We start from the raw sequence: 57671 nt of genomic DNA, 5'->3' as shown, positions 1-57671 counted from the left end.
GTCGTGACCGCCGTGTCCGATCACGAGGGTGGCGGTCGGCAGGATCTGTTCGTGTGGAACGTAGCCGTGCACTTCGGTGTTCGGGCCCGCCGTGAAGGTTGCCGGGTCGACGGACGGTCCGGTCGTGACGACCGCGCGGGCGGGCAGTCCGGCGACAGCCTCCAGGATGTTCCGCAGGGCCCGCTGTTGTCCGTCGAAGTTGAGGCTGCTGAGACTGACCAGGATCAGCGGATCGCGTTCGGACACCGGTGTCAACGTGGACGGCATCGGATGTCGCACCACCCCGGTGTAGTGGACACAGGCGGGCAAGGATCGGCGGGAGGCCGGATCGAGTTCCTTCTCGGTGGTGACCAGGGCCAGGTCCGATGACGCCCACAGCTGCAGAGGCCGCTGACCTTTCAGACGGGCCATCACCGGCGTCGGACCCCGTGTCACGCCCCGATACATGAACTCGTAGTAAGTGTGCACCAGCGTCACACGCGTCAGCTGCGCATCGTCGGCGGCTTGCAGGGCCCCGTACAGAAAGCAATCGACCACCACCACGTCGGTCTGCTCCCGCGCGACGGTGTCGAGTAGATCGATTCCGGGCCCGTTATCGGTGAAGACCGCGAGCGATTGGTACACGCCCGCGATACCGGGATGCCTGGTCGTCGACTGCCAGGGTCGTGCGTGGGTGTACGGCGTGAACCGGAAACCGTGTCCTTCGATCCGCCCGCGCTGCTGGGCGTGCCCGAGGAATCGGACCTGATGACCGCGGTTGCGCGCCTCCGCCGCGATGCCGAGTGCGGGCGGCACGTTGCCGCCGCCGTCCCACGTGACGAACAGGATGCGTGCCATCGATCAGCGCGGCGCGTTCCTGCGCGCTGCCCGCTTGGCCCAGGCGTTGCGTACCAGCGACAGCGGGGTAGGCGGCACCCAGCCCAGCTGGACTGCCTGACCGAGGTCGTCCCGGGTCGCCCAGTGCTCGACGACGCGGCCGTCTTCGACGCGCAGCCAGTGCGACTGCTTGACCGCGAGCACCCGCCCGGTGGGCGCGAAGACCTGGTCGATGGATCCGCGCTCGTCGTAGACGACGAAGGGCCCGACGTGCCTGCCCTTCATGATCGTGTAGACGACGGCCAGATCGCCCTCGACGACGACGTCCTCGATGTCGAACCGCAACTCCGAGAAGGCGGTGCGCAGCCATACGGCGGTGGCGTAGAACGCGTCGGGTCCGCGTCCGCGCGTCCGCGGGGGTTCGGTCGCACTCTCCCGGTTGAATGCGCCCGGGTGGACGACGGCATCGAAATCGGCGCGGCTTCCGTTCGCCATGATCTCGATCGACCGAACAGCGAGGGATCTCACGTGGTCCGACGGGACCGGTTCCTCCACGTTCACGGTGCACTCCGCAACAGTCGGTTGGAACTCTCAGTATTCGGCCGTTGCCGACTCGAAGTCAACGACCTCGTGCCGGTCGATCGGGTGCAGGATTTGCGCGCGCCTCAGCACAACGGCGGTCGACGGCGGTACCGTCGGGAAGGTGATGGGACTGCCTGATGCGATCTCGGCCTGCTTGTTCGATCTCGACGGTGTACTCACGGCAACGGCGGTACTGCACCGGAAGGCGTGGAAACGCACATTCGACGAGTTCCTGAAGCATCGGGAGGGCGCGAATTTCCACCCGTTCACCGACCAGGACTACTACGACTACGTCGACGGACGCCCCCGCGCCGACGGGGTCCGGACCTTCCTCACCTCCCGCAGCATCACGTTGCCGGAGGGGTCGCCGGACGATCCGCCCGGCGCCGAGACCGTGAACGGCGTCGGGAACAGCAAGAACCGGCTGCTGCTGAAGGTCATCGACGAGGAGGGCCCCAGCCCCTACCCCGGCTCGGTTCGCTACATCAGCGCGGCCTACGACGCAGGCCTGAAGATCGCCGTGGTCACCTCGTCCGCGAACGGGAAGGCCGTACTCGACTCCGCCGACCTCAGCCGCTACGTCCACGTCCGCATCGACGGACTGGTGATCCGGGAGCAGGGTCTCCGCGGTAAACCGGCACCGGATTCGTATCTCGCGGCCGCCCGCGCACTCAACGTGCACCCCGACCAGGCCGCCGTGTTCGAGGACGCCCTGTCCGGTGTGGAATCGGGGCGGGCAGGGGAATTCGGTTACGTCGTCGGGGTGAACCGGGGCGATCAGGCCGACGCGCTTCGTGAGCACGGCGCCGACGTGGTGGTGAACGACCTGGCCGAACTCCTGGAGAGGTGAGCATGGACGACAAGGGCTACGAGATCTCGCCGTGGCAGCTCAAATGGCGCGGTCTGGATCTGGAGGCACTGCACGCCACCGAATCCACGTTCGCACTGTCCAACGGGCACATCGGGATTCGTGGCACGTTCGAGGAGGGTGAACCACGCGGTCTTCCCGGCACCTATCTCAACGGGTTCTACGAGCAACGCCCGCTACCGTATGCGGAGGCGGGCTACGGCTACCCCGAGGACGGACAGACGGTCGTCAACGTGACCGACGGCAGCATCATCCGCCTGCTCGTGGAAGACGAGCCCATGGACATGCGGTACGGCAGCGCGCCCGCGCACGAGCGGGTACTGGACTTCCGCTCGGGCACTCTGCGCCGCACCACCGAATGGACGTCACCGACCGGACGCCGGGTCCGCATCCATTCGGAACGGCTCGTGTCCTTCACCTCCCGCGCGGTCGCCGCCATCCACTACGAGGTCGAGCCGCTCGACGGCGACATCGAACTCGTCCTGCAATCGGATCTGCTCGCCAACGAACACATTCCGACCCGCACCGACGATCCGAGAGTGGCGGCCGCCCTGGACCGTCCGCTGGTACCTGATTTCGCGGCCGCCCACGACTATCGTGCGGTGCTCGCCCACCACACGAGAGCCTCGGGACTGCGGATGGCCGCGGGTATGGACCACGAGGTCGAGTACCCCGCCAACGGGCGGTGCAGCATCGAGACCGAAGAGGATCTGGCCCGGCTCACCGTGGCCGTGGACATCCCGCAGGGTGAGCGCCTGAAAGTGACGAAGTACCTGGCGTACGGGTGGTCGGCGAGGCGGTCGACGCCGGCCTTGCGCGGCCAGGTCGAGGGAGCGCTCGCCGGAGCACTCGAAACCGGCTGGGAGACCCTGCTGAAACGGCAGCGGGAGTACCTCGACGTGTTCTGGGAGACGGCGGACGTCGAGATCGACGGAGACGCGGAACTTCAGCAGGCGGTGCGGTTCGCACTGTTCCACGTGCTGCAGGCGGGTGCCCGCGGTGAGTCGCGCGCGATCCCCGCGAAGGGCCTGACCGGCCCCGGGTACGACGGGCACGCGTTCTGGGACACCGAGACGTTCGTGCTCCCCCTGCTCACGTACACGGTGCCGGATTCGGCGCGCGACGCCCTGCGCTGGCGGCATTCCACGCTGGACAAGGCGAAGAACCGCGCGGTGCAACTGGGCCAGGCCGGCGCCGTGTTCCCGTGGCGCTCGATCAACGGCGAAGAGTGCTCCGGCTATTGGCCCGCGGGAACGGCGGCGTTCCACGTGGGAGCCGACGTCGCCGTTGCGACCTCCCGGTATCTGGCCGCGACCGGGGACGAGGAGTTCGAAGCCGAATGCGGCGTCGAACTGCTCGTGGAGACGGCCCGTTTGTGGACGTCGCTCGGTCACCACAACGCGCAGGGCGAGTTCCGGATCGACGGCGTCACCGGACCGGACGAGTACACCGCCGTCGCCGACAACAACGTGTTCACCAACCTCATGGCGCAGAAGAATCTGCGTGATGCCGCCATCGCGTGCGAGAAGAACCCCGGACTGGCGCGCGAACTCGGGGTCGACGACGAGGAAGCGGCGCTGTGGCGAGATGCCGCCGAGCACATGCGCATACCGTTCGACCACGCTCTCGGCGTGCACCAGCAGTCCGACGCCTTCACCCACCACGACGAATGGGACTTCGAAGGCACCCCACCGGAGCACTATCCGCTGCTGCTCAACTACCCGTACTTCGACCTGTACCGCAAGCAGGTGGTGAAGCAGGCAGACCTGGTGCTGGCGATGTATCTTCGCGGCGACGCCTTCACCGACGAACAGAAGATCGCCAACTTCGCCTACTACGAGGCTCTGACGGTTCGGGACTCGTCGCTGTCCGCGTGTGTGCAATCCGTGATGGCAGCCGAGGTCGGTCAACTCCAACTCGCCTACGACTATCTCGCCGAGGCCGCTCTGACCGATCTCCACGACCTCCACTCGAACGTGGAGAACGGTTTGCACATCGCATCACTCGCCGGGACGTGGATGGCGTGCGTGGCAGGATTCGGCGGGATGCGCGACCACGACGGTGACATCTCCTTCGCACCCCGGATACCACCCCAGCTGGTCAATCTCTCGTTCCGGATGACGGTGCGGGGCAGCCAGATCCACGTGGACATCCGCGCCAAGACCGCGACCTACCGCCTGCTGTCGGGCGAACCGGTGCAGCTCGCCCATCACGGCAGCAGGTTCACACTCGACACCTTCCCGGTGACACGGCCGATCCCGGATCCGCCGAACACCACGGCCGTACGTCAACCGTACGGCCGGGCGCCCGTACGTCGCGGCTGACGTCGGAGAATTCGCGGTACCCAACTTTCCCTGCACGCAAACACAATTGCGCCGCCCTGCGACGGACCGCGTTTCGCCAGACGAAACCGACTGGTTCGCTGTAGCGTCATGCACGACCGTCCCATTTGTGCCTTTCGAAATACTTCGACGACACGCCGCACCGAAAGATTCGCCGATGCCCGTTGCCGTACCTGTCCGCTCACACACTGCCCGACTGCTCGCGGTGCTGGCCGCGTGTGGGCTGACGTTGTTGTCGCTTCCGGTGGCGCATGCGCAGGATCCGGAGTCCACGGAGATCGAACCGCAGCCGAGTGGCACGGTTTCGCTGGATTCGCGGACTCTCGGGTTCGGTGAGGCGGTGCCGTTCCGCGGCAATTCCGACGAGGTGACGGTCACGGTGCCGGTTCCGCAGGGCCTCACGCCGACGTCGCTCGACGGGGTGGTCGACCTTCCCGGCAATGTCGGGCGGGCGTGGATCGATGTCGAGTCCGCGGGTCGTTCGCTCGGCCGGGTGGATCTGCCGGGGGCGCCTGCCCGGAGTGCGCCGGTGTCCATTCCCCTCGCGGGCGCCGAACTGACCGAGCAGGCGGTCGCGGTGACCCTCCGCACGACGCTGGTGCCGCTGGACGCGATCTGCCCGCAGGACTGGACGGCACGCAGCCTGACCTTCCGCGACGTCCGCGCCGCGTACAGCGGGACTCCCGCGAACCCGACGGTCGTCGCGGATTTCCTGCCGCCGGTCCTGCAGCAGTTGAACCTCTACCTTCCCGGCGATCCCAGTTCGGCGGAGAGCGCGGCGGCGGTCGACCTCGGCGCGGCCGTCGTCGCCTATTACGGCGCGCAACCGGTGCGGGTCGACGTGCGGCGCCTTCCCGACGGGCAGTTGACGCCGACGTCCGCCGACAGCCCGTTCGAGCGTTCCGTGGTGATCCGCGAGAGCGGCACCGCCGCCACCGAGTTGGTCCCGGCCCCCACGGGTCCGCCGGCTCTGCGGCTGACGGGTGACGACCGCACGTTGCAGAACCAGAGCCGGCTGATCACGAGCCAGGTGGCGAGCATCGCGGTGGAGGCCCGCGCGACGGCCGGTTCGATGGACAACCCGCCGATCCTCGCCCCCACGTCCACCACGCTGCGCGGGCTCGGCCAGACCAACCTCGGCTCCACCTCGCACGGCCGCGCCGAGGTCGCCCTGGGACTGGACCAGACCCGGCTCGGCCGGGCCTCGGACACGGTGCGAATCAACCTGCAGGGCACGTACACGCCGCTGCCGAGCAGTCAGAGCGGTCTGATCACCGTCTCCGCGGGCGACCGGCAGGTGGCCAGCTGGGCCGCCGAACCCAGTGGTGCGATCGACCGTTGGATCGACGTGCCGAACGACGCGCTGCGCCGAGTCACCACGCTCACCGTCGCGCTGCAGACCACGGGCGCCACCAACCAGTGCGGTCTCGAACAACCGGTCACCCTGTCGATCGATCCCGACAGCGAGGTCACCAGCGAACCGTCGGGCACTCCGCATCCGGGTGGGTTCGAGTCGCTGCCGCAGTCGTTGCTGCCGAGCGTCGACGTCGCGGGCACCGTCGGCGGATTCGACGACACGGCACGCGCCGTGGCCGTGGTGACGGGACTGCAGTCGCTGACCACCGTCGAACTCGACCCCCACTGGGTGTCGATCGACGAGGCCGTGGGTTCGGAGGCGCCCGCCATCCTCATCGCGGCCGACGGGAATCTGCCGGACGGCGTACCCCTGCCCCTGTCGAGCACCGAGGACTCCACGTTCGAACTGACCGATCCGGCGACCGACGGCTCCACGACCGTCACGTTCGGCGCACCGATCGACTTCGCGTCGCTGCAGACCGCGTTCGACGGCACCCGGCAGGTGGTCGTCGCCGGATCCACCGGTGTGCCCGGCGAACTCGATCGCACACTCGAATGGCTGCGCGCCACGCCGGATCGCTGGGCGAGCCTGAACGGTGACATCCTCTTCACCGCCGCGAACCGCGACCCCGTCGAACTGTCGATACCGGACACCGCCGGCGGCGCGGTCTCGTCCGGCGTCTCCACGACGGTCGCGTGGGTGCTCGGCGTCGCCGGCATCCTGCTGCTGGTGGGCATCGTGATCGCGGCCGCCGTCGTGATGCGTCATCGCCGGACCCGTCCGCTGCCACGCTGAGCGGCTCACATGATCATCGGCAACGTCGCCCTCGACGCCGCGATCCGGCTCACCGTCCGGTGGATTCTCATCGCCGCCGCCACGGTCTTCGCGTTCTGGAAGACGTGGCAGGACGTGTGGCGCAGCACCACCGAGGGCACCGCCATCGGCTACGTCTTCGTCGTCCCGGCGCTGTGCATCTGCGCCGCGATCGGCATCTCGTTGCGGCGCGACGGCGAACTCCCCATCCACGACCGCCAGACCGACAAGATCGTGGGCGGCATCGGGCTGCTCGTCACCCTGGCGATGCAGGGGCTGCTCCTCCCCCGGTTCGCCGAGGACTACCAGTTGATGCACATCGACGTGGTCGCGGCGTGGTTCTTCGTCATCAGTTCCGCGGTCCTCGTGTTCGGTCTTCGCCCGGTCTCCCGGTTCTGGCCGGTGTGGGTGCTCGCGCTGGGGCTCGGTCCCCTGACCTACCGATCGCTGGCAATCCTCCTCGGTGGCCAGCGTTTCCACTACGGCCTCATCATGGTGGTCCTCGCGTCGGGCGCCACCGCGATCGCGGTGAGCCGCAGCAACCGTCGCGCCGCCGTCGGTTTCGCCTGCTCGGTGGCGCTGGGCAGCATCGCGCTGTGGGCCACCATCAAGCTGTTCCCGACGGCGCCGTCGTTCGCCACCCAACTGGGTCCGGCGCTCACCACGTCGATCGTCGTCGGAGCCTGCTTCTACGTCCACAAACGTCGGGGCGGAAGTATGGCACCGTTCGACCGGCCCGTTCGGCGCCCCACCACCGTCAACAGCGGCTTCACGTTCGTCGCGGTGTTCGCGGCCGCCGCGGTGCTGTTCGCGACGCCTCTGCCCGACGAGAACCTGACCCCGGTCTCCCCCGGACCGGCCCCCGCCGCGCACGCGGGGATCGTCGTCCCGGGCGGCTGGCAGGAACTCGACTTCACCGAGTACGGCTGGCCGCGCAGGTACTACGGTTCCACGTCGCGCATCACGCGGCAGACCATCCGCACCACCGAACCCAACCCCGCGTGGGACGTTCAGAACCGCCCCCGCACCGTGCAGGTGGACACGCTGTCGGTGCGCAGGCCCTCCACGCTCGAGGTCTACCCCAGCCACACGCAATACCAACTGCAGAACGCCCGCGTCAGTTCGAAGGTCTTCATCGACATCGGCCGCGGGGTCACCGCCGAGATGTACACCGTGGTCGACGACGATCTCCTCCTCACCTGGAGCAATCTCAACTTCGTGTGGGTGCGGAGTCCGGGTCTGACGCAGCGGGTCAGCCTCATCACCGTCGACAATCACGAACCCGACGCGCTGTTCCCCGAACCGGCGCCGTCGATGGCGTCCAACGGCGCCAACTCGCTGGCCGTCCTGCTGCGGGGCAAGACCGCGGTCTCCGACACGGAACCGGAGTACAAGGACCGGGAGATGCTCGAAACCCTGGCACGCGAGATCGTGGAGGCGCAGCAGTGGTGACCCGCGAAGACGACACCTACGACACCGAGTTCAAGGCCGCCGCACTCCACGACGCCGTCAACGGCCTGCGCGAGAAGCATCCGATGTCGTCCGCCTCGGTCGCGTTCTACCCGTGGCAGCGCAACCTGCTGCTCACCCTTCTGGCCGTGGGGATCGCGTCCGGGTACTTCTTCCCGATCCCGACGCTGGTGGCGGTCACCCTCTTCTGCACGATCGCGTACGTCTGGACGCTGGCCGACCGGCTGATCCTGTTCTTCCGCGGCCTGGACGGCAGCACCATCGTCAGCATCTCGGACGAGGACGCCCTCGCGCTGACCGACGACCGGTTGCCGCCGTACACGATTCTGGTGCCGGCCTACAACGAACCGGAAGTGGTGGCCGATCTCATCGCGGCCATGCGGGCGCTGAGCTATCCCGAGGAGAAACTGCAGGTGCTGCTGCTCCTCGAGGAGGACGACGACGTCACCATCGACGCCGCGAACGCCGCCGGAGTGGGCGACGTGGTCACCATCCTCCTCGTGCCGCCCGCCGATCCGCGGACCAAGCCGAAGGCCTGCAACTACGGGCTGCACTTCTCGACGGGCGAGATCGTCACCATCTACGACGCCGAGGATCACCCGGACCCGCTGCAACTGCGAAGGGTCGTCGCGGCGTTCGACCGGCTCCCCGACAACACCGCGTGCGTGCAGGCGAAGTTGGCGTTCCACAACGGGACCCAGAATCTGCTCACCGCATGGTTCACCGCCGACTACGCGTTGTGGTTCGGCTTCATCCTGCCCGGACTGATGCGCAGCGATTCGCCGATCCCGCTCGGGGGCACGTCGAATCATCTGCGGCGCAGCGTGCTCGACGAGATCGGATCCTGGGATCCGTTCAACGTCACCGAGGACGCCGACCTGGGTGTGCGCATCGCCGAATCGGGATACCGCACAGCGGTCCTCGATTCCACGACGCTGGAGGAGGCGAACAGCGACGCCATCAACTGGATCCGGCAGCGGTCCCGCTGGTACAAGGGCTATCTGCAGACGTGGCTGGTGCACATGCGCCGACCGGTCGGCCTGTGGCGGGGACTCGGCGCCGTCGGGTTCTTCCGGTTCACGGCCCTCATGGCGGGGACGCCGCTGATCGCGTGCCTGAACATGGTGTTCTGGCTGATCAGCCTGGCCTGGATCCTGGGGCAGCCGCACGTCATCCAGCAGGAGTTCCCCGCGTACGTGTACTTCCCGGCGCTCATCTCGCTGCTGTTCGGCAACGTCGCGGTGCTCTACATGAATCTGATCGCGTGCCGGGAGACCCGGAACTCGGCGCTGCTGATCGCGGGACTGACGACACCGCTGTACTGGGTGATGATGAGCATCGCGGCGATCAAGGGCACCTACCAGTTGATCCGGAACCCGTCGTACTGGGAGAAGACGTTCCACGGACTGTCCGCACCCAACGGATCGAAGCCGGCCGAGGCGGTTGCGGCAGACGCGACGGGGACCACACCGTGAGGCCGACGCGGTGGCTGTTCTGGGGCTGCACCGCACTGTATGTGGTGGTCGGGCTGTATCTGGCTGTCGGGCACGGATTTCTGATGGGCGATGCGCTCAGTCGCATCTCCGCCGCACGCAGCGTCCTGTTCAGCCGGGACCCCCACCTCGCCGCGATCGGTTTCGTGTTCACACCGCTGACGGCGGTGGTCCAGTTGCCGACGGTGCTGCTCAGCCACTGGTGGCCCGGGCTCACCGCCTGGGGTGTGACGGGGGTGGTGATGTCCGCGCCGTTCATGGCAGGCGCGGTGGTGCAGATCTTCAAGATCGGCACCGACCGCGGCTGCCCGGCGTGGCTGATCTGGGCGGTCACCGCACTGTTCGCGCTCAACCCGATGATCGTGTTCTACGGCGGCAACGGCATGAGCGAGGCGCCGTTCCTGCTGATGATGTGCTGGGCCACCCGCCGGCTGATCCGCTGGTGCACCACCGACGACATCCACGACCTCGTCGCCGTCGCGGTCGCCCTCGGACTCGCGTATCTGGCCCGGTACGACGCGCTGGCCGCCGGACTGGCCGTGACGGTGTTCGTCTCCGCCACGACCCTGCTGCGGCAGGGGTGGAAGAACAAGCGGGAGCTGCTGTTTCCCGCCGCACTCGACGCCGTGCTGGTGGCGCTGCCCACCGGGGTGGCATTCCTGGCGTGGGCGGCCACCAGCTGGCTCATCACGGGCGAGGCCCTGCAGCAGTTCTCGTCCACGTACGGCAACTCCAGCATTCTCGCGCAGAGCGGTGGCGGGTCCACCGACACGTCCTACGCACTGGTGTTCTCGATCGCCGAGACCGTCGTCCTCGGGCCCGTCCTCCCGCTGCTGGCCCCGATCGTCGCCGTGCTGGCCTGGCGCCGCCGGGACCTCGAGGTGGTGGCGGCCGTGGTGGTGCTGGCCTCGGTGATCGTGTTCGCCACCCTCAGTTACATGCGCGGACTGACGTTCCCGTTCCTGCGGTTCTACATCTGCGCCCTGCCGTTGATGGCGGTGCTGGCATTCCAGCTGGTGCCGGCCGGTGGTGCGCTGGTGGAGCGGCGCCACGGCCCGCACGGGTTCCCGCGGCGCGTCGCCGTCGGATCCCGGTCCGTTCCGGCGGCCCTCGCTGTCGCGCTCGTCATCCTCACCCCCGTCGCAACCGGTGCGCTGATGGTGTCGCCGGCGCTGTCCAGTCAGCAGTACGCACTGGAATCGGTCGTGGTCCCCGCGCCGGACGACACCTCCGACAAGCGGCGCGCCGAGCGCCGGATCATCGCCTCGTTCAGCACCGAACGGGAACTGGCCCACCACATCGACGAGATGAAACTGCCCGAGGGTTCGGTGCTCATGGACACCGTCTACGGGTTCGCCGTGTACACCGCGACCGACAACCCGCGCACGTTCGTCATCCCCTCCGACCAGGACTTCACGTCGATCGTCAATCGGCCCGCCGATCACGGCATCCAGTACGTCCTCGCGGTCCCCAACACCGGTCGCGGCGAGTCGGATGCCGTCAACCGGCGGTACCCGACTCTCTACGAGACCGGGGCGGACATCGCCACGCTGGAACTCGAGATCCCGAACGACGGCCAGGACCAACCCACCTGGCGGCTGTACCGGGTGCTGTGACCGTCAGCGGGTGCCGTTGCGTTCGCGGAGCACACCCCGCACGGGATCGTCGGGACCGATGTCGTACGTGCACTGGCCGGGCCGGGGGTCGGGCACGAACGCCCACAGCAGCGCGCCCGCGGTCCCGGCCGCACGCTGGCCGTCGATCTTCACGGCCACTTCCCGGGCCCGCTCCACGACGGAGACACAGCCCGCCCCCGCGTACTGTCCGATCTCCGCGACGAGGAGCGGCTTGCGGAGGTGTTCGGCCTGCTCGATGTGCACGGCGAGGCCGTTGTAGCGGTCGCCCGGCAGGGGAACGCCGTCGGCGCCGTAGTCGTGATACTGCAGGACGTCGAGAGCGGGCGACGCGCCGACGAACTCGTAATCCGTTCCCGCCGTTCCACACTGGCCGCCACCGATCATCCCGAGGGTGATCGGATGGCGGTCGTCGAGGCTCCGGACGAGACCACCGGCCGCGTCGACGAACGTCCGCAGCGTCTCGCCCGCGGTGTCCGTGCAACTGTGGAACGGGGTCAGCGGTTCGGGTTCGCCGATCAGCTCCCACATCGCCAGCGACGGCGAGCCCCGCCACCGCTTCACCGCGGTCGCCACCCAGTCCCCGTAGCTGAGCACCGAACCGGGGGCGACACTGCGCCAGCCGCCGTCGTACCATTCGCTCGATTTGAAGATCTCGTCGCCGCACGATCCGTCCTGCGCGGCGAGGACCGGGATCACCAGCTGCCGGTGCGCCTCGGCCGCCCGGAAGACGTTGTCGATGCCGGTGAAGTCCAGCGCGCCGGTCGCCTTGTCGATCGCCAGCCACTGAAACGCGTTGAACCGGGTGAGCGAACCCTCCGGCAGGCTGCCGAAGAAACCGTCCAGGTCCACCTCGGCACCGCACCCGCGGTTGACGGACCAGTCGGTGGCCAGCTGATAGGCGTTCAGCCCGGCGGGCCACCATGGCCGGCCGTCGAGGGTCAGCCCTGCCGCGGACGCCTGGACCCGCGGCACCGGCGGCGGCTGCTGCGCCGGCTCGGCCGCTGCGCATCCGGCGAGCCCGAACAGCGCGGCCGCAAGCAGCATCGCCGTCGTGCGACGTCCTGTCATTCGTTTCAGAGTGCCAGGTTCCCGTCCCGGCGGCACACCGAACCCGCGTTGTGCGACAGTGGTCCGATGAGCCCAGTGGTGACGGTCGACGAGTTGGCGCAATCGCTGAGCAGCGACGCTCCGCCCACCCTCCTCGACGTGCGGTGGGCGCTCGGCGACACCGAGGGCAGGCAGCACTACCTCGACGCGCACATCCCCGGGGCCGTGTTCGTCGACCTCGACACCGAACTCGCCGCCCCGGGAACCCCGGAACTCGGGCGGCATCCGTTACCGGCGGTGCCGGATCTCCAGGACGCCGCACGCCGATGGGGAATCCGGGCGGGCAGTCCCGTCGTGGTCTACGACGCGACGGGCAACCTCGCCGCCGCGCGGGCATGGTGGCTGCTGCGCTGGGCGGGAGTCGCCGAGGTGACGATGCTCGACGGCGGTTTCGGCGCGTGGACGTCGGCGGGCCACCCCGTCCGATCCGGCGACGAGCAGGCGCGCGTCCCCGGTGACGTCGTGCTCGCCGCGGGCCACCTTCCGACGTTGACCGCGGACGAGGCCGCCGAATTCGCTGCCGCGGGCTACCTTCTCGATGCCCGCGCCGCCGAGCGGTATTCGGGAGCGACCGAACCCGTCGATCCCCGCGCCGGGCACATTCCCGGTGCCCGCAGTGCCCCGACGTCCGAGAACCTCGGGCCCGACGGCCGGTTCGTGCCGGTCGAGGCGCTGCGCGCACGGTTCGCCGCGGTCGGCGCCGAGCCCGGACGTCCGGTCGGCGTCTACTGCGGATCGGGCGTGACGGCGGCCCATCAGGTCGCGGCGCTCGCGCTGGCCGGCATCGACGCCGCCCTGTACCCGGGGTCCTGGTCGCAGTGGTCGTCTGATCCCGACCGACCGGCGTCCACCGGTCCCGACGCGCGGTGATCGCGAGTCACGCTCTCTGACCGAGACTTTCGTGCGCCGGGTAGGCGTGGATGAGGGCGGTGCTCAGCTTCGGGACCGCGTGGGTGAGCGTGTGCTCGGCGGTGTGCGCGACGCGGTGGGCGTCGCCCAGGCTGGTCGCCGGGTCGACGTCGAGTTCGGCGTCCGCGTGCAGGTGGTGGCCGATCCAGCGCATCTTCACGCTCCGCACCCCGACCACGCCCGGTTCCGCGGCGAGGGCCCGTTCGGCGGCGTCGACCAGTCCGGGGTCGACGCCGTCCATCAGCCGCCCGAACACGTCACGGGCCGCGGTCCGCAGCACCAGCAGGATCGCCGCCGTGATCACCAGGCCCACCACCGGATCGGCGAGGGGAATACCGGCCGCGACTCCGCCGGCGCCCAATACCACGGCGAGAGAGGTGAATCCGTCGGTCCGCGCGTGCAGGCCGTCGGCGACGAGGGCCGCGGACCCGATCCGCCTGCCGACCCGGATGCGGTACAGCGCCACCCACTCGTTGCCGGCGAAACCGATGATCCCGGCGAGCGCCACCCACCCGAGATGCTGGATGGGCACGGGGTCGAGCAGGCGCCGGATCGCCTCCACGCCCGCGACGACCGCGGACAACGCGATCATCACGACGACGAACAACCCGGCGAGATCTTCGGCCCGGCCGTATCCGTACGTGAACCGCCGGGTGGCCGCCCGCCGCCCGAGGGCGAACGCGATCCACAGCGGGACCGCCGTCAGCGCGTCCGAGAAGTTGTGGATCGTGTCGGCGGCGAGCGCGACCGATCCGGACAGCACCACCACGATCACCTGCGCCAGGGCGGTGACGCCGAGCACCACCAGGCTGATCTTCACCGCCCGGATGCCGATCTCGCTCGCCTCGAGCGCGTCGTCGACACTGTCCGCGGAGTCGTGGCTGTGCGGGGCGAAGATCTCGTGGAACACCCCGCGCACGCCTGAATGTCCGTGGCCGTGGCCGTTCATGAGGCGTCTCCCTCCGCGCCGTCGTGGAGAACCTGCAGGTCCCCGGCCGCGCGATGATGTCCGGGAATGCCGGGGCCGGCATGCTCGGCGTTGAACACGGCGTCGGTGACCAGTTGCTGCACGTGCTCGTTGGCGACGCTGTAGTAGATGGACGTGCCCTCCCGCCGCGTGTGCACGAGGCGGGCCATCCGGAGCTTGGCGAGGTGCTGCGAGACGGACGGCGCCGGCTTCCCCACCCGTTCGGCCAGCTCGTTCACCGACAGTTCGCCGCCCACCAGCTGCCAGAGCACCTGGACCCGGGTGGGATCGGCCAGCATGCGGAAGACCTCGACCACCAGCCCCACCTGGTCTTCGTCGAGTCTGCGCCGGCAAACACGCTTATCTGCATTCATACGCAGATAATAGGTCACTTCGAGTTGTGATGCATCAGACACCGAAAGGACTTACTTGCTTGCACTAACGATGTATATAGTTGCTTGCATCAAGTAAGTCGTCCTTCAGGGGTTGCCATGTCCGTCACGTCAGTGCCTTCCGTTTCTCTGGGCACCACCGAAGCGCTCATCGACGAGGTCTTCCTCTTCGGCCGTGTGCTCCGCGACGCCCTGATGTCGGAGGTCGACGGCCACATTCCGCGCGCGCTGACGGGGGTTCTCCTCGTCCTCGCGGCTCGGGGGGAATGCCGGCAGAACGAACTCGCCGCCGAGTTGTGCGTCGGCCAGTCGTCCCTCAGCCGCCAGATCACCGATCTGGTGGAGGCGGGCTACGTCACCCGCCACCCGGACCCCGCCGACGGGCGCGCATTCCGAATACGCGTCTCGGACGAGGGCATGGCGTACGTCAAGCACGTCAGAACACGGCGTGCCGCACGAATGCAGAAATTGTTGACGGGGTGGAACGAGACCGAGGCGGCAACCGCCCTCGAGTCCATCCGGCACCTGAAGGAAACACTCTTCGATCCAGAACACCGGATCGTCACGAGCTCGAACCCGATTGGAACACAAAGCGTATGACCGAAACACAGACTCGGCCGCCGGTTGAAGAAACGACGGCCATGACGCACCGCCAAATCCTCGAAGCCCTCACGGGTCTGCTCGCAGCGCTGTTCACCGCACTGCTCAGCAGCACGATCGTCGCCACTGCACTCCCGACGATCATCGGCGACCTGAAGGGCACCCAGACCGCATACGCCTGGGTCATCACCAGTGCACTGCTCGCCAACGCCGCCTCCACCCCCATCTGGGGCAAGCTCGCCGACCTGTTCAACAAGAAGGTCCTCGTCCAGAGCGCGATCGTCATCTTCGTCATCGGTTCGGTGATCGCCGGATTCGCGCACAACGTGCCGATCCTGCTGACCGCCCGCGTCATCCAGGGCATCGGCATGGGTGGCCTGACCGCGCTCGTCGTCGCCATCATCGGCACGATCGTCTCGCCCCGTGAACGCGGCCGCTACTCCGGCTACATGGGCGCCGTCATGGCCGTGTCGATGTCGGGTGGCCCGATCCTCGGCGGCGTCATCGTCGACAGCCCCCTCGGCTGGCGCTGGTGCTTCTTCGTGTGCGTCCCGCTCGCCGTCATCGCACTGTTCCTGCTGCAGCGCACACTCCACCTCGCGACCGAGAAGAAGGACGACGTCTCCATCGACTGGCTCGGCGCCCTCCTGCTGACCGCCGGTGTGTCCATCCTGCTGATCTGGGTCTCGTTCGCCGGCAAGGCGGGCTACTACGAGTGGTTCTCCCGCGAGACGGCGCTGTACGTCGGATCCGGTGTGCTGCTGCTGGCCGCGACGATCCTCGTCGAAGCCCGGGCCAAGTCGCCGATCATCCCGCTGAAGATCGTCACGGAGAAGACCACCGGACTCGCCATCATCGCGTCCGTCGCCGTCGGTGTCGGAATGTTCGGCTCCACCACGTTCCTCGGCCAGTACTTCCAGACCTCGCGTGGCTACACCCCCACCATGGCCGGAGTGCTCACCATCCCGATGGTCGCCGGCATGCTCCTCGGCACGGTCGGATCCGGGCAGCTCATCACCCGCTTCGGCAAGTGGAAGCCGTTCGTCGTTGGCGGCGCCGTCCTGATGATCGTCGGCTTCGGGCTGCTCGGCACCATCGATCACGAAACCAACCTGACCCTGGTCGGCACGTACATCGCGATCATAGGTCTCGGCATGGGCATGCTGATGCAGAACCTGGTCCTCGCGGTGCAGAACACCGTCAGCGTCCAGAACATCGGTGCGGCATCCAGCTCGGTCGCCTTCTTCCGGACCTTCGGTGGCGCGATCGGCGTCTCGGTTCTCGGTTCGGTGCTGGCCACCCGCGTCGCCGACCTGTCGGCCGAGGGCTTCGCCAAGATCGGCATCAAGACCAGCGGCAGCGGCGGCGGAAGCCTGGACCTGGCGTCCATGCCCACTCCCGTGCAGGGCGTCATCCGCGCTGCCTACGGTGACGCGACGGGCCGGATCTTCCTGATCGCCGCCGTCGTCGCCGTCATCACCCTGATCGCCGTCATCCTGATCCCCAACCGCCCGCTGCGTCGCACCATCGACCTGTCGAGCGAGCAGGAGCCCGTCCAGGAACCCGAGTACGCCCCCGTCCCGGACTACGCACCCGAATCCGACACGGCGCCGATCCCGGCGTCCGACGTCCGCGGCGGCAGGCACGAGGCGCCCGCCGATCAGCATCAGCCCTTCGCCGGGCTGAGTGCCGACGCCCGGGACCGTCTCCTGTCCATGCTGCTGCCCCAGCCGGAGCGGACGCTGGAAGCGATCGACGAAGCGGAGAAGATCCGCGACGAGGTCAACCGCCTGCGTAGCGATCTCAACGCCAAGCTCGTCGAATTCGACGAGGTCTGGGATCGTCTGCGCGAGCTGGGACTGAGTGAAGAGCAAGTGGCCGGCGTCCTCGGTGGCGGCCACGTGACGGACACCGGCAACGGTGCCCTCATCCGCTGAATGAGATGATCGTTCAGTTCCACGACGCCGTCGGCCCGCCCACGTATCCCCCTCTACGTGGGCGGGCCGGCGGCGTGTTCGCCCAGCTGACCCGGTTCGCCCTGGTGGGCACGTCGAGCAACGTGCTCTACGCTCTCGCGTTCTTCACCCTCGACGTGTACGGGTCGTTCTTCGCCAACCTGGTCGGCGTGGTGACCAGTTCGATGTTGGCCAACGAACTGCACCGGCGACTCACCTTCCGCGCGGCCGACCGCGTCCGCTGGTTCGTCGCGCAGTGGGAAGGCGGAACCCTCGCTCTGATCGGGCTGGCGGTCAGTTCCCTCGCTCTCGCCGTCCTGCACACACTCTTCCCCGGCGCCGACGGCCTCGCGCAGGTCGCACTCGTCATCGCCGTCAGCGCCGTCGTCGGCGGCCTGCGGTTCCTCGCCCTCCGCGGGTGGGTCTTCGCCCCGTGAGTACTTCTCAACCACCCGACGTTGACAAGTACTCACGGGCTGTCGTTCAACTCGTTCCGGGCAATCACCTCCGTCAGGTAGACGGCGCTCGACGACGGGTCCTTCGCACGGCCTCGTGCGCGTTCCACCCCAGGAACTTCCGCGGCACAGGGCTTTTACCCGTGTTCGCGTCCTGGCTCGCCGGGTCCACCTCGAAGACGTAGCCGTGGTCGAGCAGGAACCCGTCCTCCCCCGCGCGCGCCTCCGTCTCCTCGCAGGCAACCCATCGACATGTGACTAGATGGTCACCTATTCTCGATGCATGGACGACGATCACGTCTTCAAGGCGCTGGCAGATTCCACCCGCCGCCTGATCCTCGACCGATTGTTCGCCCAGGATGGTCAGACGCTCACCGAGCTCGAGTCGCAGGTCGAGATGACGCGATTCGGGGTCATGAAGCATCTGCGTGTGCTCGAAGACGCGGGGCTCGTCGTCACGCGCCGCTCCGGCCGGGAGAAATTTCATTACCTCAATCCTGTGCCGATACAGCTGATCCACAACCGGTGGATCGACAAGTACACCGAGCGCCACACCTCGGCGCTCGCTCAGCTGAAATCCGAACTGGAGGAAGAGAAATGACTACCGCCGATGCAATCCAGATCTACGCGGTCTACATCAAGGCGACGCCGGAGGCCATCTGGGAGGCCATCACGAAACCGGAGTTGTCGCAGCAGTACGGGTACGGCGGCCTCGTCGACTACGACCTCCGCCCGGGCGGGACGTTCCGGATGCGTGCGGACGACGCGATGAAGGAATACCCCGGTGTCCCGGACGTGATCGTCGACGGCGAGGTGATCGAATCCGATCCGCCGAGGAAGCTGGTCCAGACGTGGCGGATGCTCATGGACGCCGACAACGTGGAGGATTTCACCACGCTGACCTACGAGATCGCGCAGTCCGGCCGGCCCGGAGTCGCGAAACTGACTGTCACACACGACCTCACCAACGCACCGGGTCTGGCCGCGCTGGTCGCGGGCGGGCGGGAGTCCGAGGGCGCGGGCGGCGGCTGGAACGAGGTGCTGAGCGGGATGAAGACGCTGCTCGAGACGGGCCGGCCGATGGTGAACTGGGGCTGAACGCCGGTTCGGCGAGCGCGAGGGCCCGACATCTGTCAGACGGCCGCAGTAAGCTCCAACCATGACGGCTGCGCAGTCGCTCGACGGGGAATTCCTCGCACTCGCCGACCCTTACCGGCGCGAGTTGCTCGCCCATTGTTATCGGATGATGGGCTCACTTCACGACGCCGAAGACCAGATGCAGGAGACGTTCATCCGGGCCTGGCGCGGGTACGACGGCTACCAGCAGCAGGCGTCGCTGCGGACGTGGCTGTACAAGATCGCCACCAACACCTGCCTGACGGCGTTGCAGAACAGGTCGAAACGTCCGCTGCCGAGCGGCCTGGGCGCTCCCGACTCCGATCCGACCGCCGAACTCGTCGAACGACACGAGGTGCCCTGGCTCGGGCCGCTCCCCAACCGGCTCATCGACGACGACGCGAGCGATCCCGCCACCGTCGTGACGTCGCGCGAGTCGGTGCGGTTGGCGTTCATCGCGGCCCTTCAGCATCTTCCTGCACGTCAGCGCGCTGTTCTCGTCCTCCGCGACGTGTTGCAGTGGAAGGCGTCGGAGGTCGCGACGGCCCTCGGTACCACCACGACGGCGGTCAACAGCCTGCTGCAGCGTGCCCGGACCCAACTGGAACTGGCCACGCCGTCGGCGGACACGCTCGTCGAGCCGGAGTCCCCAGAGGAACGCGAACTGCTCGACCGCTACGTGGCCGCGTTCGAGAACTATGACATCGACGGGATCGTCGAACTGTTCACCAAGGACGCCGTCTGGGAGATGCCTCCGTTCGAGGGCTGGTATCGCGGCGGGACCGCGATCGGCACCCTCATCAGCGAAAAGTGCCCGGCCAAGGCGGCGGGCGACATGCAACTGGTGTCCACGGTGTCGAACGGACAGCCGGCGCTCGGCCTGTACATGCGTGGTGAGGACGGGGTCCATCGACCGTTTCAACTCCACGTCCTGGACGTGACGGCGGAGGGGGTCTCCCACGTCGTCTGCTTCTTCGATGTCGATCTGTTCGAGAAGTTCGGACTGCCGGAGACCCCGCCCGCCTGATCGCTACGCCGGCACGGCGGCCGGATCCATCCACATGACCTCCCAGACGTGCCCGTCCAGGTCACGGAACGCGCGGCCGTACATGAAGCCTTCGTCCTGCAGCTTGCCCCACGCCGACCCACCGGAGGCGAGGGCCTTGTCGACGAGGCTGTCGACCTCTTCGCGGCTGTCGGCCGAGATACACAGCAGCGCCTCGACGGCCTTCGAGGTGTCGCAGATGCCGCCTTCGATGAAGTCCTTGAACCGGGACTCGACGAGGAGCATCACGGACGTGGACTCGTTGATCACCATGGCGGTGCAGGAATCGTCACTGAACGTGGCGTTGAACTCGAAGCCGAGTCCGCCGAAGAACTGCTTGGTCGCGTCGAGGTTCTTGATCGGCAGGTTCACGAAGAGCATCCGGGACATGTGATTCTCCTTCTCGGGTTCCGCCCAGTGCGGAAGTCATCGATACAGACCACGGTGGTGCGCAAAACTCATCGGCGCACGCGCGCCCGATTCTGTCAGCTCTCGGCGAGGCCGAGGGACGAACCGATCATGTTCCGTCCGGCCGCCCCCACATGGTCCACATGCGCTCGCCCCGACGGCACCGAGCACCGGATCGCGCCGCCGAACGACGCCCGTGAGAAGTTGCGCGCCGAGGCGGATCCCGAGCGTCGAGAGACCGGCGCCCACAATTTTTTTGATGAAGTTTCGCTCTCGCGGAAGTTGCGGGCGGGTAACGTGCGTCGCGCACGCTCCTCGGACCGCCCCTCAGCCCGAGGCCGACGAGCCCGGCGGCGACAGGCAGATCGGACGCTCGGTAGAGCGGGTACCCGGTGTAACGAAATCCCTGCTCTGCCAGCACAGTACCGACGAGCGCCGGTCCCGCGAAGGACAGCTGATCGACAACCGCCAGCGGCGTGTTCATGCCACAATTCCTACCGAGTAGGGACTTTCGGCCCTAGGCAGCGTCGGGAGACGTGAATTCCGCACTGAGTGCACAAAATTGGGAAGTTCACGCGGAGTTCACTTTGGCTGTACACCGACCGAATGACAGGCACCGAACTGGACGCTTGTCTAGTGGCATGGCTCACGGGAAACCTGTAGAAATACGGGCGTCACGCTTTCGTGACCCGTCCCATATCAATTAGTTATCCGGTGGTGGTCCCTGACAAACGGAACGTCACCATCTCCCGTTACCTCAGACCACAGACGAGCCCTCCTGCGATCCGGGAAGTCGTCTACGGGATGGAAAGGGCAATAGATGCCGCTCCCCATGTCCCCTCTCGACTCGATGTTCCTTCTCGGCGAGTCCCGCGAGCACCCGATGCATGTCGGCGGCGTGGAGATCTTCCAGCTCCCGGAAGGCGCCGACACGTACGACATGCGCGCGATGCTCGACCGTGCGCTCGCCGACGGCGACGGAATCGTCACGCCCCGGCTCGCCAAGCGGGCCCGCCGATCCTTCTCCTCGCTCGGCCAGTGGAGTTGGGAGACCGTCGACGACATCGACCTCGGTCACCACATCCGGCACGACGCGCTGCCCGCACCCGGCGGCGAGGCCGAGCTGATGGCGCTGTGCTCGAGGCTGCACGGATCGCTGCTCGACCGCAGCCGCCCGCTGTGGGAGATGCACCTGATCGAGGGTCTGAGTGACGGACGGTTCGCCGTCTACACCAAGATCCACCACGCGGTCGCCGACGGTGTGACCGCGATGAAGATGCTGCGCAACGCACTGAGCGAGAACTCCGACGATCGGGACGTGCCCGCCCCGTGGCAGCCGCGCGGCCCGCGCCCGCAGCGGACGCCGTCGTCGAAGGGGTTCAGCCTGTCGGGCCTCGCCGGTTCCACCCTCCGCACCGCTCGCGAGACGGTCGGTGAGGTCGCCGGTCTCGTGCCCGCGCTGGCCGGCACCGTGTCCCGCGCCTTCCGCGACCAGGGCGGCCCGCTCGCCCTGTCCGCACCGAAGACCCCGTTCAACGTGCCGATCACCGGCGCCCGCCAGTTCGCGGCGCAGTCGTGGCCGCTCGAACGTCTCCGCCTCGTCGCCAAGCTGTCCGACAGCACCATCAACGACGTCGTGCTGGCGATGTCCTCGGGCGCGCTCCGCAGCTACCTCGAGGATCAGAACGCGCTGCCCGCCGACCCGTTGATCGCGATGGTGCCGGTGTCGCTGAAGAGTCAGCGCGAGGCGGCGACCGGCAACAACATCGGGGTGCTCATGTGCAACCTCGGCACCCACCTCCGCGAACCGGCGGATCGGCTCGAGACCATCCGGACCTCCATGCGCGAGGGCAAGGAAGCGTACGGCTCGATGACCGCCACCCAGATTCTCGCGATGAGCGCGCTCGGGGCGGCACCGATCGGCGCGAGCATGCTGTTCGGGCACAACTCGCGGGTGCGCCCGCCGTTCAACCTCATCATCTCCAACGTTCCGGGCCCCAGCTCACCGCTGTACTGGAACGGTGCGCGGCTCGACGCCATCTACCCGCTGTCGGTGCCCGTCGACGGCCAGGGCCTGAACATCACGTGCACCAGCAACGACGACATCATCTCGTTCGGTGTCACCGGCTGCCGCAGCGCCGTTCCCGACCTGAAGTCGATCCCGGCCCGGCTCGGACACGAACTGCGCGCACTGGAGCGGGCCGTCGGGATCTGACGTCAGGGGTTCTTCCGGTCGCTGTGCCCGAGGTCGCGTTCGGGCGCGACCCGGTCACGCACCAGTTGCTTGAGCACGGTGATCTCGGGGAAGCCGCCCTGCTCTTTGCGGTCCCAGATCAGCTCGCCGTCGACGGTGATGCGGAAGATTCCTCCGGTGCCGGGGACGAGTGCGACTTCGCCGAGTTCCTGCCCGAACGTGCCGAGTAGTTCCTGCGCCATCCACGCCGCACGCAACAACCATTGGCACTGGGTGCAGTAGGTGATCGCGACCCGGCCGTCCGCGCTGCTCGTCGTCATTGTGCCAGGTTAGCCGAACGCGCTCCCCCGCTTGCTGTTCGAGTTGCACGCGCGACACCTGTTCGTCATGCGGGCGTCAGCATGGTGGGGCAGACTGTCGAGCGCCATGCTGTGCCCCCTCGACGAAAGGAAGCCGCCATGCCCACCGCGCTCGAAGAATCGCGTCGCCACGCCATCGACCTGACCAACGAGAAGATCCAGGCCGTCAAGGACTTCTTCATCAACATCTTCCGTCTCGACACCACGCACCGCACCGAGGCGTGAACGGGCGGGGAGGCCTTCGCCGCGAAGGTCTCCCCGCGTTCACCGGATCGCCCCGAAGAACGCCACGATCTCCGCGGCCCGGAAGTGATCCTCCGACACGTGCGGGCCGCTCACCTCGACGAATTCGACCGAGCCGGAGCCGCCGCGGATCCTCTCGACCCACGGCCCGGTGACGCCGGCGATGTTCGCGACCTCGTCCTCCCGCGACGCATACACCCGAATGGGTACTCCCGCATAATCTTCCGGCCGGTGCCGGACGGCGTCCCACCGCTCGGTCTTCGGTTCGAGGTCGTGCCCGTCCGCAGACAGGTCGAACGCGTCCCGCACGGTGTCGCGTCCGTGCTCGCCCCGTTCCCACACCGCGCGCAGCGAGAGGGACGGGGCGATGAACACCGCACCGCTCCACGGAACCTCGCGCAGGCGCAGCGCGTTGGCGGCGGCGTTACCGCCCATCGACTCGCCGATCAGGAACCGCTGCCTCACCGGCCACCGCCGGGACACCCACTCGTCCAGCGCGACCACGGCGTCCTGCGCCGACCGGTTTCCCCACAGGTCGCCGTGCAGGTAGGGCGCGGCGACGACGTAGCCGGCGTCGAGCAGACCGTCCCGAAGGCCGAACCGCTCTTCGATCGACCGCTCGTCACCCGTGCGACCGTGCAGGTAGTACACGACAGCCGACGCCGTCACCCCGCGCGGCACCGCGACCAGCGCACGGTCACCGGACCGCGGGACCGTCACCGCGTACTCGGCGTACCTACTGTGCTGTGCCGTGCGCCGCGCCGGCGGGTCGCCGGGCTCGTCACGAACAGTCACCCCGCCACGCTAACAAGCCGGTTTCACCGAGTCGGACCGACCGCCGGCGGCGCGCTCCTATAATTCGTAGCGTTGAGCCCCGGCTGCGAGGTGGACCGATGACCGGCTTCCTGCTACGACGAGCGCTCAATTACGCGGTGCTGTTGCTGCTGGCGTCGTTCCTGACGTTCAGTCTCACCTCGCTGACCTTCCGTCCGCTCGACAGCCTGGAACAGCGCAACCCCCGGCCGCCGCAATCGGTGATCGACGCGAAGGCGGCCGAACTGCATCTCGACGACCCGATCCCGGTGCGGTACGCGAACTGGCTGGGCGGGGTGGTGCACGGCGACTTCGGCACCACCATCACGGGTCAGCCGGTGTCGGACGAGCTGGGCCGCCGGATCCTGGTGAGCATGCGGTTGCTGATCCTCGGTTCCGTGATCGGCGCGGTGCTGGGGGTGCTGATCGGCGCCGCGGGTGCGATCCGGCAGTACAAGTTCAGCGACTACTTCAGCACCGTCGTGTCGCTGCTGATCCTCAGCGCGCCCGTGTTCCTCGTCGCGACCCTGCTGAAATACGGTGCTCTCCAGATCAACTCGGCCACCGGCAATCAGATCTTTCTGTACACCGGGGAATCCTCGGCCAGCACGATCACCGGATTCTGGCCGCAGTTCGTCGACCGGATCCAGCATCTGGTGCTGCCGACCGTCGCGCTGGCGTTGGGCAGCATCGCCGGCTACAGCCGGTATCAGCGCAACGCGATGCTCGACGTCCTGGGGAGCGACTTCATCCGGACCGCGCGGGCGAAGGGGCTGACCCGGCGGGCGGCGCTGCTCGAGCACGGACTGCGGACGGCGCTGATCCCGATGGCGACGCTGTTCGCGTACGGGTTCGGAGCGCTGGTGGTCGGTGCCACGTTCACCGAGAAGATCTTCGGCTGGCACGGCATCGGCGAGTGGATCGTGATCGGCATCGACACCCAGGACACGAACATCGTCGTCGCGATCACGTCGTTCACCGGCCTGATCGTGCTGTTGTCGGGACTGCTCTCCGACGTGGTGTACGCGGCGCTCGACCCGAGGGTGCGTGTCGGGTGACCGAGATCCAGATCGCGTCCACCGATGCGGCGGTGTCGGCCGTCGGGCGCCGGACCCTGCTGTTCCGGCGGTTTCTCCGGAACAAGCCCGCCATCGCCGGGGTGGGCGTCCTGCTGTTGCTGTTCGTCGCCAGTTTCGTCGGACCGTACCTGCTCCCCTACGACTATCAGCAACTCGACTACACCGCGCTGCTGCAACCGCCCAGCGCCGAGCATCCGTTCGGCACCAACCAGATCGGGCAGGACGTTCTCGCGCAGACGTTGCGTGGGCTGCAGAAGTCGCTGATCATCGGTATCTGCGTTGCGCTCTTCTCCACCGCCATCGCCGCGCTCGTCGGTGCGCTGGCCGGGTATGTCGGCGGCTGGCCGGATCGGGTGATCATGTGGCTGGTCGATCTGCTGCTCGTCGTTCCCAGTTTCATCATCATCGCCGTCTTCACTCCCCGGTTGAAGTCGTCCAGCTCGATCGTCCTGCTGATCCTGTTGCTGGCGGTGTTCGGCTGGATGATCACCGCCCGGATGGTCCGCGGGATGACGCTGAGCCTGCGCGAGCGGGAGTTCGTGCAGGCCGCCCGGTACATGGGGGCCCCGACGCACAAGATCATCACCAGCCACATCGTCCCGAACATCGCGTCGATCCTGATCATCGACGCGACCCTGAACGTCGGTGCCGCGATCCTCGCCGAGACCGGGCTCAGCTTCCTCGGGTTCGGCGTGCAGAAACCGGACATCTCCCTCGGGTCGCTGATCGCCGACGGCACCGAATCCGCACTCACCTATCCGTGGCTGTTCCTGTTCGCCGGTGGCCTGCTGGTGATCACAGTGCTGTCGGCGAACCTGGTGGGCGACGGCCTCCGCGACGCCGTCGACCCCAACGCCCAGCGGGCCCGCTCCCGCAAGCGCGGGAAGAAGGCGTAGCGGTGACCGGGCCGCCGCTGCTCGACGTCGAGGACCTGCAGGTCAGCTTTCCCAGCGAGGAGGGCCGGATCGAGGCGGTCCGCGGCGTCAGCTACACCGTCTCCGACGGCGAGGTCCTCGCTGTCGTGGGTGAGTCGGGCTCGGGCAAGTCGGTCGCGTCACTCGCCGTGATGGGTCTGCTGCCCGACCACGCCCGCGTCACCGGTTCCATCCGTTTGCGGGGCCGCGAATTGCTCGGCATGGGAGACCGGGATCTGTCGGCGCTGCGCGGGAAGACGGTCAGCATGGTGTTCCAGGACCCGCTGTCGGCGTTGACGCCGGTGTACCGCGTCGGCGACCAGATCGCCGAGGCGCTGCTCGTCCACGGCCGGGCGAGCAGCAAGAAGGACGCCGCGCAGCGCGCCGTCGACCTGCTCGATCTGGTCGGCATCCCCGATCCGGCGGTGCGCGCCAAGGCCTTTCCCCACGAATTCTCCGGCGGCATGCGACAGCGCGTGGTGATCGCCATCGCGATCGCCAACGATCCCGCGCTGATCATCTGCGACGAACCGACCACCGCCCTCGACGTGACCGTGCAGGCGCAGATCCTGAACCTGCTGCGCAAGGCCCGTGACCTCACGGGCGCCGGCGTCGTGATGATCACCCACGACATGGGCATCGCGGCGACCCTCGCCGACCGCGTCGTGGTGATGTACGCGGGCCGGGTAGTGGAGTCGGCGCCGGTGCGGGAGTTGTTCGCCGAACCCCGGATGCCCTACACCGCAGGTCTACTCGTGTCCGTACCGAGGATGGACGCGGCGATCCGCAGCCGTCTGGTGTCGATCGCCGGCGCCCCACCCGCGCTGCATTCGCTGCCACCGGGTTGCACGTTCGCGCCGCGCTGCCCGCTCGCCGTGGACGCCTGCCTGCTCGCCGAACCGGAACTCGTCGCGACCGGACCGGAGCATCGGGCGGCGTGCATCCGCGTCGACGAGACGGGCACCCGCGACCTGTTCACGGCGTATCGGCGGGATCAGCCGGCCGCCGCCCCCACCACGAGGCCGCCCGACGACCGGGTGGTGCTGCGGGTGACCGATCTGGTGAAGACGTATCCGATCACCAGCGGTCTGGTGTTCCGCCGCAAGCGCGGCGAGATCCGGGCGGTCGACGGCATCACGTTCGACATCCGAGCGGGTCGCACGCTGGCGTTGGTGGGCGAGTCCGGCTCGGGCAAATCGACGACGTTGACGCAGGTCCTCGACCTGTCCGTGCCGGAATCCGGGTCGATCGAGGTGCTCGGCGCCGAGGTGGCGGCGCTGAGCGCCCATCGCAGGCGCGCCCTGCGGCGGAAGATGGCCGTCGTCTTCCAGGATCCGACGGCCTCCCTGGATCCCCGGCTGCCGGTGTTCGACGTGCTCGCCGAGCCGCTGCGACTGGACGGCCGCGGTCGCGAGGAGATCGGCCGCCGGGTACCGGAACTGCTCGACCTGGTCGGGTTGCGTCGCGAGCACGCCGACCGGTATCCGGCCGATTTCTCGGGCGGTCAGAAGCAGCGGATCAGCATCGCCCGCGCACTCGCCCTCGATCCGGAACTGCTGTTCCTGGACGAACCAGTGTCCTCGCTCGACGTCTCCATCCAGGCCGGGGTGCTCAACCTCCTGCGCGACCTCCAGGAGCAACGGGGCATGTCGTATCTGTTCGTCTCCCACGACCTGTCGGTGGTCCGCAACATCGCGCACGACGTGGCGGTGATGTACCGGGGCAGGATCGTCGAGTCGGGGGCCGCGCAGACGATTTTCGAGGATCCGCAGCACGAATACACGCGGGCGCTGCTCGCGGCAATCCCCGTTCCGGATCCGACGTATTTGGCACACTAGGCTCAGCGAACTTCGAGGAAGGGCACATCCATGAGGATTCGTTCGGCGCGCACCCGCCTCGCGGTATCGTTCCTGGCCGTCGGTCTCGTCCTCGCCGGCTGCGGGGGTTCGGACACCGGCGGCACCGGGACCGGGTCCGGGTCGATCGGCACCACCAACGACATCAATCCGCACGACCCCAGCGAACTGCGCGACGGCGGGAACCTGCGGTTGGCACTGTCGGGTTTCCCTCCGAACTTCAACACGCTGTCCAACGACGGCAACGACTCCGAGATCGGCGGCATGCTGAAACCGATGATGCCCCGCGCATTCGGCACCGACGCCTCGGGCGCGCTGTCGGTGAACCACGACTACTTCGTGGACGTCGCGCTCACCGGCACCGACCCGCAGCAGGTCACCTACACGATCGACCCGAGGGCGGTGTGGTCCGACGGCACCCCGATCACGTGGGAGGACATCCAGTCCCAGGCTGCGGCGCTCAGTGGGAAGAACAAGGAGTTCCTGATCGCGAACACGTCCGGGTTCGAGCGGGTGGACCGGGTCGAACGCGGCGTCGACGACCGTCAGGCGGTGATCACGTTCGCCGAGCCGTACGCCGAATGGCGCGGCCAGTTCGCGGGCAATTCGATGCTGTACCCGAAGTCGGTGACCGCGACTCCCGAGGCGTTCAACACCAGTCTGCGCGACGGGATCACGGTGACGTCGGGACCGTTCAAGATCGCGTCGATCGACCGGGCGCAGAACCGGATCACGTTGGGCCGCAACCCCGCGTGGTGGGGCAACACCCCGAAACTCGACACCATCACGTACAGCGTGCTCGACGACTCCGCGCGAATTCCCGCCCTGCAGAACAACGAGATCGACGCGTCCGGGCTGGGCACGATCGACGAGGTCAAGACCGCGGAGGGATCGGACGGCATCGCGATCCGCCGGGCGCCGGGAACTCAGTTCTCGCACATCACGTTCAACGGCGCGGAGGGGTCGATCCTCGCCGATCCGGAGTTGCGGGTGGCGCTGTCCAAGGGCATCGACCGGCAGGGCATCGCGACCGCGATCCAGAACGGTCTGGTCGACGACCCCCAGCCGCTGAACAACCACGTCTACCTCAGCGGTCAGCAGGGCTACCAGGACAACACCGCGGCCGTCGCCTACGACCCGGAGGAGGCCGCACGGCGACTCGACGAACTCGGCTGGAAGCTCAACGGCGATTTCCGGGAGAAGGACGGGCGCAGGCTCGAGATCCGCGACGTGATGTACCAGTCGACCACCTGGGTCCAGATCGCGCAGATCGTGCAGCAGAACCTCGCGCAGATCGGCGCCAAGCTGAACATCGACACCCGCGGCGGCACCGGGTTCTTCACCGATGTCATCCAGCCCGGCGACTTCGACCTCGCCCAATTCTCCTGGGTGGGTGATCCGTTTCCGCTCAGTGGCCTGCCGCAGATCTACGCATACAACCCCGACGACCTGCAGGGCAATTACGGCCGGATCGGTTCGCCCGAACTGAACGCGCTGATCGAGCGGACGATCTCGGAACTCGACCCGCAGAAGGCGATCGAATTGGCCAACGAGGTCGACACCGCGGTGTTCGAGGAGGGGTTCTCGCTGCCGCTGATGCAGGCGCCGGGCAACGTCGCGGTGCGCGACAACCTGGCGAACTTCGGCGCCGCCGGTCTCGCGTCCTACGACTACACCAAGATCGGCTTCCTGAAATAGCTGTGCGCTACCCGGTGGCCGTCGGCGTGGGCGCGCTGCTGGTGTGCGCCGCACTGACGCCGTTCGCCGACGCCGATCAGCTCAGCGCGCTGGTCGTCGTGGCGGCGGCGGTGCTCGGTGTCACCGGTCACACCTGGTTCGCGGCCACCCGGAGGGGTTCCGAGCAGGGTCGCGTCGCCACCGTACGCAGGGTCCGCCAGCAGCATCGGCTGACCAGCAGGTCGTGGATCGAGGTCGACGAGGAACCGGGTTCGCTGTGGATACCCGTGTTCTTCGATCCGGTCCTGGTCACGATGCCGACGCCGACGACGGCGACCGTGCACGACGCCGGCAGGCGCAGCGTCGTGACCTGGAACGGGCGGCGACTCCTCCCAGCCGGGCGGGTGCGTCGTTCGACACCGCCCGGCCGGTTGATCGACAATCCGTCGCGTCCGGATCCGGACGGTCCGGTGCGCGCCCGGGTGGCGACACGGCCCGCCCGCAGGCTCCTCCTCGACGCCCAGTTCGCGGTGGCGGCGCCGTTCGCCGGGGCACTGTGGGTGTACGTCGCGGGCGGCGGGCTTCCGGCGTTTGCCGGCGCGACCTGCGTGGCCGCGGCCGTCGCCGTATGGTGGGCGGCGGTCCGGGGCTCCGACCCCAGCTGAGTCGCGCTACGACATGGTGACGCCCGCGCTGACGAAGCACGGCAGCAGCCCGGCGATCTCACTCAGCACCGGTCCGAACCCCACGGCCGCCGGTACCGGGTCGTTGACGAACGCGACACCCCGGAACCCGGTGGTGAGGTTCGTGAACTGCACGACGGCGCCGTTCCACTGCGCGAGCGGCGCGGCGGTGGTGTACCGGATCCGGTCGGGCGCGACCCGTTCCGCATTGAACGTCAGCCACGCACCGGGGGCGCACGTCGACATCGAGCCGGGGACGAACGGCGCGGCGGATGCGGCACCGGGCACCGCGAATGACAGTGCGCCCGCGACGGCGAACACTGCTCCCAGTCGACCCAGCACTTTTCGTGTAGACATCGGAATTCCTTTCGGGGCGCGCCAATCCGTCTCCCCGAGTACGGCGGAACCGCGTCACTGAGTGTGAATACCAGGTCCGAGAATTATATCTCCGCAGGTAGGTGTGACCGCTAGGGTCAGGAGGCATCACCGATGTCCAACTCCAGCCGGTCCTCGTCGAACCGGACCACGCGAACGGTGCGCGTCTCGCCCGCCGCCGTGGTCACCTCCAGCCTGCCGTCGTCGTCCCCGGACACCCACGTGCCCTCCCGCGGTTCGTCGGCGTCACCGCGGCCGACGGCCCAGTCGACGAACGAGCCGTCCGGCCGGAATTCGATTCCACCGCGCCCCCTCGCGCGCGGGAAGTCGAATCCCGCGGGCCGGTAGACGCGGAGGCCGTCGTGATCCTCCTCGAACGAATGCCCCCAGCGGCCGGCGGCGGCCCGAGCCGCGAGCGCGGAGGTCGCCGGACTCGCGGCCCGCCCGGTCCACAACTTCTTCCGGACGCCGTCCAGGCACGCCCCCATCCGGGCGCCCTGCCCCTTGGTGAACATCACCATCCCCGCGTCGTCGGTGTAATCCATGTAATCCATGAACAGGTCGCCGTGGGGGCCGTTCCCGCAACTGATGTGCGGGAAGCGCGGCATCCCGACGTTCTGCCCGCCCTGATTGGGTGTGTCGGCGACCTCGTCGGAGCCCCGGCAGCCGGTTCCGTCGTCGCCCCAGATGTGGAAGAGGTTGAGATAGTGCCCGATCTCGTGGGTCGCGGTGCGCCCCAGGTCGAACGGGGCCCGCGCAGTGCCCGTCGTGCCGAACGCGGTGTACGTGATCACGACGCCGTCGGTGTCGACCGGGCCGCCGGGGAACTGCGCATACCCGAGCAGACCACCACCGAGCGCACACACCCAGATGTTCAGGTACCGCTGCGTCGGCCACGGGTCGGCGCCGCCGGCCTCCGCGGACTTCACGCCGTCGTCCTGGCCGAAAGACTCGACTTCGGTTGCGGTGCGCGTGATTCCGTTCGACGGCCGGCCGTGCGGGTCGGTGTCGGCGAGAAAGAACTCGATTCCGGGGTCGCCGATCAGCTGCTCGAACACGGGCGGAACGGTGTCGATGTCGTCGTTGGCGGCGCGGAAATCCTTGTTGAGCACCGCGATCTGGCTCTCGACCTGCGCATCGGAAATGTTCTGCGCCGCGGTCGTGAACACGACGTGCACGACCACCGGAATCCGTACGGGCCCGCGGGCGGCGATCGACTGCAACGGCTCCAGTTCGATGCTCTGATTCTCGATCTCCGAGCGGGCGATGCGATACGACTCCGACTCGGTCAACAGCCGGCGGTGCACGTCCATCGCCCCGCACGTGCGGCGCGTCGGCAGTTCGGCCGCTGATTCGGTGGTGCTCATGGCGTCGGGTTTCCTTCCGGTTTCAGAGGATCAGGTCCTGGGGACGGATCAGTTCGCGGGGCAGGCTGCTCGCCTCGATCCGTTCGAGCGGGTCGGCGGCGACGTAGGCGTCCAGGTCCAGCCCGGTCAACCGGGCGATCCGCCGGACGGGCACCTGGAACGTGCGGTACGCGCCGTAGGAGAATGCTTCCTCCCCCTCCGCGAACTCATCGAGCAGGGCGGCCTGGCTGAGCAGGTAACCGGTGACGGAAAGGGTGCCGTCCTGCTTCACCGTGGCCACCGTCTTCCAGAACTGACGCGGCAGAGCCACCCCGCGATACTCCGGATCGTCCGGCGCCAGAACGGGACCGGTGACGACGCTCACGGAAAGGTCGGCGGTGTCCGCGTTCTTCAGGACGTAATCCTCGAGGCCCAGCCACAGCGTCTGCCCCGCATTGAAATTGTGGTGTTGCGGAGTGCAATTCGTAAAGTGGAACGTGTCGTCGTTAGCCGCCTTGGCGAGCGGGCCCCAGGCCGGGTCGAGACGCCGCACGAGGTGCCCCCGGTCCAGCGGATTGTCGCGGTACACGTCCTCCCCCGTCTGCTGGTCGGCGGGAAGCCGGGGGTCGAGGATCCACCTGTCGCTGTCGCGCCGGGGGCTCTGCGACTGCCGTCCGTCGATGTTCACGGCCGTGAACAGTGCCAGCGCCCGCTCGCGGTGCATCACGACGCTGAAGTGGTGGTATTTCAACTCCGGCGACGCCACCGACGGCGACCCGGGCAGCGGCAGCGGCACCCGCAGGAAGTTCGGGTCGTACCCGCCCCGGGTGGCGTAGTTCGGATCGATCGAGATCGCTTCCGGCTCGGCGGCCGGTGACTCGACGGATCCGAGACGCACCGTGATCTCGAGGGGAACCCGGACGGTCACTTCCCGTTCGCGGTCCGGCACCGGGCGCTCCGCAGGTGCCGCCCGCTCGGCGCCGAGGACCTCGTCGACGAGGTCCCTGCACGGCGGGGTCAGGTTCTGCGCACGCACGTATTCGAGTATGCGGCTGATCCGCACCCCCTCGTTGAGGACTCCGCCGAACTCGGTGTGCTGCGGCGCCCGCACGCTCGCGTGGTGCAGGGCGACCACCTCCCACTGGTCGTTGAACACCGGTGAACCCGAGGATCCGGGTTCGGTGTCGGCCGAGTAGTGCAGGAACCGTTCGGGAATGTCGACGATGCGGTTCTCCCGCAGGGCGATCTGCTTCTTGTCGCCACGGGGATGCTGCACGATCGTCACGAATTCACCGATGACGGCCTTGCCCTCCGCCTGGATCAGCGGATTGAAACCGAACTGTGCGAGCGTCCCGGGCTCGGCCCCGACCGCGACGAGGGCGAAGTCGCGTTCCCGGTCGGCGAGAAAGAACCGGGCCGGGTCGAGGGGGAACATCTGCACGGGGCGCGGCTTTCCGTCGACGCCGTCCTGATAGTCGAACTCGATCACGCTGCTGCGCGCGGTGTCCGCGTCGGGCAGCACGTGGTGGTTGGTGAGCAGCAGGGTCGGCGAGACGAGGAAGCCGGTGCCGTAGCCCTGCAGGGCTCCCCGTGCGTCGCGGATGTTCACGCGCCCGATGGACCGGGCCGCGGCGACACCGGCGTCGAGGTAGCGCGCGCCGACGAAATCGGCTGTGCCCAGGATCTTCTCGAGAACCCGGTCCGGGAGGGTGTCCGGCTCCCAGCCTTCCGCGCCGTAGTAGCGTCCGAGCCGGTCCACTCGCTTCGCGATCCGCTCGGGTGTATCCGCCGCGGCGACCCCGCCGGGACCGGTGAGTGCGTCCACGTGCTCACCCCGCTGGGGTGCCCGTTCCCGCGCACGCAGTTCCGCCGCGTCGTGTTGTCGCTGCCGTTCCGCCTCGAACGTTCCCGCGGGCTTCGCGCGCTGCGACTGCCCGTCTCCGATGTTGTCGACGATGGTCATGACTCGGTCCTCACGTAGGCGGGCGGCTGTGCTTGCCAGCCTTGTCGTCGCGGTCGGACCGGTCGTGCGTAGCGGACTACTCGTTTCTCCGTCCGACCGCGGCGTCGGCGCGTTCGTATTGTTCGACGCCGTTGCGGACGACCCGCCGGATGCGGCTGCCATCGGCCACCAGGGCGTCGAGCAGCGGAACCGCCAGTTCCGGGCGGATCGGGATCTCCGCGAGCAGCTGCCCGACTTCGAGTGCGCCCGATCCGAGTGCGCCGACGACGACGTCCCGCCGCACCCTGTCCAGTGCCGCGTCGACGTCGAGTTGCTTCGCGGTGTCACCCCGCGGCGTCGTAATCGGTGTCGCCGTCTCGACCAGCAGCGTCCGGACGTCCCGCGCGACCAGGTCGCGGTCGGTCGCCCAGACCAGCATCGCCGCGACGGCCACGTACAGCGCGGCGAAGGTCGTGCCCTCCATCTCCGGCCGGTCGACCAGCCGCTCGCACGTCGTCCCGGTGATCGTCCGGGGCGCGTAGACGTCGGGTTTGCCCGCGTCGGGGAAGTACGGGGTTTCGTGGGTGAGCGTGCCGTCGTCCTCGACGGCCCCGACGGCGAACGCGTCCGCACTCCACGCGGGATACGCCGGTTCGTCCGAGTGGTCACCCGAGACGATCACAAGCCGCCCGTCGCCGACCAGGCGCGCGATGACGGTGTTCTGCGCGTCCGACGGGATGGCGTTGCCGTAGTCGAACACCAGGATGTCCGCGTCGGCGCGGGCAGCGTCCTCCATCCACCGGCAGACGTCCCGCTCGGACGGGACACCGCGCGCGAAGGCCAGCTCCTGAGGCAGCAGTTCGGCCAGTGCCGATTCGCCCTGCCCTGTCTCGCCGGCCACCACCCGGCCGGGAACGTCGTGCCGGATGGCGCACTGCGTGACGGCCACCGCGATCTCCTCACGGCGACCGGCGGTGAACGGTCCCGCCACCGCCAACCGCAGTGCGCGCCGCACCGGCGCCGCGGCGGCCGCCTCGGTCTCGGGCGCAGTGGTTTCGGCACCGAAGAAGTCGGACCCGTTCGGCACCGGCGGCACCGGCTTCGCGGCGCCGACGCCGAGTTGCCGGACCAGGAGCGGCAGGTTCTGCGGCTCGAACGTGCCGTTCTGGGCGGCGAGATCCGCCAGTTGCTCCCACAGTTCCAGGTGCCGCACATCGGTGTAGAGCCGGGACAGATCCTGCTCCGGGTATCGCGTCAGCGTGGGCAGATTGCGCCGGATCCATTGCCACACTTCCGGCCACGACAGGGCGTCGAGGCGGATCGTGCGCACTTCCGTGGCGTGGAGCGACTCGGTCAATCCGGCGAGTTCCCCGGTGGTCGCGACGGCGAGCCGCGCGTCGCCCCGGCGCTGTGTCAGCAGGGTCAGGGCGGTGAGGAGGCCCGAGGCGTCGTCGCCGAGAAGCAGGTCGCCGTCGTCGACGACGATCGCGGCGGGGACTTCGGTGAGGTCGTCGAGCAGTCGCTCCCACCAGTCACCGGCACTGAGCCTGCCGGGCCGGGCGGCGCGAACCCCGGCGTCGTCCATCAACTCGGCAACGAGCCGGGACAGTTCGCGGAGCGGATCGGGTTTCGCGAGAAGTCGTTTCGCGCTGACGAACAGATGCGCGATCGGCGGGTCGAGCTCCTCGAGCACTCGGTCCAGGAGAGCGGTCTTTCCGGTCGAGGGCATTCCGACCACGTGCAGCAGCCGGGCGGACGTCCGCCCGGACAGCACGTCCACCCCCTCCCTCAGCTCCGCCAGCCGGGAGATGAAGCGGAGTTCGCCCTGACGGATCCCGAGCCGGCGCGAGATCCGCCGAGGCGACGGTTCCGGCCGCGCCTTCGCGTCCGGGTCGATGATCGCGCCGGGCTCACTTCCCCCGACGAACAGGCAGGGCACCGCCCAGTCCAGCAGCGGGTCGCCGCTGTTGTCGTCGCCGTTGATGGCGAGCCGCGCCAGCCGCAACGCCTCCGCGACGGGCTGCCCGGCGGTCAGCGCCTGGTAGAAGAAGCGCGTCAGCAGTCGCTCCGTCCGGAACGGCAGCACCGCCTGCATCCCGATCACCATCGGGCACGCATCACGCACGCAGATGTCGGCCGACGACAGCGGTCCGGGCCACGGGTCGTCGTCGGTGGCGCCGTCCGGCGCGCGGGCCGTCTCGCAACCCGCGAACACGGCCAGCCGGAGGTCCGGCAGCTGCTGCAGCAGCAACGCGAACTCCTGGCTCGGCAACAGCATCCCGCGCCCGTTGCGCCGCTCCACCTTCAGACCGTCCGGATTGGCGTGGCCGAGATAATGGAAGAGGTGAAACCCGCGTCTCTGCATGCCCATTCGACTGCGGAGACGTTCGACGGACGGCCGGTCCTCGACCACCACCCGGAGCAGACCACGATCGACCAGGGGCCGCAGTTCCGACAGCAGGCTGCGTTTCTCGGCGTACAGGTCGAACGGGGCCTCGGAATCGTCCGGGCCCTCCCGCAGCGGGCTCGACATCACCAGCAGGAGATTGAGCGGCGGCTCGATCGGCCGCTGCCGTATCGGGTAGGTGCGCGACCGTCCGGATCGCACCACGTGGACGTCGCGTGCCATGGCGAGGAACTGGTCGGGTCGCTGCGGATCCAGCAGCAACTCCCACGGCCAGGCGCACACTTCCTGCGGTGCGGCGAGGATGCGCACGAGGAGTTGTGTCCCCTCCGACCCGGCGATTCCCCGGCTCTGCTGCAGCAGTGTCTCGATGTCGGGGATCCCGAACACCAGATCCGTCAACACTCTCCCGACGTCGAGCGCGGGGGCCGCGGCGTCGGTGCGCGCGTGCCGGACGGTGTCGGTCAGCCATTCGGACGGCGCGTCGATCGTCCTTCCCGTGACCGCGTTCGGTAGCTTCCATTCCGGGATCTCGCGCCGCACCGCGAAGACCGAGCCCATCCGCGACTGCGCCGAGAGCCAGACGTGGTCGCCCGCCCGGAGAACGCTGATCTCCAGTTCCTCGAAACCGGGTGCGGGTCTCATGTTTCCGCGCTCCTAGGCGTCGACCGACCGGGCGATCTCGTCGAGGTCGACCACACTCGCGACGTCGGTGACCGGGTGCACTCCGGGCGCGCGCACGGTGATCCGGTAATCCTGGGCGGGTAATCCGTCGAGGGCGGCCTGCTGCCAGCCGTCGACGGCCGGCGACAGCGGGTGCTGCCGGCTCGGACCGCCGGCGACGGGCTCGACCGTCGCGACCAGCCGAGCGCCCCCGGCACCGGTTCGCGCGCGGATCACCAGCGGCTCGGCGGTCGTCACATCGTCGACCTCCAGCGCGACCGATTCGTTCACCGCCGGAAACACGTTCGGGGGCGCGAGAATTGCGGTGTTCAGGATCCCGCCCACGTGGTCGAGCACCGGGTCGTCGTTCTGCAGGGAGCCGTGCCGCTGGCTGAAGAACGCCGCGTTCTTCCATCCCGTCATGAGCTCGTGCGGGGTGGACGACAGCTTCGGCACCGTGCCGTCACCGCCACTCGCGCCGGGCCCGCGGACCGTCATCGTCTCGACCGTCGTCCCGGCGAGCCGGGCGGCCCACTTGGTGGGCTGGAAGTCGCCGATCACCGGACGGATGTCGTAGCCGCCCTGTTCCGACTGCAGCCGCGCGTCGACGGCGTCGCGGAGGTCGCGGTGCAGACGCACCGCCGCACCCATCCGGCCGGCGTCGAGCCTCGTCCCCGACCAGTCGAGCTTGTCGTCGTCGAGCGCGAGCCACGCCCCGTCGTCGCCCGCCATGCACCGATACGACGGCAGCAACTGGTAGGCGGACGTGAAGGATCCGATCAGCGCACCGAGGTCGACGGTGAACGGACCCCAGCCCTTGCGGAATCCGTTGACGAGGAAGTCGAGCGCATTGACCGAACCCGAGTACGGAGTGCCGAACGTGACGAGCGTGCGGGTGTCGCGCCACCCCTCGAGCAGTTCGAGGAACAGCCGGGCGACGATTCCGCCCATCGAGTGGCACACCAGCACGAGCTTGGCGTCCGCGTTGCCCGACTTCTCACGCCAGCGCGCCAGCCAATCGTGGGAGCGCCTGGCCAGGGTGCGGGCCGCCACCCGGTTGTCGCGCCGCCAGTCGTAGGGCAGTTCGAAATAGTTGTCGCCGGGAACGGCCCCGAACCGGCGCACGAGGTCGTTCCGGAACTTCGTGTAGCCGTCGATCTTCCAGTCCAGGCCGGGAACGAAGTGGAAGTCCGGCACCAGCCGGGTGGCCGCGACGCCGTCGCCGAGGTCGTCGACGTCCGGGTCGTCGCCGTCGAGTTTCAGGCGTTTGATGTTCCGGCCCAGCGAGAGCACGCTCGCCAGCGCGACTCCCGGGGTCGGTGCCCACACGTCCTTGCCGTCACGCGCGAGGACCGACCCGCCGATGCCGGGCAACAACACGACTACGTCTTTCATGGCGGCCTCCGGGATCGAACGCCCAGGAGAGGGCGGCTTCGAATCCCAGTCTTCTCTTACTCGCCGCAATACACACGAGTAGCGGACCACTCGGTTTGCACCTTTTCGGCGGTGCCGCCGGCACTCAGCGCTGCGCGAAGTTGAGGTAGGCCTTCGACGGCGTCGGGCCGCGCTGGCCCTGGTACTTGGAGCCGACGGCCGAGCTGCCGTAGGGGTGCTCCGCGGCGCTCGACAGCCGCAACAGGCACAGCTGGCCGATCTTCATCCCGGGCCACAGAGTGATGGGCAGGTTCGCGACGTTGGACAGTTCCAGCGTGATGTGCCCGTTGAAGCCCGGATCGATGAACCCGGCCGTCGAGTGCGTGAGCAGTCCGAGGCGGCCGAGCGAGGACTTGCCCTCGAGGCGTCCGGCCAGGTCGTCGGGCAGCGAGCACACCTCCAGCGTGGAACCGAGCACGAACTCGCCGGGGTGCAGAACGAACGGCTCCCCCTCCGCCGGCTCGACCAGCGTCGTCAGCTCGTCCTGTCGCTGAGCTGGGTCGATGTGCGTGTAGCGGGTGTTGTTGAACACCCGGAACAGGCTGTCGAGGCGGACATCCACGCTCGAGGGCTGGACCATCGAATCGTCGAACGGGTCGATGCCCAGACGTCCAGCGGAGAGTTCGGCACGGATATCACGATCGGAGAGGAGCACAGGTAGAGGTTAACGGGTGTGGATGGCCATCGAGAGCAGCAGTTCCGTGCAGGTGTCCACCAGCTCCTCCTCGGGGAGCGTCACGGTCCCGTTCAGCCATGCCGTCAGGGTCTGGGCGAGGCCGCCGACCATGAAGTGCGCGGCGAGGTCGAGGCGCGGGCTCTCGGCCACCTCGTAGTACCCGACCGTCTGCTTCGTGACCAGGCCCGCGAACAGTCGCGAGCTGTCGAGCCGACGCTGCGCCAGCACCGCGCTCGACTGCGCCACCGAGAACATGAGCCGGCCGTGCCGTGGATCCTCGGCGACCTCCCGCACGATGTTGCGGACCCCGGCCCGGACGATCTCGCGCTCCCCCGGCCCGGCGTTCGTCACGGCGTCCAGGGTGCTGGTCGCGATGCGCTCGACGACGTGGTCGTAGACGGCGACGGTCAGCGCGTCGCGGTCGGGGAAGCTCTCGTAGAAGTAGCGGGTGGCGAGTCCGGCCTGCTTGCAGACTCCGCGCACGGTCAGGGCGTGGTCGCCGTCCGCGCTGCCGAGCAGGTCGAGTCCGGCCTCGATGAGCTGGCCGCGTCGTTCCGATCGACGCTGGTCACCCTCTTGGCCGCCGTAAACCCGGTCCGACGCGATTGCCATGGAAACATCTTCGCACTTGCCTCTGGACTCCTCACATATATGTGAGTACGGTCGTATTCAGATAGGGAATTCACCGCTCGCGACAGGAGTGCACATGTCGACATCTCTCGAGGTGCCGGACCGACTCGAACTCGTCATGGACGGCGCCGGCCTGCTCGCCGGCGCAGCCAACGTGATCATGCAGCTCTCCCACCCCGCCGTCGGATACGGCGTCGTGGAAAGCCGCGTCGAAAGCGGACAGATCTTCCGGCACCCGATCAAGCGGACCCGGACCACCCTCACCTACCTCGTCGTCGCCGCACGCGGCACCGAGGAAGAGAAGGCCCAGTTCCGCAAGGGCGTCAACCGCGCCCACGCCCAGGTGAAGTCGGGACCCGACAGCCCCGTGCAGTACAACGCGTTCGACCCCGAACTGCAGCTGTGGGTCGCCGCCTGCATCTACCACGGGTTCGAGGACGTCCACCGCTCCATGCACGGAGAACTCACCGCCACCGAGAGCGAATACTTCTACCAGCAGGGGGCCACCTTCGGCACCACCCTGCAGGTGCCCAAGGAACTGTGGCCCGAGAACCGGGCCGCGTTCGACGAGTACTGGGAGAAATCGCTCGCCAACGTGTCGATCGACGACACCATCCGCGAGTACCTGCTGTCCCTCGCGAAGGTCGAGTTCATGCCCGCCGTCGTGTCCCGCCTCTTCGGTCGCCTCAACCTGTTCTTCACCACCGGCTTCCTCCCGCCCCTGTTCCGCGACCAGATGCACCTCACCTGGACAGCGAAGGATCAACGGCGCTTCGACCGGACGATGAGCACCATCGGCGCCGTCAGCCGGCGCATCCCCGTCACCGTCCGCGAGCTCCCCTACATCCTGCTCATGCGCGATCTGCGACGCAGAATGCGGACCGGCAAACCCCTCGTATGACACTCCGCGCGTGTGCCCGGGTAGTCCGGATCACGATCTGATACTCTTTCCGCCGCAGGGTGTTGGGCCTGCCTACGGGCGCCCAATATCGTGCGCGCCGATGTAGTTCAATGGCAGAACATCAGCTTCCCAAGCTGAATACGCGGGTTCGATTCCCGTCATCGGCTCCATCATTAGCGCAGGTAGAGCGGTTTTCGCACCTGGCCACTGTAGCCCGAACTGTAGCCAGTACCTCCCCGGTACCTCCGCCCGCCTCATCCGGGGTACTCCACCCCGCCGCTAGCGCTGTTCCGGGCAGCCAATGTCGTAGACCAACGTCATCACGTCGTCTACCGCGTCACCCGCGGGAGGCAGGTTCAGCTGATCGGCCGCCACGGCTGATTGATCACCGTACGAGCTGCCAGTCCCCGCCAGGCGGCACACATTGGTGACCACCGGCCGTATTTGTTCGTCCGGCATTGATGCGGGTACGAGATTCTGCGCCCGCACCGCAGCCACAAACTGGTCCACGGCTTCGGGGGAGACCGTCACCATCTGTTGTTGTGCAGTTGTTGTGGTCGGTTCCGATGTTTGTTCGTCTCCCGACGAACACGCTGTCAGACCACCTGCTCCGATTATGAGGGCGAGCACCGAAGCCCGATGCCAAGGAAGATTGCTCATAGCACTACTTAAGTCGTCACAACGACCCGTGTCGAGACCCACCTGATGCCACGAAAGTGCTTACGCTCGCGAATGTCGTTACACGCGAATATGCCGCACGCGAATCTGTGAAGGTTGTCGGTGTCTGATGCAATACTCCCTTGATGACAACTGAGACTTCCGAGAAGTACAACCCCGGCGAGGTCGACCTGGCTGAAACGCGGGATTGGTTCGGCTCGCCGGACCTTCAACTCCAAAAACTCGCGTTCTCCGCGAACCGTATGGGTTGGGGAATCGGGGTCACCCTGTACCTCCCCTGGGGTGTGGTCACTGGGATCACGGCCCCAGATGCCGAGTTCTTCCGTCATTCCGACGAAGAAATCCGCGAGCGCATGGCTTCAAACGAGGGCGCGATCGATGTCGCGGACAACTACCTCTCCCCCGTGGCAGATACAATCAAGGCTCGCCATTCCCAGGCATACAGCGACGACGAGCTGCAAGAGGTCCTCGAAAGGACGACGTACCTCACCATCAAGGACGCACAGTGCTCTCTCCAGAACGCGCCTGCCACGATCGCCACAAATAATCGACACTTTCGCCATGCCTATCTGCGCCTTCGCCTATCGCAGGTGACCGGCTGGGCATTGGAAAACGTCAGCCTCGATCTCTAGCAAGGAAGTGCGCGCGGCGGGAAGCCCAAAGGACCTGGGGACGTCCGACGTTCGTTGTTCGTCGCCGAAGCTGGCGGCGACCATACGGATGTCGGCGAACCCTGGGACACTTGCACCATGAATCTGGTGGTGTACTCCCTCTATTCGCTGGCGCTGCTGTTTCAGCTTTCGGGTGCGTTGCTGGTAGTGATGGACGTCATACAGGCCCAGCGCAACATGGATGCTTTCAAGGAACAGCTCGATGATGCGCAGGAAGCAAAGGAAGAGCACCTGCGCGAGATGGAGAGACAGAGCGGGCGCACCTACCCAGGCTTCGGTGGCGGCGTGATTCGCGGTCCGACGATTCCCGTTCAAGCGAGGGAACAGATTGCCGATCAGCTGGGTCCGAGTTCCCGCCTGGAGAGACAGGCGCTTATGGATTTTGTGAGCGCGCAGTACTCCATCAGCAAACGGCGTCGGTGGATCGGTGTGGGCCTTCTGTTTCTCGGCGTCGTCGCTGGGTACGCCGGAAGCATGCTCTCGGTCGCTTGAACCGGGGCCTTGCCCCGGTGCGTCGGCATCGACCTCCGATCGCGGAAGAAACCTGTCGGTGTGTACTGACATACTGCTCGACATGACCGAGATTGCACACGCCACAGGCAACCCCACGACCGTCGACGCGAAGAGCGCCGGGGCGGACTACCCTAAGCTGACGACCACGGACGACTGGTCGGCACACCCTGATGTCTCGCTCCAGCAAATGTCAGAGTTTGCGAACCGCGCCCGTGCGGGTGTCGGGGTTGTCCTGTTCCTGTCCGGAACGATCATGTCAGGGGTCGTCTCCTCTGCTGAGGAGTTTTACGAGTGGGCGAACGAACGACAGAGAGAGTTCCGCCCCGGCACGAGTGACGAGACGATGAAAGCAGCCGAGCTCTATTCCGACCTGTTCTTCGGCAAGATGGCTGCGGACCACAAGGGGCGGCGCGAGTCCGACGTCGAAACCAACTACGAGCTGACGCGACACATACACCTGAAGGAAGCCAAAGTCATCATCCCCGGGGGCACGCCCATGCCCGTCGGCTTCACGCGTGTCCTGTTGGCACATGTCAGCGCGTGGACGCTCGGCAATATCAGCTAGCCCACGTCACCTCGGCGGATTGGCACAACGTTGCCGGTCTGCCGAGGCGTAGTGCCCATCGCGCCCAGAGCGGCCATAGCGTCGGCGTGGTCGTCCTCGAAGAGGTGCGCGTACACGCTGAGCGTCGTCGTAACCTTGGCATGCCCCATGAACCGGGCGAGTTCCAGCGGTGGGATGCCTGCCGCCACACACAGACTGGCGTACGTGTGCCGCAGGGCGTGGAACTTCAAGGCGGGCGGCAGGGCTGCACCGAGGCGGTTCGCCCGCAACACCGCAGGTCGGTAGACCGCTTTGTAGAAGGTGGGGTGCCGCAGCACCACGTCCCAGTCCAGCGTCAGCCGCCCTTCGGCATCCTCAATCGAGAGCGCGGCCAGGGCGTCTTCCGCCTTCGGGACAATGCGTTTGCCGCTGGCGTCGGTGGCCCGCAAGCCCGTGGGCTTAGCGGCCACCAGCCGCATCGCCGGGAACAACGGGGCCGTAGCTTCGTCCCGCCTGGGGTGCGCGGCTAGGTAATCGCGCAGTACCGCCACTGTCGCCGGGGTCAGAGGCACTCTCCGCCGGCTCCCTTTGGTCTTGGGGGTGTCGTAGGTGGGCTTACCGTCGAGCGCTATCACCGTGCGCTCCACCCGTAGCGTGCCGGGCTTGGGCCGGGCGTTGGGGTTCATCGTCGCGGCGGGCAGCTCCACGTCGCCCACCTGCAACCCGGCCAGCTCGGCAGCGCGCAGCCCAGACCACGCAGCCAGATGGACGAGCACGTTGTACGGCCAGGGCGTGGAGACCACCAGCCCGGACACTTGCTCGGCCGTGAGGAACATGTCTGGGTCGTCCACAACACCGGGGGTGCCTCCTGCTGCGCTGCGCTCACTGGGCAGCTTCACGTAGTCGGCGGGGTTCGTCGTCAGTCGTCCGTCCACTACGGCTTGCGCCAGCACCATCCGCACGACGAAGTACGCGTGTCGCACTGTCGAGGGCTTCTTCCCCGCAGCGGTGAGCGCCCGCACCCATTCGCTGATCTGCTTCCGCGTGATGGCGTTCAGCGGATACCCACCGAATGTGGCATCGATGCTCAGCGCTCGCGTTGCAAGTGGTCCAGTGGTCTTCGGCCGCAACAGATTCTCGTACTCCGCGTGCGTGCGCGGCTTCAGGTCGTGCCGAGACGCCAGCCACTCCCCCGCCGCTTGCCTGAACGCGACCCCGCCCGCTTTGGGGTCGAACGTGGTGCCCCGGTTGGCGTTGTACTCCACGGTGGTGGCGTAGTCCTCGGCGGCCTTCTTTGTGGGGAATCCGCCCTTGCTGCGCCCCTTGCCGTCGGGAGTACGCCACTTGACCACGTACCTCACCACTCCGGCCTGCGTTGTCCTCTTCTGTACGTGCGCCATCACGCGCCTGCCTTGGCGCGTTCTTCAAGCTCCATGAATTCGTCCCAGGTGTGAAGGCGCAGCCCGAGCGCTGCCCGGCACTCGTTGACGAATGCCAGCGTCTTGGTCGGGCAGGGATTCTCGCCAATCACGAACGCTAGCAATGCGTTCAGATCAGTTATCTCGCACCGAAAACCCGGAACCGCGTCTTCATCGGCAAGGATTGCCATTAGCCCGACCATCGCCGTCCGTTGCGGTGCGGTCTCGTAGCACTCCAGGAGTGCCGCAATGTCACGAACGTTGCTCCACATCTCAGACTCCTGCCTTGATGCGTTCAAGAGCGCGCCGGACGCTGCTGTACGACCACCCGTCTCCGCCTCTTGCGGTTGGAATACCCTCTGCTGTAAGCACATTGGCGATGGACTTGGCTCCGTAACCTTGGTCGGCCAGCACCTTGATCCGCTGCTGTGCAGACATACTCATCAACCCGCCCTCTCCGCGTTGCCGTTTCGCGTTCAGAGCTTCCCTTGTCCGCGTGCCGATCTTGCGTCGTTCGTCTGCCGCTACCGCCAGCGTAATATCCGCGACGAGGCGCTGTGACGGCGCACCACTGTCTGCGTGCTCACAGTCCATGAGACGCCAACCGTAGCGCTGTGCACGCTGCATCAGCTGCGCTGCGTCCAGGCTGTCTCGCGTCGCACGATCCAGGGCGCGCACCAACAGAATGTCCGCTACCTGAGACTCAACCGCTGCGATCGCCACTTGCCGCCCGTGCAGGCAGCCCGCCTTCGCTCCACTGACAACATCCATTGTGACAGTGAGCAGTTCGTGTCCGCGAGCATCGCACCATCGCTGCAATGAATCTCGCTGCGCCTCTAGACCAAGTCCACTTTCACCTTGCGACTTCGTACTCACCCGGATGTAACCGATTACTCTCATTGCCTGCCTCCCTTAGTGATTCAGGGGGTGCAACGTCGCGTGCACCCCTTGCCACCCCCAACACTACGCGCGTGCCCCACGGTTCAAAACTCACTTACGTTGTCGGCGTGACCGTTTCGACCGGTGAAGTTGCCCCAATGCCTCTTCCATCGTGACGAGTCCATTACCGCTCAGATCGGCTGTAGGGCTTTGACCGTTGCGCTTGGGGTGGTTGCTGCCAGCCTGGGGTGCTTGCCCGCCCTGCGCACCGCTGGCCGGGTCTGATTGGCCTTGCGGCACCGCGCCAGCGGGGTAACTGCGCCCATCTCGGCCGGGGTCGGGTAGGCCGCGCTCCTCTCGACACGGTCGACAGAGTTGCGGGTAGGCGTCCAGCCAGTCGGGTAGTTCCGTAGGGAACTGCGCCCCGCAGGCTTCGCACGCTGGCGACACTCCCTCGGCGACCACCTCGGCGTCCACAATCTCCGCTGCGGCTATCTCGTCCGTGAGCCACTTGGGCGGCTCACGGTCCAGGATGCCCCGCTGGGCGCGGCTCTCTGCACGGCTGCCACCCAGAATCGATTCGAACAGCACCTCCCACGGCTTGTCGCCACCACTGACCCCCGGGATCGCCAACACGTGCGCCGCTACGTTTCCACCGCGATCCAGCAAGTCGGCAGCCGCCATCCGTTGCACACCGGGCGGCACATTGGGGTCGTTCATCAGCTCTACAAGCTTCGCGGCGGCCAGGTCTTGCGCCAGCAAGATGCGCTCTGCCGCCTTGCGTCTCGCCTGCGGAGCAGCCCCACCGTGATTCTTGCAAATGTTCTGCCCCTTCATAGGTCGATTCAGGCATTGCGATCCGTTCGTCCTTCGAGCAATGCAGGTCACCTTCGCGACAATCCCTGCCGTCCGCTCACTCTTCGTTGTCATGTAAATCCTCTCCCTCGCCACCTTCTTGCACACCAGACACTCGACAAGAGTGGGTCTCGGACACCAGCGCGGTCGGACGTTTACCGCCCTATAGGGAAGGGCGGTTCGGTAAACGCCTCCGAGCGGTGCCCGATTACCGCCCCCGATTACCGAACCGGTAAACGCCCTCTACCTGGGGTTTCACGTTAACCTCCCCACCCTTCCCACCGTTTCGGCAATCGTGCGGTAATCGCCACTGCAGCGTTTGCCAAACGTAAAACGCACTGCCGCAACATAATTGGCAACCCGCAGCGTTTGCCGGTCACGCCAGGTGATGCGTGTATCTAGCAGCATTTCCGCCCCCTCCCTTACCTCCCCTGGACCCGGCCCGGTATTTGAGCACACCGTCCTCCGTGAGGCGTTTCAATTTCCTCCGTGCATTCGACCTACGTGCGGTGTACTCGTCGTCGTCGCTCCCTACGTCGAACAGAGCACGCACAGCCTCGGCTTCCGTTATTCCCGCTGGTCCAGCACTAATCGCCAGTTCTGTGAGCTTCTCGAGCGGATCAGCAGCGTACGACGCCCCGGTGCCGTGCGTGTGGTTGACCATCAGTGGGCCAACCTTCTCCTGCGGTTGCTTCAGGTGGCTCAGCTCCACAGTGCGGGCTCCGGGCTCACCCCACGCCAACAGCACCGAACCCAGACCCGCCGTGAGCCAACCAGAGCCGTACACATCGGCGAGTTTGTCGGGCTTCTTGTTTTCGGCGTTGGCTTTCCGCTGATGGTGCAGGTCGATGAACTCGGTGCCGTTGGCGAGGATCAACTGCATGGCCGAGTTGATCGCACCTCCGGTTTCGTCAGTGGAGAGGCCGCCTGCGAGATCCTTCAACGAGTCCACCACAACGAGCCCTGGCTCGCGGCCATGGAGAGCAACCCAATCGGCGAACACCCTCGGGGCCTCACCTACGTCAAATGGCGGTGGACCCGACCATACGACCAACTGCCGCTTGAGCGCAGCAGCGACAGCCTCGTCGGTGCTGTCCACCATTCGATTTAGAGACCGACGGATCTGGGGCGGGCGGTCCATCGCCAGGTACAAGATCGGCCGGTCATCCAGAGCGACGGGAAACCCGAACAGTTCGGGGTCACGCAGGCCCATTCGCGCGAGCACCAACTGCTGCACAATGGTCGACTTTCCGACGCCCTGCGGGCCGCAAATCATCAGCCCCTCTCCTTGCGCCCACAGAACCTTTTCCGCTTCACCCCAGAGCGGCACAGTGTCGGCGTCTTCCGTAAGGAACGACAGTCCGTCCAGCACTCGCTCGGGATGAACGTTCAGGCGGTCACGGGCCTTCTCGTCGGCGTATCGCTCTCGTGCGCGGTCGCGAACCCGGATCCTCCCGATTTCCTGCTCTACCCGCTCTTCCAACGCACCTTCGTCGGTAGCGAGCTCCCGCGGGTCGCCAAACCCTTTCGACACCAGATCTTTCGCTGCGCCCTCAAAGTCGCCGTCATGATTCAGCAGGGCATAGACAGCGAACTTCGTGTAGGACTGTTCCGCCTCGAAGTCGGTCGAGGTAGTGAACACGTAGAACAGGCCGGTTCCCTGATAGTCAGTGGTGGCGCTGGTGCCGGAGTCCTTACCGGGGCGCGTCCACTTGGTGGAGTCCTCCGTATCGGCGGTGGGGTCCTTCCTCCAGCCGTGCGGTTCAAGAATTTCGGCCCAGGCGGTAACCCCCGCAAACGCCACACCGGGGCGCACACCGGGCGCTCCCTGCCCCTCCACGGCTCGTTGGGCAGGCTGCCCCGTACCCGTGGCCGTGCGCACTGCGGCGGGCTGGTCAAGCTGCCGTGCTGCCGCAAACATGTCCTCCCGCAGGTCTGCGGAGACATGGAATAGGTGTTCAGGAGCTGGCTCCTGGTCCGGGAGAAGCTCGACCGGTTCGGGCTCTGGATCGCCTTCGCGTCTCGGCTTCCATCGCTCCATGCAGGCCATCAGTTCCAGCAACTCGGCATCCCAGGACTCGCGGCGATACGAACGACCACTGGGGTGCGTGCGCTCGTCACTACCCGCGACGATTACGTACCCACCTACGCCGCGGGTCTCTATCAGCACCTGCGTCTCGACCGGGTTCCGATTTGAGTCCAGATAGTGCACGTACGGCTCAGCTGCCTGCGCCAGCTTCTGGTTTGGTTCGGGCTTGTCCGTCGTGTAGATCAGGTGGTAGCCCCCGCTGGGACTTCGTGCCAGATACCCACCGCACAGTGCTGCGAGCTCGTCAGCGTGTCCGTGCTCCCGCATCTTCAGGCACCATTGCCACCAGACCACGGACGTTTCGAACTCCAGCAGCTCGAGCCCACCGACGCCGGTAACGATCCCCAAACCCCTCGGGCGCGAGAACCATTTGTCGATCTGCACGGAGAGTGCGGACACCTTCTGACACGACTTCCATTTGATCGCCGGCCTCTTACTGCCGTCGGCGCGGATAGGAATCGGCGAGGCACCCAACGCACTCCACTGCTGCGCAATTCGCCTTCGCTCCTGCGCTTTTGCCGTTGCAGACGGTATGTTTGTGCTGGTAGGCTTGTTCATGTTCAGGCCCCTCTTCGGCGGTTCTTCGTCCTCCCGCTGGCGGCTACGAACCCGAGTGAGAGCTCGGTACCTTCCTTGGGGTAATGCGCCCAGCCCAACTATTTTACCCAGTGGGGCTGGGCGAATTGCGTTGCAGCCCTAGTCTTCTTACGAAGGTGAGTTCCCCTGGTAGGGATCGAAGCCAGACGACGATTCGTCATCCACACGAACCGGCCACCATGGCAGCCCTCCGCCGTAGTCGCGGTCCATATTTTCGCGACATCCTGCGCACACCAACAGCAACACCAGAAACTGCCCCCTGGTGAGAACCAGCAACGATCGCTCCCAGCTGCTCTGGTGATCGGGACGGCAACACCCGTTGTGCCAGTTGCATTCGTACGACGAAGGGACGGTGAACCCGTTCAGAAGGTCCTCAATTGTGTACGGCGAGCGCACTATCCATTCATGGTCCGGCTCCCACGCCAGGACTATCAGCGGCGTATTGCGCTGCCCTGGATCGTCCGGATCGTACTCCGGCAGAAAGTCACTGCCGCGCGGCGCTAGATACTTGGCGTTGGGATTGCCGCACGTCGCCGTGCCGTCCGACCCCCCGAGCACGCCGTCCACGATCACCGGGCACACCGCCATCCGCGAGCGGTGGTCCTTCAGTATCCACGCGAGCTTTATCCGCAGCCGATCATTCTGGGGGCACAACACTTGCGCCGGACTCGTGAAGCGCTGCACGTCACGAAGAGCGGCGTCCAGTTGCTCGGCACGGGCATCCATTGCCGCGATCTCTTCGGGGGTCCAGACCCATCGCTCGTCCCACTCGTTCATGCTGCGTCACCGCCGTCACCGTAGGCGGTACTGTCGGTTTGCATCCAGCGAATGGCCTCATGCTTACTGAAGAGGTACTTTCGCCCCTTACGCACTCCACGGAGTTCTTTGCGCGCGATCGCCATCCGCACACTCCGTGGGGTGATGTGACGATTCAGGCTGTGTAGGAACTCGTAGACTTCGGTCTCGGACATGTCTGGAATTGACAGCGGGTCGTATCCCAGTTGTCGCGTTCGCTCTTCATGGTCGTCGGTTCGACTCATTCTTCCCTCTCCCGTCTTTGGCGTCGGGAGGTGAACAACAAGAAGCCCGTGTCCACCACACGACAAATGTCGTTCGTTGGTGGGCCACGAGCCCTGACTGCGGCGCTCTGCGCCTTCACGTTGTTGCAATATTAAGCCTTGCACAACGCGGGGCACCACGCAAGTACCGGCTCAGGACAGCCGCGAAACGACCTCGATTCGGCAGCAGCACAACGGTATATACTGATCTGACCGGCACCGTGCGCCGGTCGCGAACGTTAGGCCAGAGGCCACCGACACCGCGCAGGTCGCGAAATCCACTCAACGGAGTCCCGATGACTACCCTTGATCCCTATCTCGTTCCACTGTGCGGTTCCGATTCTGGTTACAGCACCGCCGGAGATGTGCTTGTCAATCAGACCGCCGACGGCGTCGACCTAAACACCATCTGGGGCGAGGTAGCGCAGATTCTCCAAATCTTCAACAACGAGCGCTCCCGGTTGACGGCGCTCCTCAGCTACTCGACGACCGCGATTGCCGACGCGGTGCCACAGTCAGTCAGCTCGGACAGCTTCGAGCAAGCTTCCGAGTTCGGCGAGCCGCACGCCATCCGCGAGGCCCCCGAGGCGCTGCTAATGGGTTACGACTTCAAGGACTTCGACCTGGCGAGCCGCATGACCTGGCAGTTTCTCCGCGACGCCAGCGCCGAGCAGGTACGCAGCGTCATCACCCGTGCACTGGAGGCCGACAACAAGAACACCACCACGACCATCCTGGACCGGCTGTTCAACCCAGAGGAGCGCTTGAGCCCCGAGAACCACCGTGTGTTCGGGCTGTGGACGGGGACGGACGGCATCACGCCGCCGCCGTACCTGGGCAAGGAGTTCGCGCCAGAGACCAGCCACTATCTTGCGTCCAACGCCGCCGTCGTCGACTCCGGCGACATCGAGGATCTGATTCGCCAGGTCACCTCCAAGGGGTACGGACGGAGCGCTGGAAGCCAGCTCCTCATCCTCGCGAACCCCGTCGAAGGCGAAATGATCCAAACGTGGCGCAAGGGCGTGGAGTCTCGTACCGGCGGACCGGTCGCAAAATATGACTTCGTGCTTTCGAGCTCAGCTCCGGCTTACCTCAGCGAAGACACCATCGTGGGCCAGATTGCACCCGGGGAGTTCGGAAGCCTCCCTGTCGCCGGTTCCTACGGCCCGGCATGGCTGATTGAGAGCGAGTTTGTCCCCGTTGGGTACGTGGCCGTGGTCGCCACCGGCGGACCGAACAGCGCCATCAACCCGGTTGCGTTCCGCCAGCACACGAACCCGGCCTATCAGGGCCTGCGAGTGATTCCTGGTCGGGATCAGCGCTACCCGCTCCAGGACAGCTTCTTCGCCAGGGGATTTGGGACCGGCGTACGCCATCGTGGCGCGGCAGCCGTGCTCCAGGTGACGACCGGCTCCACCTACACCGCCCCGACCCTGAGGTGGTGACAGCGATGCCGAACGAAAGTCCGCGAGTCACCAGCCCCTTCGAGCCTGCGGGGAGATCGGAGTTCTCGTGGGGGCCGGGGCTCACACCGCCCGACCTTGACGACGCTCCACCCAGCCAGGGCGGGCGTTACCGGCCGATCTGCCCACCGACCGATAATGAAGCGACGTAGCTACAAGCGGGACGCTCAAGGGCGGTTTGCCCGCGCGGTCGGGGCTCACCGACCCCGGTACGTGCACGGCTCCTTCGAGAAGCATCTCGCAGTCGGTCGGGTCGGAGACTACAAGGGGGTCAAGGTCGGTGCCGAGTTCCGCACCCCAGCAGGCCGGGGCATTCTGGCGAAGGCCATCGCCGGGTATCACGGCAAGCCCAACCGCCGCTTGGACGTCACCCCCAGACTGGACAAGCCGAACCGACAGTTGGTCGTTACCGCGCGTCGGAATCCAGCTGCGTCCGCCGGCTCCAGAATCAGATCGAAGTCCTCCACAGCGGGTCGCCGCTCCAGCGCGGGCGCTAAAGTGCGCTGAACGAGAACCTACCGCCTACTTGTGTCCTCACTGAACGCGGTCATGACCGCGATGCCTATGTCGCCGGTAACCATGAACTTGATGCACTCCATACGTCGGGGCGTGTTCGGCTGAGACGTTATGCAATAGTCCCTCCAGAATTCGAGATTAGAGATTCGCTTCTGGATTTCGGCGCGAGCACTCGGGGCTCCGGTCGTCAGTCGTGCGTGCCACTCATCGAGCGCCGCAACTGTCGAGGTTATTGCCGGACCGCAGGTGAGACCGAACGCCTCTGCTCCGGGAGCCTTCGACGGGGTGAGACACGGCGCGATTCTTTCGTCTACCGCAGTGATGTATGGCTGGGATTCTTGCGGCATCGTGATAGGTGGCTGCGCGACCGTGGTAGTCGGCGTGCTGGTCGCCGTAGTCGCGGTGTCGCTTGTCGAACTGCCGCATCCAGCGAGCACCAGTGCGACTCCAAGACCAACCGCACAAACCAACGTGGCGTGTCTACTACGGACTGACATTCTGACTCCGAGGGGCATTGCGGCATTGCCGCTGGGTAAGACTGCGGAATGATGCCACAACCGCCCGAGCCAAACCAACGTGGTACAGCCGTACTGCTCCCACCTGTACCTCCTGGGTACCTCCACCTGAAGCGCGCACGCACCGTTGCGGCCTGCCAACGAGCCGCCCCCGAAACGCACACGAACCGCGGAGAAGAGCCACTCACCTGCAGAAATGATCGTGGAACCGAGGCGACCACCTGCACTTCAACAGCGGCTCAAACGCCCGTTCTAACGCCGAAACACTTTCCCAAGCTGAATACGCGGGTTCGATTCCCGTCATCGGCTCCATGGGTGTTCACCCATCAAGGCCCGTTGGGTTCACCTATTGGCCCGCGATTTCCTTCCGGCGCGGATTGCGCCTTCTCCCGGCGTTCGTGGGCTGGATTCTCTTTTCGACGGGCCGCGATCCGCCCGCTTCAGGCCTTGATGGTGGTGTTTGCTGCGGATTCGTGGGTTACCAGCGGCTCGACTTCGTGGGTTGGCCGCAGTCGTGCTGCGGAATCCGAAGATTCCGCTGCCGGGGCGGGGTAGTCATCTGCCGGGACCGGTGACTGCTGGGGTCGCGGCGTGGCGGGCGGAGGTGAATCGACTCCGGTGTCTGCGCGGCCGGTGCTCCGGCTCCGGTTCTCCGAGGAACCGACCCCAACAATCCAGCGTTCCGCGGCGGGTGGCCGCGTCGTGCAGGATCAGCAGGTTCAACGCCGCGAGGGTGAACCCGGCGAGCAGGGTGTAGCGGCGGATCCCGAACCCGCGGAAGAACCCACGATGCCAGGTCATCCGGTTCCGCTTCAGGTCCGCGAAGACACTCTCGATGCCCACCCTGCGGTGATACGACGCCTCCCACGCGAGGGTGCCGTGCTGGAACGGCATCCGCATGTCCGGGTAATCCGAGTCGGTCAGGGTGACCGTGCGCCCGCACCCGCATGCCGTGCCCGGTGTGCGGGACGTCGTCGGCACGCTCTGCGGTTCGCGCATCGAGATCGGGTTGTTCGGGCAGCGCACCCGCGCCGGTGGGACAGCCGGACCGCGGTACCGCCGCGACCCGTCCGGACGCCGGGCGCCGTGTAGAACGAAGGCGTAGGCCTGCCGCGCCTGGTGCTGCCGCTCGAGCCGCGCACGCACGCCGACGTCCATCTTCGCCTCGATCGGCTCGATGTCGTGCAACCCCTCGGGAAGGCTGGTCGGGTAGAGAACGCCGTCGATCCAGATAGTGTCGCTGCCCCCGGGGCCCGGGTGCGTCCCGCGCTGGACCGGGTGCAGGTCGTAGATGGTGATGTAGCCCAGCCGCCAGACCGGGATCGCGAACGTGTCGTTGGTGACGTAGTTGTAGGCGCGGTCGGCGATGAGTTGGCGCGGCTTTCCGATGCGGTCACCGAGTGCCTCAACAGCGGGCAGGCCGCAGTTTCCCTTGTGCGACCCGGCTGGTGAGAGGTTCATCGACCGGTCGACGAGCACCACCGGGCCGCGGCCGGGGCCGGGGCCGGACAGTACATCGGTGATCACGTGCAGGTCATAGCCGCAGAAGAAGATCGTCTCCTCGAACTCGCTGCTGCGCCAGCCCATTCGGGCGTCTATGTCGATCGTGTAGATGTAGCGGCCATCGGCGCCGACCGAGGCGTCGGGCAGGTGATGGCCTTGCCGGCGGGCATGCGGATGTGTCGGATCCGGTGGGGCGAGCGGATGATCGGGGGGCGGAGGCGAGTCGGGGTCCGTGTCGACGAGCGGTTTGCGGTGACGCACCCGCGCCCAGGTCACACCAGGCCACAAAACGCGGAATGTACGCGCACCCTCCCATCGCCATGAGGTCGACTGGATTGAACTCCCGGTTCCTGACGGGTGAGCGGGTGCCCCCGATCGGTTCATTGCGGTCGCGTCGCGGGACCTCCGCCCGGATCGACAACCTATGACATGGGTGAATAGCTCCTCCCCCTTCCATCCAACTCGACGTCGTGGGGTACGAAGCAGGAAGCGCCACGACACAATACGAACAACTTCGCTCATGTCTGGCCGCGCAGGCGATCCCCCTCGATCACGCAGCAGTGCAAGGGCATCGTTCATGCCGTAGCGCACCACCAACTGATCGAGGACCTCCGCCACGGTCATCGACGGCCGCGCCAGGCGGGTCGCGAGCATCTACACCGCCCGCGCAGCGGCTGCCGCCGACGCCGACACTGTGTCGGCCGCAAACTCCGCCGGCGAGATCACCTGGATGTTCCCGGGAACTCGTTCTCGAGGAAAGCCTTTCAGATTCAGCGTGACGATCACCCCTGCCCCGCCGACGACGGCGGTCGCAACGACATGCTCATCGTCGGGATCGGACATCGAGAACGTGCCCTCGAGTGGCTCCCAGCCGGTCACCAGGGCGTCGACGAAGTGCTCGCGCATCGTTCCCGCGAGCCGCGCACCAGCGTTCGGGCGGTCGCCGCACTGTGCCCGCGTCGTTCCAGTTTCGCGGCCTCGTGGAACTCGAGCTCGTCGAGGATTACCTCCGACCACAACGGCCGGCACAAACCCTCGACCGCCATCGACAGCAGGAAGTCCCGCTGCAGGCTCGGCCAGGGAACACACGTGTCGAGAACTGCTGCGAACACCCCGGCTGCCTTATCGATCACCCGCCGCGGTGATCGATCCGCGCTACGGGTGCGCCGGCGCTCCGCGACCGCCTTATGCGCGGCCCTCAGCTGCTCCGCTACCACCGCTGGATCGTCCTCGTCGTCAATCCGAACAACCGTCTGGGCGAGTATCTCGTATTGGCGGGCACGGCGCTGCTGATACTCGAGCACATCGGGCAACAACAGCCGATGCCGAGTGCCGACCTCCGCCAGCAACTCCCCCACATCGATCAACCGGCGCACCGTCGGCCGGCTCACGCCCAGCAGATCCGCGGCCTGCTGCGTGGTCAACATCGTTGCCCGCGGTGCCACCGTCACCGCACGACCGGCCTGCAATTCGCCCACGACCTGCTTGAGCGCGGCATGCACCTCCGTCGGCAACTCCACCTGATCATCCTCCCCGACCAACAGATACCGCGGCTCCACCTGGTCCCCTCGGCGCCGCTCGTACGCCTCGAGGAAGCCGACCACCTCCGCCAATCCCACACTTTCCACCGCCTGCCGCAGATACGTGTGCTGATCCAACGCCTGCGCACCAATCACGAAACCCTTCTATTCGAATCAATCGAAACCGCTTTCGGATTTTCGAATAGACAACGCGGAGTGAAGGAACCTGCACCGTCGGGGAGTACGGAGCGTGCCAATCATCGCCCCCGGTCAGCGGCGTGCCCGCGGCCGTGCTTCGCACCCTCTACCGGCGCGATCACCGTGCTCCCGTCATCGTGGCGCCTCAGGCGTGCAAGCAACCCTCGAAAGGCCGGCAACCGGTCGGGCGTCCCGATGTCGTATCCCCTCGACTTGCATGCCGTTCTCCGGCTTTTCCGAACGTGGTGGGGTCCTTTGAGAGACCGAATCCCGACATCCTGACAGCGCTCCCACGCTCGACTTCCTCGGACATAGCCTCCCTGAAATGCCGGTGACTGTTCGGACACTGCCGGTCCGGTGCCTCCGCGCTGCCCCGCCCCATTCTCGTTCCCTGGAACCCATGACCCGAAAGGCACACGATGAGTCGCACAACCGCCGTGGTCGGCGGCTTCCGGCCACGTCACGGGCGGTGCCGGTCATGGGGGATCGCCGGATGGCCGCTCCGTTGGAAGATGGCGATCGTGTTGATCGTTCCGCTCACCGTTGCGACTGCGCTCGGTGGTCTTCGGGTCGAGCAGAGCCTGGGTGCGGCAGCAGACTTCACGAGCGTCGCCGATCGGGTCAAGATGCTCCCGCATCTGGTCGAGTTGGACGGAGACGCGTCCGTCGTGATGGGAACGCTGGCACAGCGCACGATTACCCCGGCGATGATCGACAGCCTCGACAGGTCAATCGAAGTGGTGGAACAGGCAGGTCCGGGGGCCGGGCTCTCCGAGGGTGCGGCCGCGGACGTTGCGACTGCCCTCTCCGATGCGCGAGCGTTGAGCGCGCAAGCCAAGCAGGGACCGACATCGACGGCGGCCCTCACCGAACAGCTCGCGTCGATCCGCTCTGCCTTGTCGAGGACGGTGGCCGCGATCACTGAGCCGATCGCCGATCCCGAGCTCATTGTCGAGACCGGCCGCCTCGAGGATCTGTGGTCGGCCCAGAAGCTGATCTCGGCTGAGGGTCTGTCCGTCGTCGCAACCTCGGCAATACTAGCCGGTGAATCCGGTGGAACTCTCGAGGCCGAGAGCATCAACTTGCTCGCGCACCTGAGGACCGAATCCGCTCTTCTCGACCGGGTGGCGCAACGGTATCCGCCTGATGACCCGACTGTTGCAGCACTACGGGCACGCAACGACGATCGAACCGCACTGGTGCAGAAGGTCACTCGTCGTGAGAGCGCAGATCAAGTCCTGACCGGACTCAAATACTCGCTGTTCGACAGCATCGACGACTACTCTGGCGCAGTCGCCACGGCGTCCGCCGGTCTGAGGGATGCGGTTGCGGCCAAGGCGGATGTGCTGCGGATCAGCGCGTGGCGGGATATGGCAGTCGTGACTGCGCTCCTTGTCGCCGCGATTCTGCTCGCCGTGGTCGTGGCTCGGTCTTTGCTGACGCCGCTGCGACGACTGCGACACGGCGCTCTCCAGGTGGCGCACGCAGACCTTCCAGGTGCGGTCGAACGCCTCAAGTCCGGGACGGAAGCTACAACGCTCCAGGTCGACCCCATCGACGTCCACACCCACGAAGAGATCGGTCAGGTCGCTCGCGCCATCGATGACATCCACAACCAAGCCCTCATGCTCGCCGGCGAGCAAGCCCACCTGAGACTGCAGATGAACAATGTCTTCGAAACGCTCGCCCGCCGAAGCAGGTCCCTGATCGACCTGCAACTGGAGATGATCGAACAACTCGAGTTCGAAGAACGCGACCCCAAGCGCCTCGACAACCTCTTCCGGCTCGACCACCTCGCCACACGGATGCGCCGAAATGGCGATAACTTGCTGATCCTGGCAGGCAATAGCAACCGCCGCGGTCGTCCGGCGCCGATCCAATTGGGCGACGCCGTGCGTGCGTCCATCTCCGAGGTGGAGCACTACCAGCGCGTTCAGGTCCAACCGGTGCCACCGGTGGCCCTGACCGGCGCTGCGGGCAGGGACCTCGTGCATGTGCTGGCCGAATTGTTGGACAACTCGTTGCACTTCTCACCCCCGGACAGTGCGGTGACGACCACCTGTGCGCGCACCATCGACGGCGGTATAGTCATCGAGATCGTGGACCGCGGAATCGGCATGTCACCGACCGACC

General features: G+C 66.8%; 51 protein-coding genes, 1 tRNA gene and 1 pseudogene (2 of these 53 cut by a window edge). 27 read left to right on the top strand and 26 right to left on the bottom strand.

What is annotated here, in order from left to right; genetic code table 11:
• Both ROP_RS27170 and ROP_RS27165 read right to left on the bottom strand, forming a co-directional pair.
• On the bottom strand, positions 1-837 hold the 5' portion of the coding sequence (locus ROP_RS27170; RefSeq protein ID WP_015889223.1) for a glycosyltransferase. 297 nt of this gene lie to the left of the window's left edge; the window shows 837 of its 1134 coding nt (coding positions 1-837); it begins with the start codon at positions 835-837; the stop codon falls past the left edge of the window.
• Between the two features lie 3 nt (positions 838-840).
• Positions 841-1377, bottom strand: a complete 537-nt coding sequence (locus ROP_RS27165) for an ester cyclase (RefSeq protein WP_043825404.1) — start codon at positions 1375-1377, stop codon at positions 841-843.
• Positions 1378-1522: 145 nt separating this feature from the next.
• Between ROP_RS27165 and ROP_RS27160 the strand changes: the two genes are divergently transcribed.
• The 6 genes from ROP_RS27160 to ROP_RS27135 all read left to right on the top strand — a co-directional run bounded on the left by ROP_RS27160 (position 1523) and on the right by ROP_RS27135 (position 11357).
• Positions 1523-2248 carry an HAD family hydrolase gene (locus ROP_RS27160; RefSeq protein ID WP_015889221.1) on the top strand — a complete coding sequence of 242 codons (726 nt, stop codon included), beginning with the start codon at positions 1523-1525 and terminating at the stop codon, positions 2246-2248.
• 2 nt (positions 2249-2250) lie between these two features.
• The gene (locus tag ROP_RS27155; protein WP_043825401.1) at positions 2251-4590 is read left to right on the top strand and encodes a glycoside hydrolase family 65 protein; all 2340 of its coding nucleotides are present in this window, start codon (positions 2251-2253) and stop codon (positions 4588-4590) included.
• A gap of 175 nt (positions 4591-4765) precedes the next feature.
• Positions 4766-6760 carry a hypothetical protein gene (locus tag ROP_RS27150; protein WP_015889219.1) on the top strand — a complete coding sequence of 665 codons (1995 nt, stop codon included), beginning with the start codon at positions 4766-4768 and terminating at the stop codon, positions 6758-6760.
• Positions 6761-6769: 9 nt separating this feature from the next.
• Positions 6770-8230 (top strand): hypothetical protein, encoded by a 1461-nt coding sequence (locus tag ROP_RS27145; protein WP_015889218.1) that lies wholly within the window; start codon positions 6770-6772, stop codon positions 8228-8230.
• Positions 8227-9723, top strand: coding sequence for a glycosyltransferase (locus ROP_RS27140; protein ID WP_015889217.1), 1497 nt, complete (start codon positions 8227-8229; stop codon positions 9721-9723). The genes ROP_RS27145 and ROP_RS27140 overlap by 4 nt, the downstream gene beginning before the upstream one ends.
• On the top strand, positions 9720-11357 hold the full coding sequence (locus ROP_RS27135) for a glycosyltransferase family 39 protein (RefSeq protein ID WP_015889216.1): 1638 nt from the start codon (positions 9720-9722) through the stop codon (positions 11355-11357). The genes ROP_RS27140 and ROP_RS27135 overlap by 4 nt, the downstream gene beginning before the upstream one ends.
• A 3-nt stretch (positions 11358-11360) precedes the next feature.
• Here the strand turns inward: ROP_RS27135 and ROP_RS27130 are convergent, their stop codons facing one another.
• Positions 11361-12446: a mannan endo-1,4-beta-mannosidase gene (locus tag ROP_RS27130; RefSeq protein WP_015889215.1), complete on the bottom strand. Its 1086-nt coding sequence runs from the start codon at positions 12444-12446 to the stop codon at positions 11361-11363.
• 75 nt (positions 12447-12521) lie between these two features.
• Between ROP_RS27130 and ROP_RS27125 the strand changes: the two genes are divergently transcribed.
• Positions 12522-13355 carry a sulfurtransferase gene (locus ROP_RS27125; protein ID WP_043825398.1) on the top strand — a complete coding sequence of 278 codons (834 nt, stop codon included), beginning with the start codon at positions 12522-12524 and terminating at the stop codon, positions 13353-13355.
• A gap of 7 nt (positions 13356-13362) precedes the next feature.
• Here ROP_RS27125 and ROP_RS27120 read toward each other — a convergent pair whose 3' ends face one another.
• Together ROP_RS27120 and ROP_RS27115 are read right to left on the bottom strand one after the other, a co-directional pair.
• Positions 13363-14343 (bottom strand): cation diffusion facilitator family transporter, encoded by a 981-nt coding sequence (locus tag ROP_RS27120; RefSeq protein ID WP_015889213.1) that lies wholly within the window; start codon positions 14341-14343, stop codon positions 13363-13365.
• Positions 14340-14735, bottom strand: a complete 396-nt coding sequence (locus ROP_RS27115; RefSeq protein WP_043825396.1) for an ArsR/SmtB family transcription factor — start codon at positions 14733-14735, stop codon at positions 14340-14342. The genes ROP_RS27120 and ROP_RS27115 overlap by 4 nt, the downstream gene beginning before the upstream one ends.
• 117 nt (positions 14736-14852) lie before the next feature.
• Between ROP_RS27115 and ROP_RS27110 the strand changes: the two genes are divergently transcribed.
• The 3 genes from ROP_RS27110 to ROP_RS27100 are packed head-to-tail and all read left to right on the top strand — an operon-like array spanning position 14853 to position 17745.
• On the top strand, positions 14853-15353 hold the full coding sequence (locus ROP_RS27110; RefSeq protein ID WP_043825394.1) for a MarR family winged helix-turn-helix transcriptional regulator: 501 nt from the start codon (positions 14853-14855) through the stop codon (positions 15351-15353).
• The gene (locus ROP_RS27105) at positions 15350-17290 is read left to right on the top strand and encodes an MFS transporter (RefSeq protein ID WP_015889210.1); all 1941 of its coding nucleotides are present in this window, start codon (positions 15350-15352) and stop codon (positions 17288-17290) included. Before ROP_RS27110 ends, ROP_RS27105 begins: the two co-directional genes overlap by 4 nt.
• 5 nt (positions 17291-17295) lie before the next feature.
• Positions 17296-17745: a GtrA family protein gene (locus tag ROP_RS27100; protein WP_015889209.1), complete on the top strand. Its 450-nt coding sequence runs from the start codon at positions 17296-17298 to the stop codon at positions 17743-17745.
• A 68-nt stretch (positions 17746-17813) separates the two neighbouring features.
• Here the strand turns inward: ROP_RS27100 and ROP_RS44335 are convergent.
• Positions 17814-18010, bottom strand: a pseudogene (locus ROP_RS44335) (alkaline phosphatase PhoX); the annotation flags it as partial.
• Between the two features lie 36 nt (positions 18011-18046).
• Here ROP_RS44335 and ROP_RS27095 point away from each other — a divergent pair.
• The 3 genes from ROP_RS27095 (at position 18047) to ROP_RS27085 (ending at position 19906) form a co-directional block, all read left to right on the top strand.
• On the top strand, positions 18047-18364 hold the full coding sequence (locus ROP_RS27095; protein WP_015889207.1) for an ArsR/SmtB family transcription factor: 318 nt from the start codon (positions 18047-18049) through the stop codon (positions 18362-18364).
• Entirely contained in the window at positions 18361-18861 is a 501-nt protein-coding gene (locus tag ROP_RS27090; protein WP_015889206.1) for an SRPBCC family protein, read from the top strand. The genes ROP_RS27095 and ROP_RS27090 overlap by 4 nt, the downstream gene beginning before the upstream one ends.
• Before the next feature lie 61 nt (positions 18862-18922).
• Positions 18923-19906, top strand: coding sequence for a sigma-70 family RNA polymerase sigma factor (locus ROP_RS27085; RefSeq protein WP_015889205.1), 984 nt, complete (start codon positions 18923-18925; stop codon positions 19904-19906).
• A 3-nt stretch (positions 19907-19909) separates the two neighbouring features.
• Here ROP_RS27085 and ROP_RS27080 read toward each other — a convergent pair whose 3' ends face one another.
• Positions 19910-20314: a VOC family protein gene (locus ROP_RS27080; protein WP_015889204.1), complete on the bottom strand. Its 405-nt coding sequence runs from the start codon at positions 20312-20314 to the stop codon at positions 19910-19912.
• Positions 20315-21152: 838 nt separating this feature from the next.
• On the opposite strand from ROP_RS27080, the gene ROP_RS27075 reads away from it, so the two are divergent.
• Positions 21153-22547, top strand: coding sequence for a WS/DGAT/MGAT family O-acyltransferase (locus ROP_RS27075; protein ID WP_015889203.1), 1395 nt, complete (start codon positions 21153-21155; stop codon positions 22545-22547).
• A 2-nt stretch (positions 22548-22549) separates the two neighbouring features.
• Here the strand turns inward: ROP_RS27075 and ROP_RS27070 are convergent, their stop codons facing one another.
• Positions 22550-22846 carry a SelT/SelW/SelH family protein gene (locus ROP_RS27070; RefSeq protein WP_015889202.1) on the bottom strand — a complete coding sequence of 99 codons (297 nt, stop codon included), beginning with the start codon at positions 22844-22846 and terminating at the stop codon, positions 22550-22552.
• A gap of 138 nt (positions 22847-22984) precedes the next feature.
• Between ROP_RS27070 and ROP_RS44885 the strand changes: the two genes are divergently transcribed.
• Complete coding sequence (locus ROP_RS44885; protein WP_269454460.1) at positions 22985-23110, top strand: hypothetical protein; 126 nt, start codon at positions 22985-22987, stop codon at positions 23108-23110.
• Positions 23111-23149: 39 nt separating this feature from the next.
• Here ROP_RS44885 and ROP_RS27065 read toward each other — a convergent pair whose 3' ends face one another.
• Positions 23150-23923 (bottom strand): alpha/beta hydrolase family protein, encoded by a 774-nt coding sequence (locus ROP_RS27065; RefSeq protein WP_015889201.1) that lies wholly within the window; start codon positions 23921-23923, stop codon positions 23150-23152.
• A 98-nt stretch (positions 23924-24021) separates the two neighbouring features.
• On the opposite strand from ROP_RS27065, the gene ROP_RS27060 reads away from it, so the two are divergent.
• From ROP_RS27060 to ROP_RS27040, 5 genes are read left to right on the top strand one after another with little or no spacing between them, the layout of a single operon-like run.
• Positions 24022-24999 (top strand): ABC transporter permease, encoded by a 978-nt coding sequence (locus tag ROP_RS27060; protein ID WP_015889200.1) that lies wholly within the window; start codon positions 24022-24024, stop codon positions 24997-24999.
• Positions 24996-25916 (top strand): ABC transporter permease, encoded by a 921-nt coding sequence (locus ROP_RS27055; protein ID WP_015889199.1) that lies wholly within the window; start codon positions 24996-24998, stop codon positions 25914-25916. The genes ROP_RS27060 and ROP_RS27055 overlap by 4 nt, the downstream gene beginning before the upstream one ends.
• Before the next feature lie 2 nt (positions 25917-25918).
• Positions 25919-27772: a dipeptide ABC transporter ATP-binding protein gene (locus tag ROP_RS27050; RefSeq protein WP_015889198.1), complete on the top strand. Its 1854-nt coding sequence runs from the start codon at positions 25919-25921 to the stop codon at positions 27770-27772.
• Between the two features lie 30 nt (positions 27773-27802).
• The gene (locus tag ROP_RS27045; RefSeq protein WP_015889197.1) at positions 27803-29488 is read left to right on the top strand and encodes an ABC transporter family substrate-binding protein; all 1686 of its coding nucleotides are present in this window, start codon (positions 27803-27805) and stop codon (positions 29486-29488) included.
• A 2-nt stretch (positions 29489-29490) separates the two neighbouring features.
• Entirely contained in the window at positions 29491-30132 is a 642-nt protein-coding gene (locus ROP_RS27040) for a membrane protein (protein WP_015889196.1), read from the top strand.
• 6 nt (positions 30133-30138) lie between these two features.
• Here the strand turns inward: ROP_RS27040 and ROP_RS27035 are convergent, their stop codons facing one another.
• From ROP_RS27035 to ROP_RS27005, 7 genes are all read right to left on the bottom strand, one after another.
• Positions 30139-30507, bottom strand: a complete 369-nt coding sequence (locus ROP_RS27035; RefSeq protein ID WP_015889195.1) for a hypothetical protein — start codon at positions 30505-30507, stop codon at positions 30139-30141.
• Between the two features lie 116 nt (positions 30508-30623).
• On the bottom strand, positions 30624-31892 hold the full coding sequence (locus tag ROP_RS27030; RefSeq protein ID WP_015889194.1) for a zinc metalloprotease: 1269 nt from the start codon (positions 31890-31892) through the stop codon (positions 30624-30626).
• Positions 31893-31914: 22 nt separating this feature from the next.
• Complete coding sequence (locus ROP_RS27025; RefSeq protein WP_015889193.1) at positions 31915-33834, bottom strand: DNA/RNA non-specific endonuclease; 1920 nt, start codon at positions 33832-33834, stop codon at positions 31915-31917.
• 76 nt (positions 33835-33910) lie between these two features.
• Entirely contained in the window at positions 33911-36862 is a 2952-nt protein-coding gene (locus ROP_RS27020) for a CHAT domain-containing protein (RefSeq protein ID WP_015889192.1), read from the bottom strand.
• Positions 36863-36874: 12 nt separating this feature from the next.
• On the bottom strand, positions 36875-38275 hold the full coding sequence (locus tag ROP_RS27015; protein WP_015889191.1) for a lipase/acyltransferase domain-containing protein: 1401 nt from the start codon (positions 38273-38275) through the stop codon (positions 36875-36877).
• A 124-nt stretch (positions 38276-38399) separates the two neighbouring features.
• Entirely contained in the window at positions 38400-38969 is a 570-nt protein-coding gene (gene dcd, locus ROP_RS27010) for a dCTP deaminase (RefSeq protein ID WP_015889190.1), read from the bottom strand.
• 9 nt (positions 38970-38978) lie between these two features.
• Complete coding sequence (locus tag ROP_RS27005; RefSeq protein WP_015889189.1) at positions 38979-39602, bottom strand: TetR/AcrR family transcriptional regulator; 624 nt, start codon at positions 39600-39602, stop codon at positions 38979-38981.
• Positions 39603-39696: 94 nt separating this feature from the next.
• On the opposite strand from ROP_RS27005, the gene ROP_RS27000 reads away from it, so the two are divergent.
• Both ROP_RS27000 and ROP_RS26995 read left to right on the top strand, forming a co-directional pair.
• Positions 39697-40521, top strand: a complete 825-nt coding sequence (locus tag ROP_RS27000) for an oxygenase MpaB family protein (RefSeq protein ID WP_015889188.1) — start codon at positions 39697-39699, stop codon at positions 40519-40521.
• 96 nt (positions 40522-40617) lie between these two features.
• A tRNA-Gly gene (locus ROP_RS26995) sits at positions 40618-40691 on the top strand.
• A gap of 109 nt (positions 40692-40800) precedes the next feature.
• Here the strand turns inward: ROP_RS26995 and ROP_RS26990 are convergent.
• On the bottom strand, positions 40801-41181 hold the full coding sequence (locus ROP_RS26990; protein ID WP_148222518.1) for a hypothetical protein: 381 nt from the start codon (positions 41179-41181) through the stop codon (positions 40801-40803).
• A gap of 143 nt (positions 41182-41324) precedes the next feature.
• Here ROP_RS26990 and ROP_RS26985 point away from each other — a divergent pair, with 143 nt between their 5' ends.
• The 3 genes from ROP_RS26985 (at position 41325) to ROP_RS26975 (ending at position 42948) form a co-directional block, all read left to right on the top strand.
• Positions 41325-41831, top strand: a complete 507-nt coding sequence (locus ROP_RS26985) for a hypothetical protein (protein ID WP_015889187.1) — start codon at positions 41325-41327, stop codon at positions 41829-41831.
• Positions 41832-41948: 117 nt separating this feature from the next.
• Entirely contained in the window at positions 41949-42362 is a 414-nt protein-coding gene (locus ROP_RS26980; protein WP_015889186.1) for a hypothetical protein, read from the top strand.
• 82 nt (positions 42363-42444) lie between these two features.
• Positions 42445-42948 (top strand): hypothetical protein, encoded by a 504-nt coding sequence (locus ROP_RS26975; RefSeq protein WP_148222517.1) that lies wholly within the window; start codon positions 42445-42447, stop codon positions 42946-42948.
• On the opposite strand, the gene ROP_RS26970 is transcribed toward ROP_RS26975, so the two are convergent.
• The 6 genes from ROP_RS26970 to ROP_RS26945 form a co-directional block, all read right to left on the bottom strand.
• Positions 42945-44327 (bottom strand): tyrosine-type recombinase/integrase, encoded by a 1383-nt coding sequence (locus ROP_RS26970; protein WP_043826833.1) that lies wholly within the window; start codon positions 44325-44327, stop codon positions 42945-42947. The two genes, ROP_RS26975 and ROP_RS26970, sit on opposite strands and share 4 nt — an antisense overlap.
• Positions 44327-44617, bottom strand: coding sequence for a hypothetical protein (locus ROP_RS26965; protein ID WP_015889183.1), 291 nt, complete (start codon positions 44615-44617; stop codon positions 44327-44329). Before ROP_RS26965 ends, ROP_RS26970 begins: the two co-directional genes overlap by 1 nt.
• A 1-nt stretch (position 44618) precedes the next feature.
• The gene (locus ROP_RS26960; RefSeq protein WP_050785132.1) at positions 44619-45245 is read right to left on the bottom strand and encodes a recombinase family protein; all 627 of its coding nucleotides are present in this window, start codon (positions 45243-45245) and stop codon (positions 44619-44621) included.
• Between the two features lie 90 nt (positions 45246-45335).
• Positions 45336-46154, bottom strand: coding sequence for a hypothetical protein (locus ROP_RS26955; RefSeq protein ID WP_231868991.1), 819 nt, complete (start codon positions 46152-46154; stop codon positions 45336-45338).
• A 301-nt stretch (positions 46155-46455) separates the two neighbouring features.
• Complete coding sequence (locus tag ROP_RS41505; protein WP_080512527.1) at positions 46456-48726, bottom strand: AAA family ATPase; 2271 nt, start codon at positions 48724-48726, stop codon at positions 46456-46458.
• 147 nt (positions 48727-48873) lie between these two features.
• Positions 48874-49542, bottom strand: coding sequence for a hypothetical protein (locus ROP_RS26945; RefSeq protein ID WP_043825383.1), 669 nt, complete (start codon positions 49540-49542; stop codon positions 48874-48876).
• Positions 49543-50119: 577 nt separating this feature from the next.
• Between ROP_RS26945 and ROP_RS26935 the strand changes: the two genes are divergently transcribed.
• Positions 50120-51268, top strand: coding sequence for a hypothetical protein (locus tag ROP_RS26935; RefSeq protein ID WP_015889178.1), 1149 nt, complete (start codon positions 50120-50122; stop codon positions 51266-51268).
• 1604 nt (positions 51269-52872) lie between these two features.
• On the opposite strand, the gene ROP_RS26930 is transcribed toward ROP_RS26935, so the two are convergent.
• The 3 genes from ROP_RS26930 to ROP_RS26920 form a co-directional block, all read right to left on the bottom strand.
• Positions 52873-54096, bottom strand: a complete 1224-nt coding sequence (locus tag ROP_RS26930) for a hypothetical protein (RefSeq protein ID WP_015889177.1) — start codon at positions 54094-54096, stop codon at positions 52873-52875.
• A gap of 378 nt (positions 54097-54474) precedes the next feature.
• A complete protein-coding gene (locus ROP_RS43845) occupies positions 54475-54726 on the bottom strand; it encodes a PIN domain-containing protein (protein WP_015889176.1) in 252 nt (83 codons plus the stop codon).
• On the bottom strand, positions 54696-55496 hold the full coding sequence (locus ROP_RS26920) for a helix-turn-helix domain-containing protein (RefSeq protein ID WP_015889175.1): 801 nt from the start codon (positions 55494-55496) through the stop codon (positions 54696-54698). The genes ROP_RS43845 and ROP_RS26920 overlap by 31 nt, the downstream gene beginning before the upstream one ends.
• Before the next feature lie 749 nt (positions 55497-56245).
• Here ROP_RS26920 and ROP_RS26915 point away from each other — a divergent pair.
• Positions 56246-57671 carry the 5' portion of a sensor histidine kinase gene (locus ROP_RS26915; protein ID WP_231868990.1) on the top strand. The gene runs 938 nt beyond the window's last position, so 1426 of the gene's 2364 nt are visible here — the first part of the coding sequence; it begins with the start codon at positions 56246-56248; its stop codon lies off the right edge, out of view.

Source organism: Rhodococcus opacus B4, from assembly GCF_000010805.1.
Lineage (GTDB): Bacteria > Actinomycetota > Actinomycetes > Mycobacteriales > Mycobacteriaceae > Rhodococcus_F > Rhodococcus_F opacus_C.
Note: the sequence above shows the minus strand (reverse complement) of the source record. Positions and strands in the feature narration are given on the sequence as shown.

Coding starts and splice junctions, on each gene's coding strand:
- ROP_RS27095 (WP_015889207.1), top strand. CDS start 18,047: ATGGACGACGATCACGTCTTCAAGGCGCTGGCAGATTCCACCCGCCGC.
- ROP_RS44885 (WP_269454460.1), top strand. CDS start 22,985: ATGCCCACCGCGCTCGAAGAATCGCGTCGCCACGCCATCGACCTGACC.
- ROP_RS26935 (WP_015889178.1), top strand. CDS start 50,120: ATGACTACCCTTGATCCCTATCTCGTTCCACTGTGCGGTTCCGATTCT.
- ROP_RS27130 (WP_015889215.1), bottom strand. CDS start 12,446: ATGACAGGACGTCGCACGACGGCGATGCTGCTTGCGGCCGCGCTGTTC.
- ROP_RS27100 (WP_015889209.1), top strand. CDS start 17,296: ATGATCGTTCAGTTCCACGACGCCGTCGGCCCGCCCACGTATCCCCCT.
- ROP_RS27120 (WP_015889213.1), bottom strand. CDS start 14,343: ATGAACGGCCACGGCCACGGACATTCAGGCGTGCGCGGGGTGTTCCAC.
- ROP_RS27005 (WP_015889189.1), bottom strand. CDS start 39,602: ATGGCAATCGCGTCGGACCGGGTTTACGGCGGCCAAGAGGGTGACCAG.
- ROP_RS43845 (WP_015889176.1), bottom strand. CDS start 54,726: ATGCGCGAGCACTTCGTCGACGCCCTGGTGACCGGCTGGGAGCCACTC.
- ROP_RS27105 (WP_015889210.1), top strand. CDS start 15,350: ATGACCGAAACACAGACTCGGCCGCCGGTTGAAGAAACGACGGCCATG.
- ROP_RS26955 (WP_231868991.1), bottom strand. CDS start 46,154: ATGACAACGAAGAGTGAGCGGACGGCAGGGATTGTCGCGAAGGTGACC.
- ROP_RS26970 (WP_043826833.1), bottom strand. CDS start 44,327: ATGGCGCACGTACAGAAGAGGACAACGCAGGCCGGAGTGGTGAGGTAC.
- ROP_RS26980 (WP_015889186.1), top strand. CDS start 41,949: ATGAATCTGGTGGTGTACTCCCTCTATTCGCTGGCGCTGCTGTTTCAG.
- ROP_RS26960 (WP_050785132.1), bottom strand. CDS start 45,245: ATGAGAGTAATCGGTTACATCCGGGTGAGTACGAAGTCGCAAGGTGAA.
- ROP_RS27020 (WP_015889192.1), bottom strand. CDS start 36,862: ATGAGACCCGCACCCGGTTTCGAGGAACTGGAGATCAGCGTTCTCCGG.
- ROP_RS26965 (WP_015889183.1), bottom strand. CDS start 44,617: ATGTGGAGCAACGTTCGTGACATTGCGGCACTCCTGGAGTGCTACGAG.
- ROP_RS27155 (WP_043825401.1), top strand. CDS start 2,251: ATGGACGACAAGGGCTACGAGATCTCGCCGTGGCAGCTCAAATGGCGC.
- ROP_RS26975 (WP_148222517.1), top strand. CDS start 42,445: ATGACCGAGATTGCACACGCCACAGGCAACCCCACGACCGTCGACGCG.
- ROP_RS26990 (WP_148222518.1), bottom strand. CDS start 41,181: ATGAGCAATCTTCCTTGGCATCGGGCTTCGGTGCTCGCCCTCATAATC.
- ROP_RS27035 (WP_015889195.1), bottom strand. CDS start 30,507: ATGTCTACACGAAAAGTGCTGGGTCGACTGGGAGCAGTGTTCGCCGTC.
- ROP_RS27045 (WP_015889197.1), top strand. CDS start 27,803: ATGAGGATTCGTTCGGCGCGCACCCGCCTCGCGGTATCGTTCCTGGCC.
- ROP_RS27090 (WP_015889206.1), top strand. CDS start 18,361: ATGACTACCGCCGATGCAATCCAGATCTACGCGGTCTACATCAAGGCG.
- ROP_RS41505 (WP_080512527.1), bottom strand. CDS start 48,726: ATGAACAAGCCTACCAGCACAAACATACCGTCTGCAACGGCAAAAGCG.
- ROP_RS27075 (WP_015889203.1), top strand. CDS start 21,153: ATGCCGCTCCCCATGTCCCCTCTCGACTCGATGTTCCTTCTCGGCGAG.
- ROP_RS26945 (WP_043825383.1), bottom strand. CDS start 49,542: ATGAACGAGTGGGACGAGCGATGGGTCTGGACCCCCGAAGAGATCGCG.
- ROP_RS27070 (WP_015889202.1), bottom strand. CDS start 22,846: ATGACGACGAGCAGCGCGGACGGCCGGGTCGCGATCACCTACTGCACC.
- ROP_RS27080 (WP_015889204.1), bottom strand. CDS start 20,314: ATGTCCCGGATGCTCTTCGTGAACCTGCCGATCAAGAACCTCGACGCG.
- ROP_RS27160 (WP_015889221.1), top strand. CDS start 1,523: ATGGGACTGCCTGATGCGATCTCGGCCTGCTTGTTCGATCTCGACGGT.
- ROP_RS27000 (WP_015889188.1), top strand. CDS start 39,697: ATGTCGACATCTCTCGAGGTGCCGGACCGACTCGAACTCGTCATGGAC.
- ROP_RS26985 (WP_015889187.1), top strand. CDS start 41,325: ATGACAACTGAGACTTCCGAGAAGTACAACCCCGGCGAGGTCGACCTG.
- ROP_RS27115 (WP_043825396.1), bottom strand. CDS start 14,735: ATGAATGCAGATAAGCGTGTTTGCCGGCGCAGACTCGACGAAGACCAG.
- ROP_RS27060 (WP_015889200.1), top strand. CDS start 24,022: ATGACCGGCTTCCTGCTACGACGAGCGCTCAATTACGCGGTGCTGTTG.
- ROP_RS27085 (WP_015889205.1), top strand. CDS start 18,923: ATGACGGCTGCGCAGTCGCTCGACGGGGAATTCCTCGCACTCGCCGAC.
- ROP_RS27015 (WP_015889191.1), bottom strand. CDS start 38,275: ATGAAAGACGTAGTCGTGTTGTTGCCCGGCATCGGCGGGTCGGTCCTC.
- ROP_RS27110 (WP_043825394.1), top strand. CDS start 14,853: ATGTCCGTCACGTCAGTGCCTTCCGTTTCTCTGGGCACCACCGAAGCG.
- ROP_RS27030 (WP_015889194.1), bottom strand. CDS start 31,892: ATGAGCACCACCGAATCAGCGGCCGAACTGCCGACGCGCCGCACGTGC.
- ROP_RS27025 (WP_015889193.1), bottom strand. CDS start 33,834: ATGACCATCGTCGACAACATCGGAGACGGGCAGTCGCAGCGCGCGAAG.
- ROP_RS27145 (WP_015889218.1), top strand. CDS start 6,770: ATGATCATCGGCAACGTCGCCCTCGACGCCGCGATCCGGCTCACCGTC.
- ROP_RS27150 (WP_015889219.1), top strand. CDS start 4,766: ATGCCCGTTGCCGTACCTGTCCGCTCACACACTGCCCGACTGCTCGCG.